Origin of the sequence: Bacillus sp. BR3(2024) (assembly GCF_039134555.1) — a bacterium.
Lineage (GTDB): Bacteria > Bacillota > Bacilli > Bacillales > Bacillaceae_G > Bacillus_A > Bacillus_A cereus.
The window spans coordinates 4692501-4750171 of record NZ_CP152433.1; the positions used below are offsets into that span (position 1 = coordinate 4692501).

Below are 57671 nucleotides of genomic sequence, written 5' to 3' on the forward strand. Positions count from 1 at the left end.
ACATATGAATATGGATCCACTTCGACTTGCCGCTCAAATTGTATCAGGAATTGGTTTTTTAGGTGCTGGCGTAATTTTAAGAAGAGGCAACGATAGCATTGCAGGGCTCACGACTGCCGCTATGATCTGGGGTGCTTCTGGTATTGGTATTGCTGTTGGGGCCGGATTCTATATTGAAGCGATATTCGGAATGTGTTTCCTTATGATTAGTGTCGAACTTATACCACTCGCGATGAAATATGTAGGCCCTAGATCATTTCGTCAACGTGATATCGCTGTGAAACTTGTTGTACGAAATATGGACAATATCCCAATCGTAATTGAAGAAATAAAAGAAATGGATATAAAAGTTAAGAATATGAAGCTTAAAACATTAGAAAACGGTTCTCACTATTTACATCTTAAACTATCCATTGATCAAAAAAGACATACTGCTGATGTTTACTATGCTCTCCAGCATCTTGAAAATGTCCAACAAACTGAAGTAGAAAGTATGTAACATAAAACAAACTCTCTTTAATTAGAGAGTTTTTCTTTTTTCTATAATGGCAACAATGAATGTAATCCTACAAAGTAAGGAGGAATAGGCAATTGAAATCCCGTCCGAATTTAGTAGATACATTTCGTGATTCCATTATTTTTCGTTTAATTTGTTTTATTATTGTACTGACTGCTTTTTCCGGTTTTCTTATACATAGATTAGAACCTTTTCATTTCACTACATGGTTTGACGGAATTTGGTGGTCAATCGTTACCATTTTTACAGTTGGATATGGAGACTTTTCTCCCCATACGACGATAGGAAAACTAATAGGTATAAGTATTATTTTATTAGGAACTGGCTTTTGTTCTTATTATATGGTGCTGTTTGCTACTGAAATGATTAATAAACAATATATGAAAATTAAAGGTGAAGAAGCCGCTACTTCTAACGGTCATATGATTATCGTTGGCTGGAATGAGCGCGCAAAACATGTTGTAAAGCAAATGCACGTATTACAACCAAACCTTGATATCGTTTTAATTGATGAAACACTTTCTTTACTCCCAAAACCATTTCATCATTTAGAATTTATAAAAGGTTGTCCGCATCACGATCAAACTTTATTAAAGGCCAATATTGCAACGGCACACACCATATTAATAACAGCTGATAAAGAAAAAAACGAAAGCTTAGCGGATACACAGTCCATTTTAAATATTTTAACTGCAAAAGGGCTCAACCCAAACATTCACTGCATCGCTGAACTTCTTACTTCTGAACAAATACAAAATGCAACGAGAGCTGGTGTGTCAGAAATTATAGAAGGAAATAAATTAACGAGCTATGTATTTACCGCTTCTCTTTTATTCCCTTCCATTTCAGGTGTACTATTTTCACTTTACGACGAAATCTCTGATAATAAATTACAACTGATGGAGCTTCCATCGTCCTGCACCGGACAAACTTTTGCCAATTGTAGCTATACTCTTTTAAAGCAAAACATTCTCTTACTAGGTATAAAGCGCGACGAACAATATATGATTAATCCAGTTCATTCCTTTGTTCTCATTGAAAGCGACATACTCATTGTTATTCACCATTAGTAAAATGACGCTCTAATTCTTGCATGAGCACTTTCCCAATATTGATATATTTTCTTTTCACATCTCCATCTGGATCTTTCGGCTCAGCAAATTGATCCATTCCACTCGTTCCAGCTGTTAAAGTATTCACATTATCATCTAGTTCGTCTTGATATACGTGCGAAAGAATATACGGCGTTCCAAGACGAACTATTACGCCTGGTACATCTAGTTCTCCATCAATGGCTGTAAATGGAACTCGTAAAAATTGATACCCATCTTCTTCATCAATTTTGTAATCGAAGCATCCTTTATCATAATCCCAATTACCACCAATGCTATATCCAAGTGGTTTCATAATCTCTTCTAACTTATATAACGCATATGTACGTCCTTCTAAATTTGATTGAATCGGAATCAAGCCCATCCCTCCTAGACTTTTCCTTTAGCATACCCACTTTAGTTTGAATATACTGATGGACTTTTCGATAAAATAATAAAAAGCGACCGGAATCCGGTCGCTTTTTATTATTTTAAACGCTCTTCTAATTCTGCTTTTAATTCTTCAAATCCTGGTTTACCAAGTAAAGCAAACATGTTTTTCTTGTATGCTTCTACTCCAGGTTGGTCAAATGGATTCACGCCTAATAAGTAGCCGCTCATCGCACATGCTTTTTCGAAGAAGTATACAAGGTAACCGAATGTGTACTCATTTAATTCAGGAATATTTACGATTAAGTTTGGTACTCCCCCGTCGCTATGTGCAAGTAATGTACCTTCGTATGCTTTTGTGTTTACGAAGTCTACAGTTTCACCAGCAAGGTAGTTTAATCCGTCTAAATCGTTTTCTTCTGATTCGATTGTTAGTTCATGTGTAGATTTACCTACTTTAAGAACTGTTTCAAATAAGTCACGACGCCCTTCTTGAACGTATTGACCTAATGAGTGTAAATCAGTTGAGAAGTTTGCTGAAGATGGGAAAATACCTTTTTGATCTTTTCCTTCACTTTCACCAAATAACTGTTTCCACCACTCAGCGAAGTATTGAAGTGCTGGCTCATAGTTAACAAGCATTTCAATTGTTTTTCCTTTATTGTATAAAGCGTTACGAACTACTGCGTATTGGTAAGCTGGATTTTCTTCTAGTTCTGATGTTCCGAAGTCATCATGACCAGCAGCTGCACCTTTCATCATCTCTTCAATATTTAAGCCACTTACTGCGATTGGTAATAAACCAACTGGCGTTAATACAGAGAAACGACCTCCAACATCATCTGGAATAACAAATGTTTCGTAACCTTCGTTATCAGCTAATGTTTTTAATGCACCACGCGCTTTATCTGTAGTTGCATAAATACGTTTGCGAGCTTCTTCTTTTCCATACTTTTCTTCTAATAACTTACGGAAGATACGGAATGCTAGTGCCGGCTCTGTTGTTGTACCTGATTTGGAAATAACGTTAATAGAGAAGTCTTTACCTTCTAATACGTCCATTAAATCTTTCATGTAAGTGGAGCTAATGTTTTGTCCAACAAATAGCACTTGTGGAGTTTTACGTTGTTCTTTAGAAAGCGTGTTGTAGAAAGAATGGTTTAACATTTCGATTGCTGCGCGTGCTCCTAGGTAAGAACCACCAATACCTACAACAAGTAAAATGTCAGAGTCATTTTTAATTTTTTCTGCGCATTTTTGAATGCGAGCGAATTCTTCTTTGTCATATTGAAGCGGAAGGTCTACCCACCCAAGGAAATCGTTCCCAGCTCCAGTTTTTTCGTGGATTGCGTGATGTGTTACTTTCACTGCATCACGTAAATAAGTGATTTCATGTTCACCGATGAAGGATAACGCTTTAGAATAGTCGAACGTTACATGTGTACTCATCTTTTTCCCTCCAATTATGGATATGTATTTCTGTATTCACTTTAGCGAAACTGAAGTTGTAAATCAAGCGATTAGGCAATTGTAAACGTAACCAATATATATTTTTTAGAAAAAGTTCATTTTTTGCATAAAAATTCGCATTTTTCGGTATAGATGTATATACATCCCTTTCCAAACATTTTTTATGTATAAAAACAACATAACTACCCTATTCTATAAAAGAGTTAATTAACTCATCGCTTGCTCATGCTTCACAATTAAGGGGGGCTTTTTCATGAGTACTTTGCAACGTATCGCATTAGTCTTTACTGTAATTGGCGCTGTGAACTGGGGACTAATCGGTTTTTTCCAGTTTGACTTAGTAGCAGCCATTTTCGGTGGACAAAATTCAGCTCTTGCACGTATTATTTACGGCATCGTTGGTATATCTGGGCTTATCAACCTTGGTTTACTGTTTAAACCATCTGAAAATCTTGGTACGCACCCAGAAACAAACGAAATTCGATAATCAGTATGTCCTTTCACCTCCGACATACGAATATGATTGCATGCAATCATATTTGCAAATATATATCATAAGATAAAGTAAAAGAGGAACGCTCATATGCGTTCCTCTTTTACTTTGTTAACTCGGACTCTTCAATCCATTCTGCCAACTTTTCTCGCAGCGTATTAAATCCGTTTTCAGATGGGTTCGGTATAAGAATCCTTCCTTGTTTTCTTTTCGCCGCTTTTAACGATAAACTCATTTTTCTGTGCTCTTCATCAATTGAAAGTACCTTTACTTCTACTGTATCGCCGACCTTTAAAAAGTCATGAATATCCTTTACATATCCATTTGTAATTTCAGATATATGCACAAGTCCTTGTGTTTCTGCATCTAACGCTACAAACGCACCGTAATCTTGAATTCCAGTCACTTTCCCTGTTACAACCACTCCTGTTGTATATTGTTCTGACATATGAAACACTCCCATACGTTTACCATTCTCTCTACAATTATAGAGAGCAAAGCAGATATATTTATTTTAAATATCCGATTGGTTAGTACGCATTCTAGATAACAATATCTAGAATGCGCATACCTTATATTAGTAAATTATACCACTATGACAGAACTCATTCAAAATTCATGAAAAATTTCCCTTAAAGAAGTATAATTCTCCAATATTGGGATAGACTACTAACACATGGCTTTCTAGTATTCCCCCCCTTTTATGGACAAAACGTATTACGTTTTGTCCTTTTTTTATTTTCAACAAACCGTTCCATTCTCTTCATTGCTTCCATAAGTTGTTCAAGCGACGTCGCATAAGAACAACGAATAAACCCTTCACCACTTTCGCCAAATACGCTACCAGGGACAACAGCTACTTTTTCTTCCAGCAATAACTGTTCTGCAAATTCCGCTGAAGATAATCCTGTTGAAGATATAGAAGGGAAAACATAAAATGCTCCGCCCGGCACATGACACGTTAAGCCCATTTCATTGAAAGATGTCGTCATAAAATTACGACGCTTCTTATAACTATCTCTCATCCGAATTACTTCATCATTCCCCGCACGTAACGCTTCAAGTGCTGCGAACTGAGACATCGTCGGTGCACACATCATGGAATATTGGTGGATTTTGAGCATCAATTCTGAAAACTGAACAGGAGCTGCAATCATACCGAGACGCCATCCTGTCATCGCAAATCCTTTTGAAAATCCTGAAATTAAAATCGTATGCTCGCGCATATTTTTAATACTCGCGAAACTTGTATATGCTTCGTCGTATACAAGCTCTGCATAAATTTCATCAGATAATACAATTAGATTGTACTTCTCAACAATCACTGCTATTTCTTCAAGCTCGAATTTATTTAGCATTGCACCTGTCGGGTTATTTGGTGAACAAAGTAAAATCGCCTTTGTTTTCGCTGTAATAGCTGCTTCAATTTGTTCTGGTTGTACTTTAAACTCGTTTTCTAGCTTAGTCTCCACAGGAACCGGAACTCCTCCAGCTAATGTCACAAGTGGTGCATAAGAAACGAAGCTTGGTTCAACAATGAGCACTTCATCATCAGGATTTATAATGGCACGCATCGCTACATCTAACGCCTGGCTCGCTCCAACTGTAACAATGATTTCATCACTTGGATCATAAGATACTGCAAATTGTTTTTTTAGATACTTTGCTATTTCTTGACGGAGCTCCAATAATCCTGCATTTGCTGTATATGACGTATACCCTTGTTCCAAAGAACGAATACATGCTTGCCTTACATTCCAAGGGGTAACAAAATCCGGCTCTCCTACCCCGAGGGAAATAACACCTTTCATATTTGCTGCTAAATCAAAAAATTTTCGAATACCAGATGGTTTTAAAGATTCTGCTGATCTAGATAGTTCAAATTGCTTCATGGTGTCACCACAATTCGCTTATCATCATCGTTTTTTTCATAAATAACGCCCTCATGTTTATACTTCTTCAAAATGAAATGAGTAGTTGTAGAAACGACAGATTCAATTGTTGCTAATTTCTCAGAAACAAACATCGCTACTTCCCCCATCGTTTTACCTTCTAATGTAATAGAAAGATCATATGTCCCTGACATTAAATAAACGGATTTCACTTCTGAATAACGATAAATTTGCTCAGCAACCGCATCAAACCCAACGCCGTGCTTTGGCGTAACTTTCACATCGATCATTGCCGTTAAACCTGTATGTTCTTTCACTTTCGTCCAATCGATATGTGTTACATAATCCACAATAATCTTTTCATTTTCTAATCTCGCAACCATCTTCTTTACTTCTTCTACTTCTATATTTAACAGCTTCGCTAATGTATCTACAGATAATCGACTACTCTTTTCAAGACAAGCTAATAATTCTAATTCTTTTTCTGTCACCATATAAATCATCCTTCCTTTTCGTTTGTGTCTAAATTATACAAATACCCTTTCCAGTTTGAAAAGAAGATTTTTCTATTGAATTATGTCAAAATAAAGTGAAACTTTAATCAGCGGAAAAATGCGTGATAAAGCGAAAGGGGATGGAACCGTGAAACCAAAAATTTATATTGCTGAACCAGTTCCGACATTTGTAGAAAACTATTTATCAGAACACTGTGATTATGAAAAATGGGATCAAAATGAGAAAGTACCTCGTGATGTTCTATTAGAGAAAATACAAGATAAAGATGGGTTATTAAATTTCGGATCTGCTATTAATGAAGAATTACTGACAGTGGCTCCTAACTTAAAAGTAGTGAGCAACATTTCTGTTGGTTACGATAATTTTGATTTACAAGCGATGAAAAATCGAAAGGTTATCGGAACGAATACACCATACGTATTAGATGATACAGTAGCTGATCTCGTTTTCGCCCTTATGCTATCAGCTGGGCGCCGCGTTTGCGAACTCGATTCTTACGTAAAAAATGGTGAATGGAACGCTGAAATCGGAAAAGAACACTTCGGACTAGATGTACACCATAGCACAATTGGTATTATCGGTATGGGCCGAATTGGAGAAGCCGTTGCAAAACGAGCAAAATTCGGATTTGATATGAATGTTCTTTACTATAACCGCCGTCGTAAAGAAGAAGCTGAACAAAAATTCGATGCTACATATTTTGATTTACAGACGCTACTGAAGCAGTCTGACTTTATTGTTCTTCTTACTCCATTAACAGATGAAACATATCACCTTATCGGAGAAAAGGAATTTTCATTAATGAAAGAAACAGCAATCTTCATTAATGCTTCTCGGGGGAAAACAGTAGATGAAGAAGCGTTAATCCATGCTTTAACAGAAAAGAAAATCTTTGCAGCAGGCATCGATACTTTTACACAAGAGCCAATTCAAAAAGATAATCCACTCTTATCATTACAAAATGTTGTGACTTTACCGCACATCGGATCTGCAACATTAAAAACTCGTCAGCAAATGGCCATGACCGCCGCTGAAAATTTAGTTGCAGGATTACAAGGAAAAACACCGCCTAATATTGTGCGCGGGTAATACTGAATAAACGAAAGGCAAGATGACATCGTCATCTTGCCTTTTTTTGTTAACATATTTTCTTCTTCCTTGGAGATGATATGAACAAAAATCAATGGAGTGACAAAAAATGAATCATAAATATACTTGTCCTTATTTCACTTTTTCCACTCGCGGCACTACTGTTCATTACGAATTGTATGAACATGATAATAAAACAGAACGCCCTACTTTCGTACTCGTTCACGGCTTTTTATCTTCCTCATTCAGTTACCGCCGTCTCATTCCTTTACTAGCGAAGGAAGGAACAGTCATTGCTCTTGATTTACCACCGTTCGGAAAAAGTGATAAGTCTCATCTGTTTAAGTATTCTTATCACAATTTAGCAACGATTATTATTGATTTAATTGAACATTTATCTCTCTCAAACATTGTATTAGTTGGGCATTCTATGGGTGGGCAAATTTCTCTCTATGTAAACCGTATACGTCCTGAACTCATTTCAAAGACGATTTTACTATGTAGCTCGAGCTATTTAGCGCGCGCAACCTTACCTTTACTATACTCTTCTTATTTACCGTTCTTTCATTTATACGTAAAGAACTGGATTATACGGCGCGGCATTGTTCATAACTTAATGAATGTCGTTCATGATCACTCATTAATTGACGATGAAATGAAAAAAGGTTACTCCGCTCCTTTTTATGACAACCGTATATTTCCCGCTTTAACTCGCATGATACGAGACCGTGAAGGTGACTTATCTTCAACTGAATTACAAAAAATCGAAACACCTATCCTACTCATTTGGGGTGAAAAAGACCGCGTCGTCCCTGTACATGTAGGTCATCGTCTACACAAAGATTTACCGAATTCAAAATTTATTTCTTATGAAAATACAGGACATTTACTACCTGAAGAAAAGCCTGAACATGTTTATGAAGAAATTATCGCTTTTTCCGCGCAATAAAATGAAACTTTAATCAGTCCCCACCTAACTTCTTTGCTTCCGCTGAATTTTGAGGTCGGGGTCTTACTGCCCGGAAAATAGCGGGATAATATAAAAAAGGCTGTCGGAAATTCCGACAGCCTATAATGAACAGCTTCCACCTTCTTTTATTACAAGTAATTCCATAGCTAATTTCTCACATTTTTCAAGCGCAGGTACTTCCTCAAAAGACATAAAGTATATATGTTGAATCTTCTTTGCGATGTATTTTGGATCGTCAAACACACTTATGACGTTCACGACATCGCTCGCTTCTGTTTCATAAAACTCCGGTCCCATTTGAAACGGATCCCAATTCTTCACAACCTCTATCATCTTTTCATATGTACCCATTCGCTTCCCGCCTTTTCACTTTTTAATACTTTTCTTTATCCTATCACATCCGCTATTCTATAAGAAGAGAGAGAACTTTCATAACTTATTGGTTTTACAGAAGAAGGGAGCAAACTTATGCAACTATTTCATAAAGCAATCAATCGACGTGGAACGCATAGTATAAAATGGGATACATATAAAAACGAAGAACTTATCCATGCTTGGATTGCTGATATGGATTTTGAAGTACCAAAACCAATTCAAACTGCCTTAAAACAACGAATCGAACATCCGATTTTTGGCTATACACTTCCTCCCGAAAATATTGTGAATATTATTTGTAACTGGACAAAACAACAATACGACTGGGATATTCAAAAAGAATGGATTGTCTTTAGCGCCGGAATCGTTCCAGCTCTTAGTACGAGCATACAGGCTTTCACAAAAGAAAACGAATCCGTTCTCGTACAACCACCTATTTATCCTCCATTTTTCGAAATGGTCACAACAAACAACAGACAGTTATACGTGAGTCCATTACAGAAACAAAATGATACATATGTGATAGACTTCAAGCATTTAGAAAAGCAGTTTCAGCAAGGAATCAAACTCATGCTTCTTTGTAGCCCTCATAACCCAATCGGGCGCGTTTGGACGAAAGAGGAACTTTTGCAGCTCGGATCGTTATGTACTAAATATAACGTAATCGTTGTGGCGGATGAAATTCATTCCGATATTATTTACGCAGATCATAGACATACACCGTTCGCTTCTTTATCTGAAGAATTAGCAGCTCGCACGATTACTTGTATGGCTCCAAGTAAAACATTTAATATCGCTGGATTACAAGCATCGATTATTATCATTCCAAATGAAAAACTCCGTCAAGCCTTTACATCTATCCAATATAGACAAGGCTTCCACGGATTAAATATCTTCGCTTATACAGCGATGCAAAGTGCCTATACAGAATGTAATGATTGGCTAAACGAAATTCGATTATATATAGAAGATAATGCTCAATTTGCTTGTGAATATATTAAAACTCACATACCTGCTCTTTCCGTAACGAAGCCAGAAGGTAGCTTTTTATTATGGATTGATTGTTCTCGTCTAAAGCTTTCTCAAAACGAGCGTACTGCATTACTTGAGGAAAAAGGAAAAATCATTGTTGAACCTGGTGAGAAATACGGGTTAGGTGGCGAAGAACATATTCGAATTAATATCGGCTGTCCACGATCTGTTTTAGAAGAAATTTTAAACAGACTGCGTCATACGTTTTCATAATAAGAAAGGAGTCTGTCCCCCTAATCATTCTTGGACAGACTCCTTTGTAATATTTTGTCGGTAAGTCGATATATTTCAAGTTACGGTCGATATATTCCAATAATCGCCGATATAATTTGAGTTACAGTCGATATATTCCAATAATCGCTGATATATTTTCAATTACATTTCACAAAGAAAGCTACCATTCACGGTAGCTTTTACTTTTTCTTCATATCCGATGCTTTTTTTACAATTACGCCACAAGCAATTCGATCCCCTGATTTACCTGTCGGTTGAGTCATACCATCATCAGGGTTTTCTGTAATAATAATAGACGCTCCATCTTTTCTATGAATCGTCGTTTTTCCTTCTTCAAGTGTGATGTGAGGTGCATCGATTTCCGCTTTAATCTTTCCAGAACCATCTGCAACTACGTTCGGTAAATCACCGTTTTCTGCACCCTTCGGATTAAGAAGACCATGTTTTTTATCATCAGGATTAAAATGATTCCCGGATGATTCAAAACGAGGTGCCTTACACTCTCCAATTTCATGTACATGTAGTCCGTGTGGTCCTGGCGTGAAACCTTCTCCTTTAATCGTAATTTTCACGCCACTTGTTTGCTGCACTACTTTCGCAGTCCCTACTTCATCTCCTGAAGCATTATGTAATTTCACTTCAATTTCTTTCGGCTTTCCTTGGTCACAACCTGCCATCAGAAATAATAAACAACAACTGAAAAAAAGCCGTTTCTTCATTTTATTCCCTCCAAAATATATTCTGCCCTTAGATTGTCCGAGCATAGAGGGAAACATACAAAAATGCATTACTGTTTCTTTTCAGCTAATAGTTTTTCTTCAACTTTCTGCAATCGCTCTGCTTCTCTTTTTGATACACGAATAAACATACGCCACGTGGCAATAGCACCGATAATAAATAGAACGCAAACAATCCCTGGAATAATATATTCTGTTTTATCTTCCGGAAAATATAAAGGCATCATATAGAACACTCCTTATTATAGGATTTATAAAACATCAGAATTTTCTGTTATATCATTTTAAATTATAGTGGAACCTATCCATATTCTCAAGGGGCGTTCTGAAAGCAAATGATTTCTTTGACTCCTTCTCCTACTTTCCTTACTATAAACTTGAGGTGAAAAATATGAGAGAAACATTTGAAATTGGCGAAATCGTTACTGGTATTTATAAAACAGGAAAATACATCGGCGAAGTTACAAATAGCCGCCCTGGCAGTTACGTCGTAAAAGTATTAGCTGTTTTAAAACATCCGGTGCAAGGTGACTTACATAACGTAAAACAAGCTGACGTACCATTTTTCCATGAAAGACGCGCTTTAGCTTTCCGTGAACAGACGAACATTCCAGAGCAAATGGTGAAAAAATATGAAGGAGAAATTCCGGATTATACCGAGTCACTAAAATTAGCATTAGAAACTCAAATGAATTCATTTTCTGAAGATGATTCACCTTTTGCAGAGCGTAGTCTAGAAACATTACAACAGTTAAAGAAAGACTACAAACTCTAAAAAACAAAACGACCAAATTACATAATGTGCAATTTGGTCGTTACTGTGTGCTCACTTTCTTTAACACTTTTGAAAAATCAACAAGTTCTCCTAATGTTGGAGGTGCTGGCTTTACTAAATACTCTTTATCTTTTTCTACTAGTTTAAAAATATTGTACGTCGTCATCGCATCATCAAGCGCACAATGATGCTTCCCTGTCCCTACTTTTCCATACGCCTCAATTGCTTTCCATAATCCTGTTTGATTTCTTTCTCCAAAAAACTTCTTATACTCAAGCGATAAATCACGACACTGTCCGAAGAATGGAAAAGCTATCCCTGCCATTTCACAATTATGTTTCAGCACTTTCATATCCATATTTCCCCACGTTACAATTGTCGGTTTACATTTCGTTTCGTATTCTGCAAGCTTCTTAACGAGTTCAGGAAATGAAATCCCTTTATCCACGACTTCTTGTTTTATTCCTAAAAACTTCTTACATCGATCCGTTAAAGAAGGAAATGTTTTCGGCCTGACATGTGATGAATACGTATCTTCTACCTTACAGCCAGCAACTGAAACGAGTCCTACCTCAATAATCTCTGGAAAAAATCCTTTCGGTTTCTTTCTATGCTGGGGCATCGTAAACTCAAAGTCTAAAAATAAAAATCGTTGTTCATCCATACGATCCCTTCCTTATCATTTTTGTCATTCCTTTCTATTTGACACTCCTACACGAACAAGCTCGAATGCTAATTCCATTTTAAATATTCAGATTGGATGTATCTTATATATATGTCAAATGCCCACAAATATTTTAAAAAATAAGAAAAAATGACCTATGCAGAAAATATGACAAAATCTCTCCTTTCATTTACATCCGCAGTTTTTCTACTTTATAATGACGTTATGTGTGTTTCATCTAGTTAATATTTGACACACTAAGAAAAATGAATGAAAGGAGATGAGATTTTTGCACGAAACAACGCAAGAACTCGCTAACTGGCAGTATTATTTTGCTATCGCAGTCTTTTTAATTACATATGCCATTATTATTTCTGAAAAAATTAATCGCGCTGTCATCGCACTTCTCGGTGCAGCATTCATGGTAATTGTGGGGGTCGTCGATTTACATAACGCCTTTACGAAACATATTGAATGGGGAACGATTACGCTACTCATCGGTATGATGATTTTGGTGAACATTACGAGTAAATCAGGTGTTTTCCAATACGTTGCCATTAAAGCAGCAAAAGGGGCACAAGGAAATCCAATTAAAATTTTAATTTCCCTTTCCCTACTTACCGCGCTTGGCTCCGCATTTTTAGATAACGTTACAACTGTACTTCTTGTTGTTCCAGTTACTTTATCTATTACGCGCATACTGCAAGTAAATCCTGTTCCTTATTTACTTTCTGAAATTATTTTTTCAAATATTGGAGGAACAGCAACATTAATTGGTGATCCACCTAACATTATGATTGGTTCTGCAAATAAGCATTTAGACTTCAATGCTTTCCTATTGAATCTAGCACCAATCGTAATTATTATTATTGCAGTTACAGCAACAATACTTTACTTCATGTACCGTAAACAATTAATTGCCGATCCTGTACAAGTTAAAAAATTAATGAGCTTAGATGAAAAACAATACATTAAAGATCCAGTATTAATGAAAAAATCTTTAACGGTACTTGGACTTACAATTGTAGGTTTCATGACTCATTCTATTTTCCATATTGATGCCGCTATTATCGCCTTAACTGGTGCTACTGTACTTATGTTAATTGGTGTGAAAGAACATGAAATTGAAGAGGTATTCGCAAGTGTAGAGTGGGTAACAATCTTCTTCTTCGCAGGGCTATTCGTACTTGTTGGAGGACTTATCGATATCGGTCTTATCAAAATGTTAGCTCAAAAAGTAATTGGTATAACAGGCGGAGATATTTCTTACGCATCCATCCTTATTTTATGGGTATCTGGTATCGCCTCTGCAACAATTGATAACATCCCATTCGTTGCAACAATGATTCCACTTATTAACGATATGGCAGTTGGGCTAGGCTTATCACCATCTGACGCACAAATCGATGTATTATGGTGGGCATTAGCACTAGGTGCTTGTCTGGGCGGAAACGGAACATTAATCGGAGCTTCTGCTAACGTAATCGTTGCAGGTATCGCGAGCCGCGAAGGACATAAATTTAGTTACATGGACTTCCTAAAAGTCGGTTTCCCAATTATGATCGTTTCATTAATCATTTCTCACATTTATATTTATTTACGCTACCTTATGTAGTAAAAAAAGCGCTCTGATAATCAGGGCGCTTTTTTACTTATATCTAAAATATATCGACTTATCAACAAAAAAGAAAAATCTACTCTTTATATCTGACCGGTTCATTTCGAATGATAAATAAATGAATCGGTAAGAACACTGAAAATGTGATTACATGAATAATCGTAAATAATATAGAGTTCGTTCCGTATCTGTCTAAAATAGCGTAGATAAGATAAATGGACAATACAATCGATACAGCTGTTGCTAGTAAACTTATAATTGGTACGAAATTAAAAATAAAACATGCAACGTATATACCGAATACTTTCCACCCTGCTTCTTCTTTCAAAAAATCTGGTAATTTATCTTTCGCTAAGTCACCCCATGTCTTACTATTCAAAAACGGAATAAACGCAAGCACCCCGTCCGTTGCACCATCATTTTTCGCCATCGAATAAAGTGCAAAAGCCGTTAACAAATATGAAATAATTGCCCAAATCAATATAACAAGAATAAACGCAAAACTAAGAGCAAAGAAACCTGCTAATACGCCTTGATCCTCCATCTTATCCTCTCCTCTCTACTTTCAACATATTTCATTACATTGCAAGTTATGTTTTAAAATTTATCCAAACTCTTTGTATAATAAGAGAAGAAAGAGAATAAGAGAGGAGCAACACTTATGCATCCATTTGTAAAAGCATTACAAGAGCATTTCACAGCTCATCAAAATCCTGAAAAAGCAGAACCTATGGCTCGTTATATGAAAAATCACTTCCCATTTCTAGGTATTCAAACACCGGAAAGACGCCAATTATTAAAAGACATCATTCAAATACATACTCTCCCAGATCAAAAAAACTTCCAAATTATCATACGTGAGCTTTGGGACTTACCAGAACGTGAATTCCAAGCGGCCGCACTTGATATTATGCAAAAATATAAAAAGCATATAAACGAAACTCATATCCCCTTCTTAGAAGAACTGATTGTCACAAAATCTTGGTGGGACTCTGTCGATAGCATCGTCCCTACATTTTTAGGCGATATCTTTTTAAAACATCCAGAATTAATTTCTGCCTATATTCCAAAATGGATTGCATCAGATAACATATGGTTACAACGTGCCGCTATTTTATTCCAACTAAAATATAAACAAAAGATGGATGAAGAACTTCTTTTCTGGATTATTGGACAACTACATTCTTCAAAAGAATTTTTCATTCAAAAAGCGATTGGCTGGGTCCTTCGTGAATATGCAAAAACAAATCCGGATGTTGTTTGGGAATACGTTCAAAACAATGAGCTCGCTCCATTAAGTAAGCGTGAAGCAATTAAGCATATTAAGCAAAATTACGGAATAAATAATGAAAAAATAGGTGAGACTCTATCATAGATAGACGCGTTCCTCTATTGAGATTTAAAAAAGAACGTGTTAGAATATGTTCATTATTATTAATATAAGTAGCGATGACGGACTTATAAGTACTTGCATAAAAAGCGATTCAGGGATAGTGAAAGCCTGAAGCCGCAAGGAAACGGCAGTCCCGAGCAATACATGATAAAGTGGATGCACCTTTTGTGTATCAACTAGGGTGGAACCGCGGGCAAACGCTCGTCCCTAGGCAAATAAGCCTTGGGATGAGCGTTTTTTTATGTTCTTTTTAGCATATACTGCTCGTTTCCAAAGTATCAGAGTATGTCATCGCCAATACGTTAACTTTCAAAAGGAGGATTTTCTTATGTATTCAATGGAACAAGTTGTAAACTTAGCGAAACATCGCGGTTTTGTTTTCCCTGGTTCTGAAATTTACGGTGGTCTTGCAAACACTTGGGATTACGGTCCACTTGGAATCGAATTAAAAAATAACGTTAAAAAAGCTTGGTGGAAAAAATTCATTCAAGAATCTCCACACAACGTTGGTTTAGACGCAGCTATTTTAATGAACCCTAAAACTTGGATCGCTTCTGGTCACGTTGGTAACTTCAACGATCCAATGATTGACTGTAAAAAATGTAAAGCTCGTCACCGTGCTGACAAATTAATTGAGGATGCTTTAGATGCAAAAGGAATCGAAATGGTTGTTGACGGTCTTACTTTCGACCAAATGGCTGACTTAATGAAAGAACATGAAGTAAAATGTCCTGATTGCGGTAGTGAAGAATTCACTGAAATCCGTCAGTTCAACTTAATGTTCAAAACATTCCAAGGTGTTACAGAGTCTAGCACAAACGAAATCTTCCTTCGTCCTGAAACAGCACAAGGTATTTTCGTAAACTTCAAAAACGTTCAACGCTCTATGCGTAAAAAGCTTCCATTTGGTATCGGCCAAATCGGTAAGAGTTTCCGTAACGAAATCACGCCTGGTAACTTCACATTCCGTACACGTGAATTCGAACAAATGGAACTTGAATTCTTCTGTAAGCCTGGTGAAGATTTAGAGTGGTTTGCATTCTGGCGTGAAACTTGTAAAAACTGGTTACTTTCACTTGGTATGTCTGAAGAGAGCATGCGTCTTCGTGACCACGGTGAAGAAGAGTTATCTCACTACAGTAATGCAACAACTGACATTGAATTCAAATTCCCATTCGGTTGGGGCGAACTTTGGGGCGTTGCATCTCGTACAGACTTCGACTTAAAACGTCACATGGAACATTCAAACGAAGACTTTAACTATATTGATCCACAAACGAATGAGCGTTACGTGCCATACTGCATCGAGCCATCTTTAGGCGCAGACCGCGTAACATTAGCATTCTTATGTGATGCATATGAAGAAGAGCAATTAGAAAACGATTCTCGTACAGTTCTTCGTTTCCACCCTGCTTTAGCACCATACAAAGCAGCTATCTTACCATTATCTAAGAAGCTATCTGAAGGTGCTACTGAAGTATTCGCAGAATTAGCTAAAGACTTCATGGTAGACTTTGATGAAACTGGTTCTATCGGTAAACGTTACCGTCGTCAAGACGAAATCGGTACACCATTCTGTATCACATACGACTTCGACTCAGTTGAAGACAAAGCTGTTACAGTACGTGACCGTGACACAATGGAACAAGTTCGTATGCCAATTAGCGAACTAAAAGGTTTCTTAGAGAAGAAAATCCAGTTCTAATTATAAGAAAAAGAGGCTGCTCGTAAGAGCGCCTCTTTTTTACTTTTCACGTTTTTCTTTAATTGCTACTGTACATCTTGATATACATAGTAAATCATCATTTTCATCAATAATACGAACATCCCAAACCATTGTCGATTGTCCTCTATGTATCGGTGTTCCGATCGCCGTTACAATTCCATCTTTCTTTGAGCGAATGTGGTTTGCATTAATTTCTAATCCGAAACAAATACATTTTTCTTGATCAATTAAATTATATGAACCAACACTTGCCACTGTTTCCGCTAATGCAACCGATGCACCTCCATGTAAAAATCCAAACGGTTGATGCGTACGCTCATCAACAGGCATCGTAGCAACTACCTTATCTTCTGTCATCTCTAACAACTCAATTCCAAGTGAATCCATTAAAGTTTTTGCCATATCGCTTCCCCCTTCTCTTACTTTAATTAAATGTATAATTTTACCTATTTATTTTCAAACTACTTATAACACTTATATAAGGAGGCTTCACCTAAATGAAACAGAAATTTTGTATATTACTGCTTATGTTCTCCTTGCTGACTATTGTACCAAATTGTGCAATAACAGCCAAAGCATCTAACCTGACAATCGATGTTAAGACTGTAACGCAAAAAGGTAAGAAACCTTATATAGAATATCAAATAAATAGGCCTTCTTTTCACAACTTTTCTGATTCTAAATTTCAAAATAAACTCAATTTATACTACAAAAAATCCACTGACAAATTTAAAAACAAATTAGAAAAAGAAGCAAAAAAATATTATAAAGAGACCGCAGGATCTAGTACACCCTTTCATCCGTACGTAGCAAATGTTGATTATAAAGTCTCTTTAAACAAACCACCTTTTCTTAGCCTATATGTGAATTACTATCAATATACTGGCGGAGCACACGGTCTTTATACGTGGAAGGCAAATACATTTGATTTAAACGAAAAAAAGGTGCTGCACTTAGACGATTTATTTCAACAAAAGGATAAATATAAAGATGTAATCCGTGCAGAGATTGTACGACAAATTAAACAAAATGAAAGCATTTATTTTCCTGATGCAACTGAAAAAGTAATGAGTATGAAAAAATTTCACTTCTTTTTAGAGCCAGACAATCTCGTCATTTATTTCCCTTTATATGAGATTGCTCCCTATTCAAGTGGAATTCCGCAATTTCGTATTCCATATACGTTGCTAAGAGACTATTTAAAGCCTTCTTATCAAAATATTTTGATTGACAACAAGTAAATATTTTCGCTACGATAATGTTAACCTAAAAACAACAGGAGGTTAACATTATGAGAAGATTTCATGTTTTAGATTTAGCATTAGCTGCCATGTTCGTTGCTCTTATGGCCATCGGTGCAAATATTGTATCTTGGGCACCTTTCTTACAAGTAGCAGGCATCCCATTATCTATGCAACCATTTTTCGCAATTTTAGCAGGTCTTCTTCTTGGAAGTAGACTTGGTGCCTTATCCATGACTGTATATATGCTCGTTGGCTTAGCCGGCGCACCAATCTTCGCTAACTTCAAAGCTGGATTTGGAGCACTTTTAGATCCTACTGGTGGTTTTATTATCGCCTTTATTATCGTTGCTTACGTATCAGGAAAACTAGTAGAACAAAAAGAAAGACCAACTTTCATTACATTTGCAATTGCCTCTTTCACTGGAATTATTTTAACTTATATAATCGGTACTACTTACATGTACGGAGCAGTCAATCTCTTTATGGGCGGTAATATGAGCTATAAAGCTGCTTGGATGATTATGATGTGGTTTGCAGTAAAAGATATTGCATTTACAATTATCGGTGCTATTATCGCACCTCGCATATACTATGCTGTGCGTCGCTCTGCTTATCAGCATTCTCATTCGACGATTTCATAATAAAAAAGAGTTATTGCAGCTTGCTGCAATAACTCTTTTTTTATATTAAGACTCTTGATTCGCTTGTTCTTCTAAAATTTTCTTCATCATTGCAACCATGTCATCACGTAATTCTGGGTGTTGCAGGGCCATTTCAATTGTCGTTTGAACGAATCCTAGCTTTTCACCTACGTCGTAGCGCTTTCCTTCGAAATCGTAAGCAAATACACGTTGGATTTCATTTAAGCTTTGGATTGCATCTGTTAATTGAATTTCACCACCAGCACCGACATGTTGCTGTTCTAAGAACATAAAGATTTCAGGCGTTAAAATGTAACGGCCCATAATTGCTAAGTTTGAAGGAGCTGTACCTTGCGCTGGTTTCTCAACGAAATTGCGAACTTGGTAACGACGACCTTCTTGTTCTAATGGATCGATAATTCCATAGCGATGTGTTTCCGACTCTGGAACAGTTTGTACACCAATAACAGAAGAAAGTGTTTTTTCATACTCATCCATTAATTGACGTAAACACGGTTTCTCAGCTTGGACAATATCATCACCTAGTAACACTGCAAACGGCTCATCACCAATGAATTTACGCGCACACCAAACAGCATGTCCTAGTCCCTTCGGCTCTTTTTGACGGATGTAATGAATATCTACCATTTTTGAAGAAGCTTGTACTTTTTCAAGCAACTCATATTTTTTCTTCTCTAATAAGTTTTGTTCTAGTTCAAATGCGTTATCAAAATGATCTTCGATAGAGCGCTTTGTTTTACCAGTAACAATAATAATATCTTCGATTCCCGATTTCACTGCTTCTTCCACAATGTATTGAATCGTTGGTTTATCTACTATCGGTAACATTTCTTTCGGCATTGCTTTCGTTGCTGGTAAAAAACGTGTTCCTAATCCAGCTGCTGGGATTATCGCTTTTCTTACTTTTTTCATCACAAAATACCCTCTCTCCTGTCGGAATCAATAGCAAGCATTTCCTACATAAAACAAAAGGGAGATTTCGCTCCCTTTTGTTCCTTACTACTTAAAATTACTTTGTATTATAAACGATTCATAATGTCTTCTTTAATAGTAAGTAACTTTTGTTCACTATTTTGTAAAGAACTATCTTTTACACCAAAGTAAAACTTAATCTTCGGCTCAGTTCCAGATGGGCGTAGGCAGAACCATGAACCATCCTCTAATTGATATTTTAACACATTTGATTTCGGTAAGTGAATCTCTTCTTTATGTCCATCTTGTAAAGATGTAATGATGCTTGCTTTATAGTCTTCCACTGCTACGACTGTTAAGCCCGCCACTTCTTTCGGAGGATTCTCACGGAACGTTGCCATCATCTCTTGGATTTTTTCAGCTCCATCTTTTCCTTTTAACGTTAACGATACAAGGTCTTCACGGAAGAAGCCGTACTTCTCAAATACTTCTAATAGACCGTCATATAACGTTTTCCCTTGTGATTTGTAGTATGCAGCTACTTCACATGCAAATAGAACAGATTGTACTGCATCTTTATCACGGCAGAATGGGCGGATTAAATAACCATAGCTTTCCTCATAACCGAATTGGAATTCATATTGTCCACTTTCTTCATACTGTCTAATTTTCTCACCGATAAATTTAAATCCAGTTAACGTATCAATTGTATCTAAACCGTATGCTTTTGCAATTGTACGACCAATTTCAGACGTTACGATTGTTTTTAATACGACACCGTTCTCTGGAAGCGTTCCGTTTTCTTTCTTTTGAGATAGTAAGTAATCAAGCATTAATGCACCTGTTTGGTTTCCTGTTAATACTTGGAACTCACCATTATGATTACGCACTGCTACACCAAGGCGGTCTGCGTCAGGATCAGTTGCGATTAATACATCTGCCCCTACCTTTTCACCGTCACGAATGGCATACTCAAACGCTGCGTGCTCTTCTGGGTTCGGTGATTTTACTGTAGAGAAGTTTGGATCTGGTAACTCTTGCTCTTTTACAACTGTTACATCTGTAAATCCAACTTCTTTTAAACCACGGCGTACAGAAATATTTGATGTTCCGTGCAATGGTGTAAAGACGATTTTTAAGTCTTTGCCGACCTTTTGCACCATTTCTTTATTAATGATGACATTGTTCAATTCTGCAGCATATGCATCATCTACTTCTTGTCCAATAATATGTAATAAACCGTCAGCTTTTAATTGCTCTACATCAGCGACTTCAACTGTTAATTCATCTTCTACTGCATTTACGTAGCTAATTAACTCATCTGCTTCTTTTGGAGGTAACTGTCCACCATCTTCACCGTATACTTTGTATCCGTTATATTCAGGTGGATTATGGCTTGCCGTAAGAACGATTCCACTTACTGTATGTAAATGACGAACTGCGAAAGAAAGTACTGGCGTTGGACGTAAGCTTTCAAACACATATGTTGTGATACCGCGTGCCCCAAGTGTAGCAGCAACTTCCATTGCGAACTCAGGTGATTTATGACGAGAATCATAGGCTACAACAACACCGCGTTTTTTCGCTTCCTCACCTAATTTTTCAATAAAGCTTGCTAATCCTTTTGTTGCTTTACGAACTGTATATACGTTTAAACGGTTCGTACCAGCACCAAGTTCACCACGCATACCACCTGTGCCAAACTCTAGATTTTTATAAAAGCTATCCTCGATTTTCTTCTCATCTTGCTTCATATTTTCTAGCTGTTCTTTTAATTCTGCATCTAATTGTGCGTAAGAAAGCCAGCGACTAAATTCTTGTTTCCAATTCATTCTTCTCTCTCCTCTCGCTCGTCATACCTTTATTATATGAAAAAAACATGCTGTATCTCAATATTTTATAAAATCTAGCAGGATTTTACTAGGAATATTTGTATACACTATTGTTAAATACTCCACTAAAGGGAATGAGGATTATGCACGAATGGGGCTTGTCAGAAGAGCTCAAAATACAAACAAAGCAAATGATTGAAATTGCTGAAAAAGAACTATCGATTATGAGGAACGCAATCGATAAAGAAGACGAATGTATTTTATGCAAAATGGAAGATATTCATCATATGTTAGCAAATGTACAAACATTGGCAGCTACATACTATATTCAGGCATATTTATCACCTTATACGGAAAGTTCATCTTTTATTACAACAGCTATCCAACATTTAAGCGCCAGAAAACATGGTGCTCTTATCGTTGTAGAAAGAAACGAGACGCTTGAAGCTCTCATTCAAACTGGAACGACATTAAACGCTCATTTAACTGCGCCATTACTCGAATCAATATTTTATCCAGGTAACCCTCTTCATGACGGTGCCGTTCTCGTAAAAAATAATCATATTGTCTCAGCTGCTAATATTCTTCCTTTAACGAAAAGTACAGAAGTTGATCCTGAGCTAGGAACACGTCACAGAGCTGCAATTGGCTTATCAGAAAAGAGTGATGCACTCATATTAGTTGTCTCTGAAGAAACGGGCCGTACTTCTTTTGCTTTAAACGGGATTTTGTATACGATTTCTTTATAAAGTGAAACTTTAATCAGCCCTCACCAATCGGGCTTTTACGACAACCCCACCTAACTGCTTTGCTTTCGCTGAATTTTTGGGTGCGAGTCTTACTACCCGGCAAATAGCGGGGTAAACAAACCTATAAAAAGAAGACTGTTCTAAAATATTGGAACAGTCTTCACTTATACTCTTATTCTTCTCCAAAACGCTCCACAAGTGTTGCAAGTGTACGTACCATTGCACCAGTTGCTCCAGCTGGACCTAAGTCGTGCGCGCCTTTTGTTTCTGATGTTCCAGCGATATCTAAGTGTACCCACGGTGTATCTTCAGCGAATTCGCCTAAGAATGTACCTGCCATAACCGCATGTCCTTCACGGCCTGGTGAGTTATTTAAATCAGCAAACTTACTGTTTCGAACGCGTTCTTTATCACGATCAAAAATCGGTAGTTGCCAAATTGGCTCATCTGTTTCCATAGAAGCTTCTAGCACTTGCTCAAATAACTCTTCATTATTTGTCATTGCGCCTGTCGTATAGTTTCCAAGTGCAACAATTACACCGCCTGTTAATGTTGCAACATCAACAAGGTAGTTTGCACCAAGTTTTTTCGCATACGTAATACCGTCAGCTAAAGCTAGACGACCTTCTGCATCCGTATTTAATACTTCAATTGTTTTTCCGCTCATAGATGTAATTACATCGTCTGGCTTAAATGCCGTACCACTTACAACGTTATCAGTTGAAGGAATAACAGCGATCACATTTTGTTCTGGGCGAAGTTCACCGATAATTTCCATCGCACCTAATACAGCAGCTGCACCACCCATATCACCTTTCATACCGACCATGCCTTCACGTGGTTTTAAAGAATAACCACCTGTATCGTATGTAATACCTTTTCCAACGAATCCAATGACATCTGTCCACTCTTCTTTTCCTTTATAAATAAGAGCAATCATTTTCGGTGGCTCTACACTACCTTGGTTTACTGCAAGTAACGCACCCATACCAAGATCTTCCATCTCTTCTTTCTCAAGAACTTTATAGTCCATATCATACTTCTCCGCTAATTCAACAGCATACTCAGCAAGCTTTGTCGCTGTTAATACGTTTGGCGGCATATTTACAAGTGTACGAGCTGAATTTGTTGCACGTCCATGTACGTAGCCAACTGTTAATGCGGCTTCAATTTCTTGTGCATCTTCCGCTGTAATAGCCGTGAACTTCTCTAACTCTACACGATCCTTTTTATCTGATTTATACGTTTGTAATTCATATGTACCAAGGCCTTGTACCTCTGCTGCAATATGAGCGACATCAATCGCGTCTAATTTCTCTGTTACGAAAGAATCAAGTAAGATTGCTGCATCTTGTACTTTTGCTGATTGCAGTGTTTTAAATGCCTTACCAAGAGCCGCACGTAACGTTTCTGTCGTGTAAGACTCTTTCTTGCCTAAACCAACAAAGTAATAACGTTTCACATTTGTTTTTCCTAAGCTATGCACTTTCGAAATGGCCTTTTTCTTCGTAGATAATTCTTTCTCTTCTAGTAAAACTTGTAATTGTCCTTCAAACGCTTTGTCCAGTTCTTGTACAAAACTACTCATTTTCTCTTCTTCAAATAAAGCAACAATTACTGCTTCATGACCTGCTAATTCTTTTTGTACTTGAAACATGTTCAGACCCCCTAAATTTCTCTACCACCATTATAACTTTATTTTCGATAAAATGCGACAATTCTAACTACAGTTATATGACGTGTAAAATCCCCTCTATTATGAAATAAGCCAAGAAAAAAAGTCTAGCGTAATTACGACTAGACTATCTTTGTTTTAAATATTGACCACGAAACACTTGCATCGTTTCGTCTTGATTTAACATCGTTAACTCTTCTTCTGTAAACTTACCATTTCCTACTTTTACTACGTACACATTTACTTTTTTCTTACCCCATTGGCTATAAACATCTTTCACCGTATCATAATATAGATCAAGACGGTTTCCTTTTATTGCACCGCCCTTATCAGCTACTACACCATACCCATAACCTGGTACGAATAAAATTGTTCCAATTGGGAATACGCGTAAGTCCGCAGCGATTGTGGAATATAAATCCCTTTTCACTTTAACACCTGAATATGTAATACCATACTCTGGATGCCCTGGCCTCTTACCAGTTGACTCAATCCCCGATGTATAACCTGTTGCAGTCATTTCAATTGAACGATATTTAGACCAGTCGTTTGCCTGCTCTAAAGCATTTATCACTTCTTTACTCGGAGCAACATTTCTCTTAACTTCTGCTGCATGTACTTCTTTTGCACTCGTTCCCTCATACTTCTTTACAATCTCTAATAAAGAAACTCCTGTGAAAGCATTCCATGTTACGCATAATGCAATTGCAAGTAAACAAGTCATCATAATGCGAATACAATATCGTTTTAACATTTTTATATTCCACACTCCTTCATCGTTAATCATTCCCTATACCATGAAGGAATATGCAAAAAAATAATCTCCAACTTAATTGGAGATTAAAACATTTGATATCCGCTTTTCCGAAGTTTCTTGATTACGACTCCTGCTAAAGCAGCCCCTACTAATCCAGTAGATAGAATAAATACGTCTGCTTGTCCTAAGTGCGATACACTTGTCCCAAATGAAGAAAATGTTTCTTTCGGTTTTGAAAAATAATCCCACATACTCGCTTTATTAATAATAAGCATACAAACAATCGGATACACAATAACCATTACCCAAGTAGCTCGCAAAATCATGTTGAGTAAAAATCCAATTCCAAAGAACAAAATAAAGAATAACATCATTGAAATAAGTAGTACCGGTATACTCACTCTTTTCCCCTCTCCTTCGCACGTGCCGTAAATACGTGATAAGCTGTATAACCAAATGGTTCGCCTGGATTTAATGTTTTGTCCACTTCAAGATGTAGTTCTGATCTTCCTTCTAACAAATATTTAATAAGCACAGACGTATTCGGATCGTCTACAATCTTATCCGGATGTAAGAACGCCACTTCAGACAATTCTTTCTCCTGTATAACAATATTTTCTCCTTCAGGCTCCAAAAGAAAAATAATCATATTATCACTAATCTCATTACGAATAACACCCGATCGAACACCAATGATCCCCTTCACATGAGCGACAATGCCTGTCTCTTCTAACACTTCGCGTTTCACAGCTTCATCAACCGTCTCACCTTCATTTACAAAACCAGCCGGTAAAGACCATTTCCCTTTTAATCCACTGTATTTCTTCTTAACAAATAGCCACCTACCATCTTTTGTAGCTACTAAACCACTAACAGCTAGCCATACCTTCCCTCGTTTCTCCATGATGTAATAACCTCCTCTTTCAGAACGGACAGAATATTCTTTCTTTTTATATTATACTATATTTTTAATATGAAAAAAGCAGAAACAGCTCTTAGCCGTTTCTGCTTTTTCTACTATATATTAAAAGAACTTTAATTTACCTTTTTTAAGAACTAATAAAGGTCCACCTAATAAGAATAGGTAACGGTTATCGATTACTTTCTTCATGAAGGAAGCTTTCCAACCTGTTAACTTTTTACCCATAACAACGCCCATTGCATCGTCATGACCTAAAGAACATACAGATCCTTTATTATCAAATGCGAATTTTTTCATTTCACCTTTACCACGAACTAATACAGTTAAGTTGTGTGCAATATTGTAACCTTGTTGAATTGCGATTTGTGCTGTTGGTGGGTATGGACGGTTAATTTCTTCATTAATGATTAACGCTGCGTCACCAACCATGAATACATCTTCGTATCCTGGAGCATGCATGTACTCATCAACTTTTACACGTCCGCGCATTGCTTCAAATCCAGACTCTTCCACAATACCGTTACCACGAACACCTGCAGCCCAAACTACTGTTTCAGACTTAATTAATTCAGTGTCATCGCCATTCGCAACGATAATACCTTCTTCAGTTGCTTCTTTAATTGCTGTACCGATGCGGAATTCTACACCTTTTTTCTCAAGTTGTTTTACAGCGTATTCTACTAACGCTGGATCGAAACCTGGAAGTGCTGTTGGAGCAGCTTCTACACAGATGATACGTGCTTTTTCACGTGGTACATTGTACTCTTTGCAAAGTTCAGGAACACGGTTTGCAAGCTCACCTACGTACTCGATACCAGTAAATCCAGCACCACCAACAACGATTGTTACTAACTCATCGCGTTGTTCAGTTGCATATTTAGAGAAACTAGCTTCCATATGCTCACGAATTTCACGAGTTGCATTAATGTTAGCGATTGAGAATGCATGCTCTTTTAATCCTGTAATTCCGAATGTTTCTGATTCGAAACCAAGACCAATTACTAAGTAGTCATACTCTAACTCGCCGTCTTTTAAGATAATGCGTTTTTCAGCAGCTTTAATTTCTACTACTGTGTCTTGTACAAAGTTTACTTTATTTGTATCAATAACGTCTTGAATATCTAGACAGATTTTTTCATCTTGTAATGTACCAGCTGCGCTCTCGTGTAACCAAGTCGCTTGGTAGTGATAGCTGTTGTTGTTTACTAGCGTAATTTCAGCTTCATTTACAGATAATGCTTTTTGCAGACGAACAGTCGTAATCATCCCGCCATAACCTGCACCTAAAACTACGATTTTTGGAGTCTTCACCAAATCACAACCCTTTTCTTTATATAATAGTAATGAGAAATAATACCAAGTACTAAAAACTCTATTTGTCAAGAATGTGGAATTTATCACATTCTATATCATAACAAAACGCAGTCAAAAAATCGTACGAATTTTGTCATAGAAATTTAACATAATACTTCCCTATATTAGTCGGTTTTATTCCAGAATTCAAGCGTCTGGAGAATTATCAATATTTTAAAATAACATAGCGTTTTCAAGGGTTTTTTAGACTTTTTTTCATGTATTTTCCTTTCTGTATATTTTATACAATAAAAAAGAACCTATGCGAAAACTTACACACAATTCAGTCGTTTTCAGAAGTATTATGAACTCAAATATGCTATCATTTATTTGAAAGTGTCATCATTTGCAGGATTTTCGTGTACATATGAACAATATATGAAATCAATATCAAAATTCCATCTATAGGGGGAATGAAAGTGGCAGAAAATCAAAAAGTTTACGACATAACAATTATTGGTGGTGGTCCAACAGGGCTGTTCACAGCATTTTATGGCGGTATGAGACAAGCAAGTGTAAAAATCATTGAAAGCTTACCTCAACTTGGAGGACAATTATCCGCACTCTACCCTGAAAAATACATTTATGATGTAGCTGGATTCCCAAAAGTGCGCGCACAAGAATTAGTTGATAACTTAAAAGAGCAAATGAAGAAATTTGACCCAACCGTTTGTTTAGAAGAAGCTGTCGATACGCTTGAGAAACAAGCTGACGGTATATTTAAACTTGTTACGAATAAGCAAACTCACTATTCTAAATCAGTTATTATTACTGCTGGCAATGGTGCTTTCCAACCACGCCGCTTAGAATTAGAAGGTACAGCAAAGTATGAAAAGAAAAACTTACATTATTTCGTTGATGATATGAATAAATTTGCCGGTAAGCGCGTCGTAGTATTTGGCGGCGGCGATTCAGCTGTTGATTGGACAATGATGTTAGAACCGATCGCTGAAAAAGTTACAATCGTTCATCGCCGCGATAAATTCCGTGCGCATGAACATAGCGTCGAAAACTTAATGAATTCTCGTGCAGAAGTAAGTACACCGTATGTTCCAGTTGAACTCATTGGTGATGACAAAATTGAACAAGTCGTTCTTCAGCACGTAAAAACGGAAGAAAAAGTTATCATCGATGTTGATGACGTAATTGTAAACTATGGCTTCGTTTCTTCTCTTGGCCCAATTAAAAACTGGGGCTTAGATATACAAAAAAACAGTATCCTTGTAAATTCAAAAATGGAAACAAATATTCCTGGCATTTACGCTGCTGGTGACATTTGTACATATGAAGGAAAAGTAAAACTCATTGCTTGCGGCTTCGGTGAAGCACCAACAGCAGTAAACAATGCAAAAGCTTACTTCGATCCAAATGCAAAACTTCAACCAATGCATAGCTCAAGCATGTTTTAATATGTAGAAATAAAAGCTCCTTCCATACGTGGAAGGAGCTTTTATTTTATATACCACGAAAGCACACTGAATTCGATAAACTATCGAACTCAGTGTGCTTTTCGTCTAAAAAAATTATTGTTTTCTTCTTCTACCTAATACGAATAATACTCCGCCAACTAAGAATGAAATTCCAGCACCAACTGACATCATCCATGGAGACGCTGCCCCTGTTTTCGGTAATTCTCTTTCTGTTTTTACTTGCGGCTCTTTAATTAATTTTTCCAATCTTACTTCCGGTTTCACTTCTGGCTCCTTCGGTTCTTTCGGATCTTCCGGTTTCACTTCTGGCTCCTTCGGTTCTTTCGGATCTTCTGGTTTCACTTCTGGCTCCTTCCGTTCTTTTGGATCTTCTGGTTTCACTTCTGGCTCCTTCGGTTCTTTCGGATCTTCTGGTTTCACTTCTGGCTCCTTCGGTTCTTTCGGATCTTCCGGTTTCACTTCTGGCTCCTTCGGTTCTTTCGGATCTTCCGGTTTCACTTCTGGCTCCTTCGGTTCTTTCGGATCTTCTGGTTTCACTTCTGGCTCCTTCGGTTCTTTCGGATCTTCCGGTTTCACTTCTGGCTCCTTCGGTTCTTTCGGATCTTCCGGTTTCACTTCTGGCTCCTTCGGTTCTTTCGGATCTTCCGGTTTCACTTCTGGCTCCTTCGGCTCTTTCGGATCTTCTGGTATCTTAAAATCTTCTTTTGTTTTCGGTAAAATTGTAACTGTAGGCTCAAGTGGCGGATTTATTTTATCGTCCACTACTGCTTTATTTGTTATCCCTTTACTCGGCGCTTCTTTTACCTTCGCTTTAAAAATAATACTACGTTCTTTCGTATCTGTAATTTCTAGATACTTGGCGATTACTTTTCCAAACTCCATTTTTAACTCTATTGGATTTGGCTCAGCCCCTTCAAATCTAATACTACCTTGCACGTATTCTAAACCGGCTGGAATTTCATCTTCTATTGTAACTACATCTAGTTTTCCGTTTTCCACCGTATTTTTGAAGCTAATTCGGTATTCTACTTCTTCTCCTAGCTTTGGCTCTTTATTACTTACTGTCTTCGCTGCTGTTAACTTACCATCTTTATATTCTGGCTTTATTTTCGCTGTCGGTTCTATAACTGGATGTTTCGGATCATCCACTTCAATAATCGCTTTATTTGTTATTTCTCCTCCAACTTTTGCTGTTTCTTTTACCTTTACTTTAAAGATGACACTTCTTTCTTTCGTATCCGTAATTTCTGGATACTTCACTGTTACTTTTCCATTCTCTACTTTAAGTTCTGTAGGCACAGGCTTATCACCTACGGCCTCCAGACTATCTTTCACATACTCTAAACCAGACGGAATTTCATCTTCAATCTTTACATCAACTAACTTCCCGCCATCTACTGTGCCGTTAAAAGTAATTCGATATTCAATTTCTTCCCCTAGCTTTGGTCCATGATTAATTACTTCTTTCCTTGCCTCTAGTTTCCCATCTTTATATTGCGGTGTGATTGGTATAAGTGACTCAACTGGCGGAGTCGTCGGATTATTATCATCAACAATCGCCTTGTTTACAATCTCTTTTCCTACTTGTACCGTCTCTTGTACTCTCACTTTAAAGATGATACTTCTTTTTTTCGTATCCGTAATTTCTGGATACTTTGCTGTTACTTTTCCATTCTCAACTTTAAGTTCTACTGGATTTGGTTCCGGCCCATCAGACTTTATACTATCTTGTACGTATTCTAAACCGGCTGGAATTTCATCTTCTACCTTTACCTCAGTTAGTTTTCCGTTCTCTACCGTATTTTCAAAGCTAATTCGATATTCTACTTCTTCTCCTAACTTTGGTTCATGATTACTTACTGTTTTTTCTGCTTGTAATGCACCATCTTTATATTGAGGCTGAATAGAGATATTCGGTTGCTCTGGTGGATTTATTGTATCTTCCACAATCGCCTTGTTCACAATCTCTTCGCCTACTTTAGCTTTTTCTTTCACTTTCACTTTAAAGACGATACTTCTTTCTTTCATATCCGTAATTTCTGGATATTCCGCAAGGACGATTCCGTTTTTCACTTTCACATACAACGGTTTCGGATTCTCTCCCTCGGCTCTTTCACTACCTTCTACAAACTCTAAGCCAGTTGGTAATTCATCCTTAATCTTCACCTTCGCTACTTTTCCATGCTCTACTACGTTACGGAAAGTAATTCGATACTCTACTTCTTCTCCTAATTTTGGAGCTGGATTATTTACTGTTTTCTCAGCTTTTAGTTTTCCGTCCTTATACTCCGGCGTAATAATCGCTTCTGGTTTTTGCGGCGGATTCTTCGGATTGTCATCATCCACAATTGCCGTATTCACGATTTTCTTACCGACTTTTGCTACTTCCGTTACTTTCACTTTAAAGATAATACTACGCTCAGCTGTATCAGTAATATTTTCATACTTCGCTGTAATTTTCCCAGCTTCTTCTTTTAACTCTACTGGCGCTGGCTCATTACCTTCTGATTTTAAACTATCCTTCACATACTCTAAACCAGTTGGTAATTGATCCTCAATTTTCACTTCTGCTAGTTTTCCGTTTTCTACCGTATTTTTAAAACTAATTCGGTACTCTACTTCTTCTCCTAGCTTTGGATCTTTTTTATTTACCTTTTTATCAGCTTTAACTTTACCGTCTTTATGCTGCGGGGTAATTTCTACTTCTGGTCGCTCTGGTGGATTTTTTGTATCATCAACAATTGCTTTATTTACAATTGCTTTGTCCACTTCAACAGAATCTTTCACCTTCACTTTAAAGATAATGCTTCTTTCTTTCATGTCAGTGATATTTTCATACTTCGCACTAACCTTACCAGCTTCTTCTTTCAACTCTACTGGTGCTGGCTTATCACCTTCTGCTTTTAGACTATCTTTCACATACTCTAAACCAGACGGAATTTCATCCTCAATTTTCACCTCTGCCAGTTTTCCATCTTTCACCGTATTATTAAATGAAATTCGGTATTCGATTTCTTCCCCTAGCTTCGGTTTATGATTATTCACCTTTTTATGAGTAGCAATTTTACCGTCTTTATATTGCGGTGTAATTTTTGCTGTCGGATCAATTACTGGATGGTTCGGATCATCAACATGGATAATCGCTTTATTTGTGATGTCTTTACCTATTGCAACTGAATCTTTCACCTTCACTTTAAAGACGATACTTCTTTCTTTCGTATCCATAATCTCTGAATACTTTGCCATTACCTTACCATTTTCTACTTTCAGCTCCACTGGTTTTGGCTCTTCACCTTCAGCCTTTTCGCTTCCTTCTACAAACTCTAATCCAGCTGGAATTTCATCTTCTATTTTTACCTCTGCTAGTTTTCCATCTTTCACCGTATTATTAAAAATAATTCGATATTCGATTTCCTCACCTAACTTCGGTTCATGATTACTTACTTCTTTTCTTGCCTCAATTTTCCCATCTTTATATTGTGGTGTAATCGGTACATAAGGCTCTTCTGGCAGATTCTTTGTATCATCTATAATTGCCTCATTTACGATTTCTTCTCCCACTTTTACGCTTTCTTTTACCTTCGCTTTAAAGACAATACTTCTTTCCTCTGTATCTGTAATTTCTGGATACTTTGCCATTACCTTATTATTTTTCACCTGTAGCTCTACTGGTTTCGGTTTAGAACCTTCTGCTGTGATGCTGCCTTCTACATACTCCAAACCATTTGGTAAGGCATCCTTTATATTTACCTCTGCTAGTTTTCCGTTTTCTATCGTATTTTTAAAACTAATTCGATATTCTACTTCTTCTCCTAGTTTCGGTTTATGATTATTTGCCACTTTCTGCGCAGCAATTTTACCATCTTTATATTGCGGAGTAATTTCCACATGAGGCTCTTCTGGCTTATTTTTTGTATCTACTACGATTGCTTTATTAACAATCTCCTTACCTATTTCTACCTCTTCTTTTACTTTCACTTTAAAGATAATACTTCTTTCTTTTGTATCGGTAATTTCTAGATACTTTGCCATTACCTTACCGTTTTCAAATTTCAATTCTACTGGACTAGGCTTAGATCCTTCTGCTTGTAAACTGTTCTCTACATACTCTAATTCAGCTGGAATTTCATCTTCTACTGTAACCTCTACTAGTTTTCCGTTTTCTACCGTGTTTTTAAAACTAATTCGGTATTCTACTTCTTCTCCTAATTTCGGTTTTTTATTGTTTACAAATTTCTCCGCTTTAAGCTTACCGTCTTTATATTCTGGCGTAATTGTTACTTCTGAAGTTGTTGGATCTTTTGTATCATCAACAACTACTTTATTGACAATGCCTTCACCAACCTTAAATTCTTCTTTTACTTTTGCTTTAAAGACGATACTTCTTTCTTCTAGATCCGTAATTTCTGGATATTTTGCGATTACTTTTCCATCTTTCACTTTCAGTTCTACCGGATTTGGCTTAGAACCTTCTGCTCGTAAACTATCTTTCACATACTCTAATCCATTTGGTAAATCATCTTTTATTGTTACCTCTGCTAGCTTTCCGTTTTCTACCGTGTTTTTAAAACTGATTCGGTATTCCACTTCTTCTCCTAACTTCGGCGTTTCATTATTTACCGTCTTCTTCGCTTCCACTTTTCCGTCTTTATGCTGTGGAGTAATTTCTGCCGTCGTTGTTTCTGGCTCATTTTTCGTATCATCAATAATTGCTTTATTGACGATTTTTTTACCGACTTTCACTTCATCTTTTACTTTCACTTTAAAAGTGATACTTCTTTCTTCTGTATCCGTAATCTCTGGATACTTCGCCATTACCTTACCATTTTCCACTTTCAATTCTACTGGATCCGGCTTAGAACCTTCTGCTTTTACACTATTTTCTACATACTCTACACCTTCTGGTAAAGTATCTTCTATTTTCACCTCTGCTAGTTTTCCGTCTTCTACCGTGTTTTTAAAACTAATTCGGTATTCTACTTCTTCTCCTAACTTCGGCGTTTCATTATTTACCGTCTTCTTCGCTTTCACTTTTCCGTCTTTATGTTGCGGAATAATTTCTGCTGTCGGTGTTTCTGGCGGATGTTTCGTATCGCTCACAATCGCTTCATTAACAATTGAATCGCTCACTTTACCTTTTACTTTCACTTTAAAGGTAATACTTCTCTCTTTTGTATCTGTAATCTCAGGATACTTTGCCATTACCTTACCGTTTTCAAATTTCAATTCCACTGGATCTGGCTTAGAACCTTCTGCTTTTACACTATCTTTCACATACTCTAATCCATTTGGTAAATAATCTTCTATTATTACCTCTGTTAGCTTTCCATGTTCTACCGTATTTTTAAAGCTGATTCGGTATTCCACTTCTTCTCCTAACTTCGGCGTTTCATTATTTACCATCTTTTTCGCTTCAATTTTTCCATCTTTATACTGAGGAATAATTTCCGCTGTCGGATTAACTGGCTTATTTTGCGAATCATCAATAGTTGCTTTATTAATGATTTTTTTACCGACTGTTACTCCTTCTTTTACTTTCACTTTAAAAACGATAATTCTTTCTTCTGTATCCATAATTTCTGGATATTTTGCCATTACCTTACCATTTTCAAATTTCAGCTCTACTGAATCTGTTCCGGCACCTTCTGCTTTCAAACTATTTTCTACATACTCTAAACCTTCTGGTAGAGTATCCTCTATTATCACGTCTGTTAGCTCTCCGTACTTAACCGTATTTTTCATACTAATTCGGTATTCTACTTCTTCTCCTAACTTCGGTGTTTCATTATTTACGCTTTTCTTCGCTTTAATTTTTCCATCTTTGTGTAATGGTGTAATTTTTGCTTCTGGTTCTTTCGGATGCTTCATATCATCAACAGTTGCCTTATTAATGATTTCCTTACCTACTTCCGCTTCTTCCTTCACCTTTACCTTAAAGACAATACTTCTTTCTTTCATATCCGTAATATTTTCGTATTCAGCAATGACTTTTCCATCTTTCACACTTAACTTTAATGGAGCTGGTTTATCACCTTCAGCCTTTTCACTGCCTTTTACATACTCTAAACCGTTAGGAATTGTATCCTCTATCGTTACCTTTTCTAGTTTTCCGTTTTCTACCGTATTCTTAAAGCTAATTCGGTATTCTACTTCTTCTCCTAGTTTTGGTGATGGATTATCTACTGTCTTCTTCGAATCAATTATTCCATCCTTATATTGCGGAGTAATTCTTTCTTCCGGCTCAATCGGTGGATTTTTCGTATCATCAACAATTGCTTTATTGACAATCTCTTTATCTACTTTTGCTTCTTCCTTCACCTTTACTTTAAAGACGATACTTCTTTCTTTCATATCCATAATATCGATATACTTAGCTTTGACTATTCCATTTTCAACAGCTAATTCTACTGGTCCAGGTGCTTCTCCTTCGGCCTTGATACTATTTTCTACATATTCAAGACCTTTTGGAATTGTATCTTCCACTCGCACCTCTTCTAGTTTTCCGTTCTCAACCGTATTATGAAAACTAATGCGGTACTCGATTTCTTCTCCTAGCTTCGGTTTCTTATTATTAACTACCTTTGTAGCAGCAATTTCACCTTTTTTACTTTGCGGTGTAATAACAACCTTCGATTCAACAGGTTCATTTTTCGGATCTTTTGCAATTGCTTTATTTACGATTGCCTCCCCTACTTTTGCCGAATCTTTTACTTTCACTTTAAAAACAATACTTCTTTTTTCTGTATCCGTAATTTCTGGATACTTTGCCATTACTTTGCCGTCTTCCACTTTTAGTTCTACTGGCTCTGGTTTTATACCTTCAGCTTTCAAACTATCTTTCACGTATTCAACACCTTTAGGTAGTGTATCTTCTACTAGCACCTTTTCTAGTTTTCCGTTTTCTACCGTATTATAAAATGTAATTCGGTATTCCACTTCTTCTCCCAGTTTTGGTGTTTGATTCGTTACGCTTTTTTCAACATCCACTTTACCGTATTTATAATCCGGCGTAATCTTTTCTTCTGGATGCTCAGACTGTCCATTTGGCTCACTCACAACCGCTTTATTAACAATCGTTTCTCCGGCTTTTGCCTCTTCTTTTACTTTCACTTTAAAGGAAATGCTTCGCTCTTTTGTATCCGTAATCTCTGGATATTTTGCGATTACCTTACCATTTTCTACTTTTAACTCTACTGGAGTTGGTTCAGCACCTTCAGCTCTCTCACTACCTTGAACAAATTCTAAGTTAGCTGGAATTTCATCTTCTATTGTAACTGCATCTAGTTTTCCGTTTTCCACCGTATTTTTGAAGCTAATTTGATATTCAATTTCTTCTCCTAGCTTCGGCTTTTTATTTGTTGCTTTTTTCTTTGCAGCAATTTTACCGGCCTTATGCTGTGGTGTAATCTTCTCTTCTAAATCCTTTGGTGGATTTGTTTTATCACTAACGGTTGCTTTATTAACAATTTCTTCACCAATTTTTGCAGTTTCTTTTACTTTTGTTTTAAAGACGATACTTCTTTCTTCCATATCCATAATTTCTGGATACTTTGCAATTACTTTACCATTTTCAAACTTCAGCTCTACTGGCTCTGGTTTTGCACCTTCTGCTTTCAAGCTATCTTTTACGTATTCAAGACTACTTGGTAATTCGTCTTCAATTGTCAATACATCTAGACGTCCATCTTTTACCGTATTTTTAAATGTAATACGATACTCTACTTCATCACCTAACTTCGGTGTTTTATTAGAAGCTATTTTTCTCGCCTCTATTTCTCCCGGAACTTCTTTTGGAAGCGTAACCGTAACATTTGCATCATCTGCAGTTTCATAATTTACCTCGGTACTATCTTTTCCCTTTACCGCAACGATATTTTTTATTGTTGTATCTGATTGTACAGAAGCTTTCACTTTTACTTTAAATGTAATAATAGCACTCTCACCAGGTTTTAAAACACCGCCGTCTTTAGCATCTGCCCCTTCACCCATACGGAAATCAATTTGATTATTTACAAACTCTGCTTCATCATCGCTTGCATTATCTGTTTTATTTCCTTTATTACTTCCAGAAATATATTGTATAGATTCCGGAACATACTCTAAACGATCATCTAATTTATCAAAACCTTTTACATTAGATACAGGTGCTTGGTTATTTTTCGTATCATTTTTCACTTCAATTTGATACGTAAACTCTTCACCAGCTTTAATGTCCTTAATTTCTTTTCCGGCACTATCTAACGCCTTTTTATCAACTTGTAAGTTTGGAGCATTATGTTCTGTAACAAATGTAGCGTTATTTAATACGTAAATATCACCATAGCCACTATTTGCTCTAAAACGCATTTTTGCTTCTTTTAAATCATTTTTTACTTGATTCGGTCCTTCAAGATGATACGTATGAATGTCAGTACTGAATGAATTCGTCCAATCCGGATTATATCCTGGATATTTTTTCGTAACAAACTCGTTAGTACCGTCTACTTGTACTTCTGTCATAGACGAATCATTCGCATCATTATCTTTACCGTTAATATTTTTTATCTTTATATATCCAGCACCAAAATCATATTCTCCATAATCATATGCATATCCATCTTTCTCAGCTGGATCACCTTGCGATGAAAAATAACTAAATTTCGCCTTAAAAGTACCTTCTTTGGGTGTATTTATTTTATTAACACTAATATCTGTCCAGGCTGTACTTTTTTGAGAGACTAGCCCTTCCCAAATCTTCATGTCTTTTACTGTTTCTTTATAGTTTTCATAAACTAATATAAGATTCCAGTTACCCCAGTAATAGCCGCCACCTGTTACATCTTTAATTTGTGGCACATTTGCAACTGTCAAAGTTTGAGAAATCCCTTGCTGCGCAATTACATTTGTTACATCCGCATATGCAACATAACCAGCACCAGCACCTGAGTAATTGGAAATAAAAGGTAAGCTATCCGCTTTTCGTATGCTATCAGCAGTTACATCTGCATATTCTTTATTTCCCATTTTCATTTTGACTGGTTGCCTTACTTGATCCTCGGTAACCTTTCTATCAGCAATATTTCCTGGTAACCCCATTGCTGCTGTCCAGAATAAGTAAGCCTTTTTCACTTTACTTCCAGCAGGAATGTTAGGAAAAGCTCCTGTTGACGAATTAAAAGTACTATCATCGTTATCAACGTCCACAGTCATTTTATTCGTCTTATACCCCAGACTTTGTCTGCCATAATGATCGGTCGTCAAACCAAGTGTCACATTACCAGTCTGTACTAAATTACCAGCAGCAGTTGTAGAATACAGTGGATCTCCAAACCCTTGTTTATCTCCTGTTTGGATTTGAACCTTCGAAGCATTTTCTGATGCAGCTTGTACTTTTGCATCGCTCTGATTTTCCGCTTCTTTTTCTAGTTTCTTCTCATCTTTATCTACTGGCTGCTTCACTAGTTCCGTGTTCGCTGTAGGTTTATTTTTATCTCCTGCAGATACTTTTAATTTTCCATCCACTTCTTTTGATTTAGCATCAGCTGGTGATCCGATTTCTTTCTTACTACTGTCAGCCTCATCATCGGTATTAGCTTCAACCTTGTCTTCAGAAGGAATCCCTTCAACATCTACAGACATGTTTCCTATTTGTAGTTGATCCTTTTGCACACTAATTTTTTGCTTATACTCTTTATTAAAATGTTGTGCACGACGAGCTTTTATTAACACAGTCATTTTTTCATGTGATTTTAAATCTTTAATTTTAAGATTAGAAGAAAGAACCTTTCCTCCCTTATCTTTTTCCTCTACATAGAAATCCGCTACCTTATTTTCAGGTAACTTCTCTCCGTTTACTTTCACAGATTGCGAAGGGAACGTAATTTCATTTTCATTATTTTGTTTAAGCACCAATTCTTGAATTGGTGTAGCTCCCGTATTTTCAATCGTATATTGAAATACGTGCTCCCTCTCCGCTACTTCTCCCTTATATATTTCAGCATTTACTTGCTCTGCCTTAATTTTCACATCATTTCCTTGTAACTCATCCCAGCTTTTTTTATTTATCTCTGTAGCAAAAGCACTGGGTGAAGGCAATATGATGGATAGGAGAAGTGTGATCATCGTTACGACATTAAAACACTTCAATACTTGCTTCATATTTTCTACCTTTCTCCTTTCTATATACTTGCTATCCGTCTACTTAATTTCGTAGCCGTATACATAGCAATATATATCCACTCGCAACAATCCGTCCTACGAAAATGTATCGTTGAAATCCCAATGTCAACAATATAAATCTCATAGAATATTACTATTTTAATTTATCAAAAATAGCATATATACCGGACACTTATACAAACCTTTACCATTTTTAATATAGTAAAAACGTTCTACTGCATAGGCTTATATAACAGTTAAAGGATACATAAAAATCTTAACATACTCCCTAACCTATTCATACATACAATAGAATTTTTACCATTTTTTAGTTATTTCAGTTTGTTGTTTATGATTAAAATTTTCAAAAAACAATAACCGTTACATGTAAAAATATGTTATATTATTAAAGAACGTATGTTCTTATTTTAAAGGAGGAATTTGTAATGATAAACGAACCCATTATCGTAAAAAAAGAAGCTTTCCAAGCAATCGGCGTTTCGGTTACGACAACTAATGAAATAGAGGCATCTCCTGAAGGAAAAATCCCCGGGCTTTGGAACAAATACTTTCAAGAACAAATGATGCATCACATCCCAAATCAACAAACGAAAGAAACATTCGCTTTCTACTCCAACTACGAATCAGATGAAACTGGTACATATACATTTACAATCGGTATGCCCGTTTCTTCATTAGAAGATGTTCCTGAAAATATGACAACTTTAACAATACCTGCCGCTACGTATGCGGTATTTACAACGAGAAAGGGACCAGTTGCTGAAGTCGTTTGCGAAGCTTGGGAATATATTTGGCAATGGTCGAAAGAAAATAAACGTGCCTTCACAACAGACTTCGAGCTTTACGACGAAAGAGCATTAGACCCAAATCATGCACAATTGGATATTTATATTGCGTTAGCCTAAAAAAAGATGCCCATTCGGCATCTTTTTTTGTCGTTAAATAGCTACTGGGCAAATTCATTATTATTGTCTACAATGAGAAAGTGCAGTATAGAAATATTAGAAACTGTATAAAGTGAAACTATAATCAGTGGGGGCATCTCCCATTAAGTATTAGCCCTCACCAATCGGGCGTTTACTGGTTTTTTAGTTTAAATTTGTCACATAGAAAGGAAGCAATATGGAGGAACTACAACAAAATAAAACTGCTTTAGAAGGAAGCGGAAAACCGTTATTAAAAAATACGAATTTCCTTTTTCTTTGGGCAGCTACTCTTTTTTCAAGCTTTGCTTTAGCCTTTTTTACTTTTTCACAAACGTGGTACATAGCAAAAACATTAAACCTTGAAGCTTCACTCGGTGTTGTTTTCGTAGCCCTTAGTGTTCCAAGGCTTATTTTTATGATTGTCGGCGGCGCTGTAGCTGATAAATTCCCGAAAAAAAATATTATGTTTTACTCCAATATCATTCGAGCGATTCTTGTCGCAACCATTCTCACATGGTTTATCGTTGGTGATGTAACGCTATATACATTTGCTTTATTCGCTTTATTCTTTGGACTTGCTGATGCTTTCTTCTGGTCAGCAGATGGATCTATCTTACCGGAATTGGTAGAAAAAAGCCGGTTAACACAAGCGAATTCACTTACACAAATGACGAACCAAGCATCGGTCATCTTAGGCCCTGTACTTGGCGGAATTCTCATTAAATTTACGAACTACGAGACAATCTTTTCCATTACGATTTTATTACTGATTGTCGCTGCCATACTCGTTCAAAAAATACAATTTACGATGCCAGAACAAAAAGATACAGATAAAGGTATGTTCACTTCCATTAAAGAAGGAATCTTATATGTAAAGGAATCGCCATTCCTTTCAACTTTCCTTATTTGTAGCGCTTTTTTAAACTTATTTTTAATCGGTCCGATGCAAGTCGGTTTCCCGCTTTTCGTTAAAAATGTTCTGCACGGTGACTCGCTCCATTTCAGTTACTTAGAAGCATCTGTAGGCGGCGGAATGGCAATAGGCGCTGTCATTGTCGGTTTAAAAAATATTAATCGTAGACGCGGACTATTTTGCATTATCATGATGCTACTGTCTGGTGTATTCTTCTTATCCATCAACTTTAGCACCGTACTTTGGCAAGCATTATTAGCCGGCATGTTTTATGGTATTACAATTGCAATGGCTATCGTTCCGCTTATGGCGATGATTCAATCGACAGTAAAAGAGGAAATGATGGGACGCGTAATGAGCTTACTTATGCTATCATCAATGGGCTTTATCCCGCTCTCTTATGCATTCACATCCATTGCACTTGCAATAGGAATTCCAATCGTAACCGTTATGAAAAGTGGTGCAATAGCTGTTATCGTCTTCGTACTATTTGTAGCGATTCGTGTTCCAGTTGTAAGAAAGTTCGACTAGCTACTTGGAGTCATGTATTATACGCATGGCTCTTTTTTAAATGGATCAAATAACGCTATCCCCTTACTTCTTCTCACAGCTGCTCCCCATTCTAATCCAATCTCTAAAAATAAATCTCGCACTGTACTGTATAAAAGTGCCCCAATGTCTTTACGAATTTCCCCATATTTATATGCTCTTACAACACTTTTCACACGCCAAATTAAATTTCCATACATTTCTTCGTCAGCTAATATTTGCTCTAGTAAAACACCTTGTTCTAGTAACCCGCTCTTTTTATATGCAAGCTCGACCTTACTCCAAAATATATTAATTTTCTTCGGATTACTCGTCATCGGCACCAGTGCGTATATAAAAGGCTTTGGTATATCGTGACGGCAATACGTCTCATCAAGCTCGTACGTTTCTTTTCTATTCTCTTTTATTTGTGGAATGTTTTTAGAAAGAATTGTTTCACCCTCATTTTTTTGTACATTTTTACTACAGCCAGATGCACGATCCTCACTTTCACATGCGGACATTTTCATACGGTCATCCATGCGGTCAATTGCAGATGTAAGAAATACATATAAGTTCGCACTATATCCGCCGCGCCTATGTCTTTCTTTTGTCGCAACACACTTTATAATTCCTAGTTCCTCTAACTTTGCAATAGAGCGGCGTACTGTACGAATACTCTTTCCAACATTTGTAGCAATCGTCTCCATTAATGGACAAGCAACCCCCACTGTTTTCTGTTTCTCATTCACTGCATACTTTCCTAAAAAATGAATAATGGTAGCATCCGTTTTATTTAATTGAAATCGATAATGTTTCAAAACTTGTTTTTGATATGTATTAAACTCTTCTTTACTTTGAAATTCACTATATGGTTTCATTAAATTATATAAGCTTCCCATTTTTATCACCTCACTTATAAATAAGAGGCAGGAAGAAAAATTGGCGTGATAGTTAATATTTTTTTATTGGAGATGAAAATATGATCGTAATTAGTGCTTGTTTAGGTGGTATCGCTTGTCGGTATGATGGAAATGACAATCTCGTTTCAAAAATAGAGGAGCTTTTGCAAAAAGAAGATACAGTCCTCATTTGTCCTGAAATATTAGGGGGATTACCAACACCTCGCCCCTCAGCTGAAATTATTGGCGGGAATGGCGACGACGTTTTAGACGGAAAAGCGAAAGTGATGACAAAAGATGGTGAAGATGTTACAGAAGCTTTCGTAAATGGCGCTTATAAAGCATTAGAACAAATTAAAAATTTACACCCAGAATATATTATTTTAAAGGAACGCAGCCCATCTTGTGGTAGTTCTACGATTTACACTGGAGAATTTAACGGCAATAAGCAAACTGGTTTCGGAGTGACAACTGCTTTATTTAAAAGACACGGATTTAAAGTCATTTCAGAAGAAGAATTTGAAAGCAAAAAAAGGAATTGACCCTGTTCGTCAATTCCTTTTCTATCTGTCTTATTTCACGCCTAATTTTTCTTTCACTTTCGCTGGAAGCTCGTCTTTCTTTACTTCTTCCCAAGCTGATACACCTTTTTTATCTGAGTGATATACGCGTAGGAATGCTTCTTTACGAAGATTTTTTTGAGCTGTAAATTCTAATTCTTTCTCTTTACCGTCTTTATCAAAGCCAGTCAACTTATATTCATAATCTTTAAATTTTTGACCATTATCAGCTTTACTATGAACTTCTTTTCCATCTACTGTAATTTGAACGTAGTACTCATCTTTACCCATACGGTTTAAATCACAACCAACTAACAAGCTTGCGAATACAACTAAAATACTAAATAGTGCAATGTATCTTTTCATTTCCTTCACCTCATATGTTTTTTCTTATATTCTTATCTTAAAGCCCAGAGCTTAAAGAAGAAATTCAAAAACATGACATGAACATTACACTTTTGTAAGATAATAATTATTTCTTCACTTTAGAAATTGTCATTCCATCACCAATTGGAACGAGTACAGATTCTAAATGCGGGTGGTTTGCTATCATTTCATTAAACTTCTTCATAACTTCTGTATAACGTTTTTGTTTCGCACGCTCATCAGCTACACTACCGCCAATAACGTCTTTCACGCCAATTTCGCCACTTATCACGTAATTTCCTTATACCATTTATTACGCCTTCTATTATGCCCTCAATTATAATCTCTATTACAAGATATCTTACTAAATTAATAACAGGTTTAATTACGTATCTCCTTATGAATTCAAGAATATCCTCCACCATATTTCCCTCCTTTTTTCAAAAAGGAAACTGCTACTCCTCCGCGTCCTTTTACGTCCAATTACAATTGCTGCCCTACTGCGGTATATATCAACAAAAATAATACGACAACAACATCCACAATAACGCTATTGAATTTGGAAGAAACTTCGGTAAATACTAATACTATAACATGGCTAAGAGAATTATTTTTCCACCTATATTCGGAGATGCTCCCAAAAAATTTATAAAATCAAAGACAACTTTACTACAACTCTTCCCGTAACTAATTTATTATCGTGGTAAACCGTCTTCCACTACATCCGTAACAGTTCCATTCGGTTCAAAAATTACACGTAATGATCCTTCTCCACCATAACCAGTATAATCATATACTGAATAAGATTTATATTTCTCAATCACATGTGGCTGTCCAATTGCAGCTTTTACCTGATTCGCGGGCATACCTTTTTTTATTTTCAAATAGTGATTGTAACTTACTGCTGCCGAATTGTTATTTACATCTTTATACCACGGTACACGATCGTTTTTTTCTTCATATTCCTTTACAGGCTCTTCAATACGTTTCGTAGATACCCGATTCTCTTTATCTTTATCTTTATTTGTATCCTTTATAGCAGTACGTTCAATATTCACAACGTAACCATATGTATTTAATTCAACCATAATTTCATATGTACCATCCGTATCTTTTTCAGTATAAAATACGCGTTTTTCATTGTTATTATAATGTTTTATATTCTCACCACCGTAGTCAATCGTATTAAGAATATCCGTATACGTCATACCTTCCTCAATCTTTTGAGATTCATCATGAGAAATATAACGCTTCTTTGATGATGGAGCGTCCTCATTTTTAATACTTTCACGTTTGCTCGTGGTCATAGGTGTTTTCTTCTGATCTTTTAATACGTCACCTTCCGCCTTCGCTGGTTGCTTTGCTCCTACTTTTGTTAATACGTCTGTATCGCTAGAACAAGCCCCCAAAATCGATACTGTAGTCAACGCCACCCCTACTATAAGTACTTTCTTAAATAACTTCATTCTAATCCCCCCGGTGTTTTTTAATATCTAGTAATCAACGTATTTTAATGAATACGGAACTATTCAGTTCTATACAATTTGCTATAGCCTTCTCCCTCATACACCTTTTTTATATAAAGTGAAACTTTAATCAGCCCTCACCAATCGGGCTTTTATGGGATAAATCTACCTATTAGTAATAACCGGTGAAACTACAGCTAGTCCGAACACGATCGCCAATCATCTTCGTTACAAATATTAACATTAAATACAACTAATAAATAGTATATTTCTTCTATTTATTTACATTTCCGTTACGAAATCTTATCTTAAAACGAGCAATATGAAACTGGAATTCACAATATAAATCACATATCCTATATATAATAACATTTAAATTAAATTCCAAAGTAACTTTACATGCATTTTCTGTTTTAATGCCAAAAGAAAAGACCTTTCTAACGATTTTATTCCATCGCTAAAAAGGCCTTTTCTATTTCGTCTAAAAACTTAGCACTCTTCTGGTTTACCAGCATTCGTCGCTGTACGGAAAGATGATCCACATCCGCATGATGCGATTGCGTTTGGATTGTCGATTGTGAATCCACCGCCAAGCATAGATTGTTTATAGTCAATTTTTACTCCTTTAACAATTGGAGCACTTTCTGTATCGATAACAAATTCAACACCGAAAAACTCAAGAACTGTGTCGTCTTCTTTTGGTTCTACTTCAAATCCTAAGCCGTAAGAAAGACCGCTACATCCGCCGCCGTGTACAGCAAGGCGCACATACTTCTCTCCATCTTCAGCATCTTTTAACATATCTTTAATTTGAAAAGCTGCTTGTTCTGTTACTTCAATCATGAAATACACCTTCCTTTCTGTTCTTAGTCCATTATACATCTTTACGCTTCTATCTTGTACTCATACACTCCGCGGCAAATTACTTCCGCAGGTCCTTTCATCAACACGTTTCCTTCTTCAGTCCACGCAATCATTAAATCGCCACCAGCTAAATGAACAGTAATTTCCTTACCGTGTTCCATCTTTCCATTTAAAATAGCAGCTACAACTGCAGCGCACGCTCCTGTTCCGCAAGCTTGCGTTACACCAGATCCACGTTCCCAAACACGGAAGTTCATCTCGTCATCATTCAAAATTTCGATAAACTCAACATTTACTCGCTCTGGAAACATTTCATGTGTCTCAAGGACTGGTCCAAGTGTTGTAAGAGGTGCTTTTTCTACATCATCAACCAAAATAACCGCATGCGGATTTCCCATTGAAACAGCTGTAAATGCATAACGATGATTATTATATAAGAAGTTTTCACGAATAAATGGCGTTTCACCTTCACCAAGCATCGGTATTTCTGCACGTGTTAGACGCGGTGCCCCCATATCGATTTTCGCTAATGTCACGACACCATCTTCTACTGTTACTTCAGCCGTTACAATACCAGCTAACGTTTCAATTGTGAAAACTGTTTCTTCTACTAGTTTATGCTCATACGCATATTTCGCTACGCAGCGCAAACCATTACCACAGCTCTTTCCTTCAGAACCATCATTATTAAACATGCGCATTTTCACCGGAGCTACGTCTGAAGGGCAAATTAAAATCATCCCGTCTGCTCCAATACCAGTATTAATATTTGAAACCTTTTCGGCCACAAGGGCTAAATCTTCTTCAGGAATTTGCTCTTCAAACATATTTACATATATATAACTATTGCCAAGACCATGCATTTTTGTAAAAGAAAATTGGCTCATTTATATTCACTCCAAAAATAATTTGTTATGTTAAGTATAAAATGCATGCTTTTAGAACACAATATGAATGTCCCCCGTTTCTCATATTTGACAACGTTTGGCGATGAGCCACTCTTACACAATTTGTGTAAGAAAAAAGCCCTTCTAAAAAGGGCCTTTTTTTATTTATCCCACTATTTTCAATTGGGGAAGGCTAATAATCAGCATTAGCCTTCCCCACAAAATAAAGTTTTATCTAATGGAAAAGGTGCTGCTAATTCGCAACACCTTAAAACATTGGATTTTCATCCAAATACTCATATACATTATTAACAAGCTCTTCTACTGTTGCACCTTGTACAACTTCACCATTTACAAGTGCAAACGGTCCTTCAAAACAAATACCACAATACCCTAGACAACCGTACTCCATTACATCTAAATTCGGATCTTTTTCTAATTTTTCTAGAGCTGCTTGTGAACCACTTGCAAGGTTACCTACACAAAATTCAATTAATGGTTTAATCAAAATTCTCCCCCCTGTACTACAAAACAAATTACCTTTTCACTTTATCTATAAGAAGAAAACTAAGCTGTTTCTTGTTGTTTTCGTTACACAGTCTAAACTATTTAGTTACTTCATTACTTCACTTCAAAGTAGATGACTTCTTCTATATAACATGCTACTTCCAATGAAATAGTAACTACAAAGGAAAAACAGTTTATTTTACTTTTCTTCTTATTGTACAACAGAGTATTCATTCATGCATTGTTATTTGTTCACAAATTCGATATAATTTGATTGAGTAAAGTCAAAATATTTTATTAATATAAAATTTTATGATTAGGGGATATTTCAACAGAAAAGGGGTAATCCATCATGAAACACCTCGTAATACTAGGTGGCGGCTACGGTGGAATGAGAATTCTGCAAAGGCTACTTCCAAGCAACCAACTTCCAGATGATGTACAAGTGACATTAATCGACAAAGTACCATATCATTGCTTCAAAACTGAATATTATGCATTAGTTGCGGGTACTATTTCAGAAACGCATATTCGTATACCGTTTCCTGAACACCCACGCCTCAATATTCAATACGGCACAATAACAAATATTGACCTCGAAGAAAAAGCTGTTCATCTCGATGGCGGCGAAGCAATCCAATATGATGACTTAATTATCGGACTTGGCTGTGAAGATAAATATCATAACGTTCCTGGGGCTAGGGAATATACACATAGTCTACAATCAATTGAACAAACACGTAAAACCTATGAACAATTAAATAGTCTAGAACCAAATGCAACAGTAGCTGTTGTTGGTGCTGGCTTAAGTGGCGTTGAAGTAGCAAGTGAACTTCGTGAAAGCCGTTCTGATTTAAAAATCTATTTATTTGATCGAAAAGATAGAATTTTATTCCCATATCCAGAGAAATTAAGTAGATATGTAGAAGAATGGTTTGTAAAGCATAAAGTTAACATTATACGAAACTCTAACATTACAAAAGTAGAACCAAATATTGTGTACAACCACGATGAACCACTTGAATGTGATGCAATCGTCTGGACAGCTGGTATTCAAGCAAATGAAGTTGTTCGAAACCTTCCAGTTGAACAAGATGGTAGCGGACGGGTTGTTTTAACAAAATATCACAATATTCCAAACAACGAGCACGTGTATGTTGTAGGAGATTGCGCAGCACTTCCACATGCACCATCTGCCCAACTTGCTGAAGGTCAAGGAGAACAAATTGTCCAAATATTATTAAAACGTTGGAATAATGAACCACTCCCGGATGAACTACCTGTTATTAAATTAAAAGGTGTTCTAGGATCTCTTGGTAAGAAGCATGGATTCGGTTTACTCGCAAACCAACCATTAATGGGGCGTGTACCGAGATTATTAAAATCTGGTCTTCTTTGGATGTACAAATATCATAAAGGTTAATACTTTACAGGCTGTCTACTATGTAGGCAGCCTCTTTGCATCAGTTTTTAAAAATTATCAGACACATCTTTCTCAATATTTATAATGATTTATTTTTCATTTTTATATTAAAAAATATTGATAAACATTGTATGCTATTTGTAAGTTGTTTTATTATTTCCTTGAAGACCGAATTCATTCGGTCTTATTTTTTATGTGATAAATACTTTTGTAGGAGGCATTACATTCCACTTATGAACTTATCGAAACTAAACAATCGAATAGAAGCGAAAAAGAAAGAGTTAATCTATCTCGTTGAACGATACGGATTGACTCATGATAAAGTGATTTCTTTCAGCCAAGAATTAGATCGTTTACTTAACTTATTAATAAAACTCAAGACGAAGAAAAAACGTTGCTCTTTATAACCGTTATCTTCTCTTTTTTGATACGATATAACTAGAATCAGAAAGGAGCGATTTATGTTTATATTAAAAAACGTTATATATAAAGATATACTATATATTCCTTATTTACAGATTCAAAAAGAAAAGATTACTTGCATTATCGGTGAAAGCGGAAGCGGAAAAAGCACGTTGCTTCGCATGTTAAACGATTTACAATCTCCAACATCCGGCACAATTGAATATAATGGAAAATTAATTTCTGATTATCACCCTATTCAATTACGTCGTGACGTAGTTATGCTTGGGCAAACTCCACCTATTTTTGATGGAACCGTTAAAGACAACCTATTAATGGGACTTCGTCTTTCTGAAAAACCATTTCCAAATGATGATGCCCTGCGGAGTGCATTACAAACCGTTAGCTTAGACAAGCAATTAGAAGATAGCGCCTCCTCACTATCTGGCGGTGAAAAACAAAGACTTGCCTTTGCACGTATCGTACTTATGGATCCGCCTGTCTATTTATTAGATGAACCTACTTCAGCATTAGACAGTGATACAGAACGCCGCGTTATGAAACAATTTACTGAACTAGCACGAAAAAAGAAAAAAACAATTATCTTCATCACACACTCACAACAACTTCCAGAAGAAATTGCAGACGACATTATTGAGATTAGTAAAGCAAACGGTGCAACTAGAAAGGAAGTGCTCTCTGTTGAAGGGCGTTATTGAACTCCAAATTTGGCAACTTGCAGCTGCCTATATTTTCATTCTTATTTTAATTGGACTTGTAAAATTAAAAGGAATACCTCGCGAAAAACAAATCGCTCTCGCAACATTCCGTATGACGATTCAGCTCGTACTTGTTGCATATGTCCTTACATACGTATTTGAAAACAGTAATCCATTTTATACAATTGCTCTCATTACTTCTATGACTACCTTTGCAATTTTTAATATTTATAAACGAGTTAACATCCCAATGTCTAAAGAATTAAAACGAGTAGCCGCCCTTTCCATGGTCGCCGGATCAATTGGGCCACTTCTACTATTTATCTTTGTTATTATCGGACATAATCCGTGGTATGCTCCGCAATATATCGTCCCTATTACAGGAATGTTAGTTGGGAATGCCATGACTGGTGTTTCTCTCGGCGCAAATACGTTCTTAAACAATATGAAATCGCAAAGAGGTCAAATTGAAGGTGCACTTATGCTCGGCGCAACACCGAAAGAAGCAGCTGCTCCGCTCATTCGAGACGCTTTTGATTCTGCTATTTTACCAACAATTAATTCTATGGTCGGAATGGGGATTATAAGCTTACCAGGCATGATGACTGGTCAAATATTATCCGGTGTATCACCATTCACAGCCATTCAATATCAAATCGCCATCATACTCGGTATTTCTGGAAGTACTGCCTTTGCTGTCATTATCTTTTTACAGCTTGGATATAAAACGTTCTTTAATAAGCGATGTCAGTTGAAAGAAATTGAATATGGTGCACGGTGAATCGTGCGTAGTTCACGATGAATGAAATTATATTAACGATTTTTTCAATATATCTATCATAACTCAGAATATATCAACGATTTTGTACGAAATATCGATTTACCGACAAAAAGTGACATAATAAAAAGAGGAGGCTATTCGCCTCCTCTTTTTATTTGTACTACGCCTTCTTAACGAACTGTGATTTTAACTTCATAGCTCCGAAACCGTCGATTTTGCAATCGATATCGTGATCGCCATCAACTAGACGGATACTTTTTACTTTCGTACCGATCTTCACAACTGAAGAAGTTCCTTTTACTTTTAAGTCTTTAATAACAGTAACTGCATCGCCATCTTGAAGAACGTTTCCGTTCGCATCTTTTACAACTTTTGCACCATCATTATTTTCAGCTTCTGCGTCTTGGCCCCACTCATGAGCACATTCTGGACATACGAAAAGAACGCCATCCTCATACGTATATTCTGAATTACATTTTGGACAATTTGGTAAAGTAGCCATAAATTCATTTCCTCCGTTCATTATTTATACGTAAAAATCAAAATTGATGTTTACATCTCGATAAATAAAATTTGTATAGCATTTCTTTATAGTGCCATAGTCTCACGTTATTGACAAGCCTACCTCAAATTCTCATTTTTTATTGTATTTTACAAAATTTCAATTCGTATGCCTTTTTTCTATTTGTTCTTCTACTAATTTTAAAAATCTTCGTTGTGCATTTTTATTTTTTACGAGCAATCGAACTCTTAACTTACTTTGTAAATATGAGCGAACTTTGTAGTTCGTAATAAATAACTTTCGATACTTCTCGTCTTCATATATCATTCGAAACCATTCATACTGCTGCAAGTAACGTATGTTAGCATCAATCTTTTTCGTGTGTAAACCCGTACTTAAACTAATCGATCCTATTAGAGCTTCTATTAATACTGAAATCATTTCTCTCCCCCTAATAAACAAAAGAAGAACCTTCACAAGATTCTTCTTTTCAAAATGAACGAGTTCCCTCTAGAAACCCCAATTATTTTCTTCAATGTAAATTTGATATTCTTCTACTTCTTCTTCACTTAACTTCTTATTATTTTCATATATCTCTTGCCACTCGAAATAATCTTCATCGAAATAAACAGCAAATTTAATTTTCACGTTTTTCTTCTCTGTATAATCATAACCAGTAAACTCTACTACGTCATAATCTTTTTCTTTCTTCACAAACTTCCAGGTTGGATTATCAGTCATAATCTCTAAAGTAACCCCTTCACCAGTTGAACGAACAACGTTTTTAATATTCGGCTCAGTTGGTAAAAGAGAAAGTCCGAGCATAGCTCCGCCAAACACAATCCCGACTATAACTTGTAAACCAATCATACCAGCTACACTAGCGCCACCCTTAGATTGTAAGAAATACGCCTTCTCATGATCAGACGCATCTTCTCCCTTACGAAAAACACGAACAGCCTGCTTATAATATAAACGGTTTCCTTGCCATCCAGTAAATATCATCATTCCTAATTGAAGAGCTAAACTAAATGTTACATAAATCCCCTCTGGAATATCTATAAAAGGGGTTATAACTATACTAGGTATAGCCAATAACGCAAATATAATAAATAACTTATACATTTTACGATAAGCTAACCAAAAAGTTGGAAAGAAAAAGGCTACCCAATTCCATGTATTCCCTTGCGCAGGGTTTTCTACTTTACCCCACTTAAAGTCATAATAAGCTGTATTCTTTTGAACAACTTTATGTAATTCTTGTGGAGAAATCGTTTCTTGTAAAACCGTGTCCTTCACGTACATCATCCTTTTCTTATTTCTATATACATTTATTGTATATGGACAAAATGAAGGAATCTAACAAAAAGTACACATATTTCATAAAAGTGAACGGAAATCGAATATATTCCGACAATTATCCGTTTCTTATTTCATTTTACTTTTAAATATATTAAAATAATTATGTATCATATCTTTAATACACTAAGTTAATTATTTTATATATTCACTAAAAAGGATGCATCAAAATCATTTTTATATATCTTTTTTAGTGAATATATACTACATTTCCTCCCTCTTAATCACATTGAAATACTATTTTATTCCCCCACATTCCCCTTCACTTTCTCAATAATATCTTCTATACGTTCCGCTATACATTCCAGCTCCCATTCTCCCTCACCGTGCATAGCTGTATAAACTGGACAATTCTCATCATTACTATCTACAAAAATCGGGTCTCCAAGATATGAATCTATCCCTATTACAATCCATCCTTCTTTCCAATCTCCTTCTTCATTCCCGACTAAGCTTTGTCCTTCTTCATCAAAACTATAACCAAGTTGCCCTTCTTCTATTTCTTCACTATTAAACAACTCTATCGTCATAGGTTCAGATTCATACTCTAGCTCAATTTCATTATCCTCAGCACGATCTACATGTGCTAAAAGTTGTTTAATTTTATTATGGTTAATCATGATATCTTCTCCATTCTATCTTTTAAAAATCTAATTTTATTCATAATGAGCTGCCGCAAGTAACATTTGAGCAATAAACTTCCATGAAATATTTTCTGGAAACTTCTCTCCTTGATTTATATAAACCGATTCACAAGAACCTAACCAACTATTTAATGCCTCTAAATAAGTCTCTACCTCTACATTCTCCCATTCATCTTTATTCGCTTTAAAATCCTTTTGGAGGTATACAAGAAATTTTAATAAATCTTCTTTAGAATTTACGTGATCGAGGTATTCATACACATCCATACTCCGTCCCTCCCTCTATTGCGTGTTATCTAAACTAACTATAATATATGACATAAGATTCTTAAAACTATTATTTGAGGTGACCGAATATGAAGAGTACAATTTGGGCAGACGATGACTATTTAAAACTAGCACCCATTAACGATGAACTAATCAAAAAAGCAGAAGAAGTACTGAACGTAAAGCTTCCAGAATCATATATAACCCTTCTAAAAGAACAAAATGGGGGAACTCTTCGTCTCGATGTTCACCCTACTTCAAAGCCAAATTCTTGGGCAGACGATCACGTTAATGTATCTGGTTTATATGGTATTTCTTTTAATGAAAATGAATCTAGTATTTTAGAGAGCCGCTATTTAATTCGAGAATGGGAAATGCCTGAGAATATCGTACTTTTATCTGGTGATGGACATACATGGATTGCATTAGACTATCGAAATGTAGCTGAAAATCCTCCAGTTATATTTATCGATAATGAGTTTGAGGAAATTATTGAATTAGCACCTAACTTTGAAAGTTTCTTACAAAACTTAACTACTTATGAATATGACGAAGAATAAGCCTGGCTCTAAAAAGGAGCAAGATTTTATTACAAATTTACACGCCACTTTAAAACCACTCGGCTTTAAGAAAAAAAGACATACATTTTTCAAAGCTGAAAACGGATTTTATAAGCTCATTAACATACAAAAAAGCCAGTTTGGAGATGATTTTTATATAAATATAGGAGTTCACCCTATCGGTCTCCCGCAGCTTATTACGAACCAATTACAAATAAAAGAAAACATTTCAATATTCGCTTGCATTCTACAAACAAGAATAGAGCCTATACATATCAAACAGAACCAGCTATTGCACAATGTTTCACATGAAACTATCAACATTCCGAATTACCTTTCTACTATTTTCGACTGGTTTCAAACGTGGGCATCTTATGAAAATTTAGTGGAAATAAATATACATTCCATTACTCCGGTACTAGCTGTCGTTCCAATATTAGAAGAAAAAGCGTTTCTACTTCTTACCTGTTTTTCTTTCTACAAATTAAAACAGTACGAACAAGCTAATCGCTACTTCCAGCAATATTTACATTGCACCGTGCATCTGAATACCGAGGAAAAAGAGCCCATATTCTTTCACGAAGTTGATATGTATATGAAAAAACTAGTAGAAAGTACAATGTAATTTCACATTGTACTTTCTACTAGTGCTTTATATTCCTCTTGTAACTTTTTAAATCGTTCTTCATACTTTTGCATCTTCACAGTATCCGTTTTTGAATTAAGGACTGGCCTTCTTCTCCCAGTCACCATTATATTTTTCCCATCTATTGCATCGTTCATATATACGTAAGGTTTAAAAGACTCACATACCGTATATGGCAATGCTACAGAGAGTTTTGCATACTCTTCCACTTTAAATTGATTAGATAAGCTTAACTCCTTTAAATTTTTCAATTGCATTAACGGTTCTAATGAATCATCTTTAACCTTTAAATTCATCAAAGTAAGCTTTTGCAACTGCTGTAATTCAGCGAGTGGTTTTAAAGTTTGTACTTTCATCGCTGTATTTATTCCACCACCCATATAGAAGGTATTAAGTTGTGTGCACTTACTTAAAGCACTTAAATCTTCTAACTTAGAAAAATCATCAATTAGTAAGGATTTGAGTTTTTTATTATAATCAATGTCCCATAACGTCTTCGCTTTTGTATTCCAGCACATATACAACTGTTGTAAATTAGACAATTTCTGAAGGCTACTTAAATCCTCGACCCTCATTTCGTACACGTATAATATATCGGGACAAACATACGTAAGAATATGATCAAACTGCTTTTGATTTACTGTGAACATCCATAACTTTTTAACTTTCAAAGATGCTAGTCGTTCTATATTTTTTGTTTTCCCCTCAATCGCTACTTCTTCTAAATCACCAGCTATACCTGCTAAGTCTTTCATAATCTTCGGCTGATCACCAATCGGAAACATGTTATCCCCCTTACAACTCCCAAGTAATATTCATTTCTTCAAATGAATCCTTACTAACTTCCAATCCTTCACTATCTTCCGTTCCAATCATTGCTACTTCTTCTTTGGACAACTTAATTTCCTCATTTGGACTTTGGATTTTTTTCTTATACACGAGTTGTAAAAGCTCTATTTGTTCCTCTGTCAGTTCATACTCTTCTTCTAGTCTTTCTATTGCTGATGCTGTATCAAGTAATGGAATTTCTAATAAGAATCCGCCGTGCTCTTCCATCTCTTCAAATGAATCAATTGAATACGCACCGCTATCCTCAATCCAAAATGCAGTTGTAATAAAAGGAACTGTTTCGCCTTCTACTTCTTCTAATACGTATTGAAGTGCTTCTTCTTTCGCAATATCTATTACTTCCGAAGGTGCCCCTTCAAAATAATTTTTCGCATCAATCCACTCATCAATTCTCTCGCTATTCACATCTTGAAGACATACAATCGTGTAATTCGGATGAAACGTAATTGTCCCTTGTCCGCCTTGGCTATCTTGCATACTATAGTTAAATCCATCCCATGAACTTTCATGTGAGAAATCTGGACAATGCGCTACATTAATTGCATGGGCAATCGAATTTAAAACGCATCCTTTCCATAATTGTTCTCTATCTATATGTAATTTATATTTACTCATCATCTTCCCCCATGCGCATATTTTTTTCTATTATCTTTCCTCTACACAATACTTGTAAATACTTTTCTATCTACTACAAAATAAAAAAGACAATACACCCCACTGTATTGTCCATTTTCTTCCCTACCATTTCTCTCTACACGTCTCAATTAAATGCAGTAAGTACCTCTTCGTCATATCTGCCCTTCTCCACCTTGAGAGCATTCTCTTTTCTTTTGGATTGTGCCGTATTCTCGCTACTTCTTTTAATAAGAGCTCCCATTCTTCCGCTGAACGTTCTGACAAGTATTGCAATCCTCTATCTTTTGAAACGATTGTTTTATAATCTAGTGTATATAAAATGCGTCCCATCGTAACGACAGCTGATTCTACCCACTCTTCTATAAAAAATAAATATGGCTTCTTCGCCTTTTCACTCCAGTACTGTTCTACGTTGTATTTCATCGTATTTACTACATCATTCCATTGTATTTGCAGCGGAAGATCTTCTGCTTCTTTTCCTGTAACTGTAATGCCTTGATTTTTCAACGTCCACCATGTGACCGCATTAATGTCCCAATGACCAACATTAGCTTTACCATCTGCACAATACACGTACTCGTTCATTTCATCATTGTATTTCCCTAAGTCAGCAAGCGGAATATACATACCGTCCATTCTTTTACCTAGCGTATTGTCACTAAGTTTCTTATGTAGTTCCACAAGCTGCTGTTTTTCAGCTTCATTCACGGAATCATTTATCACTGTAACAAAATCAACATCGCTCGTTTCCTTATGAAATGCACCTAGTGCGATGGATCCGTAAATATATACCCCGACTATTTTTTCATCCAAAAAAATTTCTTTTAATTCTACTGTGTACCGCTCCATTAACTGTTGTACTTCCGTTGGTAACGCATGCTTCACTCCATTTTTCATATCTATCCCTCCAATAAAAAAGCCTTTGCAAATTCGCAAAGACTTCTTGTTTTATAAATATTTCTCGATTTCTTCATAAACATCCTTCAAACGAGGATTTCCTTCTCCAACAATTTCTCCATTTACAAGAACGACCGGATAAAATAAATCTTCTTCCACTACGCGCTCAGCGAATGCTTTTTTATCTGCATCTTCTTGTTCTTCTTGGAAATCAATATACTCGAAATTAAATTTATTTTCTTGTCCTTCATATTTACGACCAATTGCCGCTTGTAACCATTCAAACGTTTCTGTTGAAGATGGCATTCCGACGCAGCTCGCACAAATTACTTTCGTCCCATACACTTGAACATTAACCATTTCTTCTCCCCCACTTCTTGTCCCAACAGTATATTCAGATGTCTTATTACATAAGCACATCATTTTACAAACTTATTCCATACCCCTATACTGAAAAAACACGATACAATATTTCGACAATAAAACAAGAAGAGAAAAAATAGATTTTCCCCTCTATCTTGATTATAATAAAACTGATGAAAGGAGTCGATAAAAATGGAAAACCCACATATGCAAGAACAAGTATTAGAAGTATTAGATAAATTACGTCCATTCTTACTTCGCGATGGCGGAGACGTTGAATTAGTAGACATTGAAGAAGGTATCGTAAAACTACGCCTTATGGGTGCATGCGGAAGCTGCCCAAGTTCTACAATCACACTAAAAGCTGGTATCGAGCGCGCGTTACTTGAAGAAGTACCAGGCGTTATCGAAGTAGAACAAGTATTTTAATCTAAAAGCGGAAGCGGCTCATTCAGAATCGCCTTCTAAAAGGAGACCAAATTTGGTCTCCTTTTTTTATTCAAATCACATTTATCCGTTAACATCATAAAACAAAATTGGAAATCCTTCTCAAAAAATGCGATAATTAATACTATATAGTAAATCGTTCACACATATACAGTAAAAAAACATAGGGGGACGACAGATGCCAAAAATGGGGAACACTTTTGTAACAATTCAAGAACTAGAAAAGAAAAAAGAGTATTTATTAGGCCTTTCATCCGTTATACCAACATGGAATACAAGCTATCAATTTTTATTTAAAGAAATCCAGCAAGAATTATTGGGTAAAGTAAATGAAAAGCTCGAAAGGCATCAATTCGTTTTAAATATATGTACAGATCAACAGGTAGGGGCATAATGTATTACATAAAATTGTGGTATATAAAAAAGAGACCTCACTCGGTCTCTTTTTTATATTTTTAAGATAACCAATCTAATTTTCTAATCCCGAGCTTATCTACTGGTAAACGAAGTGAGCCATAAAAGTGCTTCATAAATTGCTCTGAGCGGTTTACATCGTGTAAAATGGCTTCTAAGCGATCTCT

61 protein-coding genes (2 of these 61 cut by a window edge) are annotated in these 57671 nt (G+C 36.2%); 25 read left to right on the forward strand and 36 right to left on the reverse strand.

The features are described from left to right. Positions 1 to 499, forward strand: the 3' portion of a protein-coding gene (locus tag V7S45_RS24275) for an MgtC/SapB family protein (protein WP_060851620.1). The gene continues 182 nt to the left of window position 1, outside the view; only the last 499 of its 681 coding nucleotides appear in the window; the start codon falls outside the window, past its left edge; it ends in the stop codon at positions 497 to 499. Positions 500 to 591: 92 nt separating this feature from the next. Next, complete coding sequence (locus V7S45_RS24280) at positions 592 to 1587, forward strand: potassium channel family protein (protein ID WP_025686920.1); 996 nt, start codon at positions 592 to 594, stop codon at positions 1585 to 1587. On the opposite strand, the gene V7S45_RS24285 is transcribed toward V7S45_RS24280, so the two are convergent. Beyond that, positions 1574 to 1987, reverse strand: a complete 414-nt coding sequence (locus V7S45_RS24285) for a YugN-like family protein (RefSeq protein ID WP_000612334.1) — start codon at positions 1985 to 1987, stop codon at positions 1574 to 1576. The two genes, V7S45_RS24280 and V7S45_RS24285, sit on opposite strands and share 14 nt — an antisense overlap. 107 nt (positions 1988 to 2094) lie before the next feature. Then, entirely contained in the window at positions 2095 to 3447 is a 1353-nt protein-coding gene (locus V7S45_RS24290; RefSeq protein WP_000103654.1) for a glucose-6-phosphate isomerase, read from the reverse strand. A 274-nt stretch (positions 3448 to 3721) separates the two neighbouring features. On the opposite strand from V7S45_RS24290, the gene V7S45_RS24295 reads away from it, so the two are divergent. Continuing rightward, on the forward strand, positions 3722 to 3955 hold the full coding sequence (locus V7S45_RS24295; RefSeq protein WP_000105788.1) for a DUF378 domain-containing protein: 234 nt from the start codon (positions 3722 to 3724) through the stop codon (positions 3953 to 3955). Between the two features lie 109 nt (positions 3956 to 4064). Here the strand turns inward: V7S45_RS24295 and yugI are convergent, their stop codons facing one another. From yugI to V7S45_RS24310, 3 genes are all read right to left on the reverse strand, one after another. Then, positions 4065 to 4409: a S1 domain-containing post-transcriptional regulator GSP13 gene (gene yugI / locus V7S45_RS24300; protein WP_000003764.1), complete on the reverse strand. Its 345-nt coding sequence runs from the start codon at positions 4407 to 4409 to the stop codon at positions 4065 to 4067. A 253-nt stretch (positions 4410 to 4662) separates the two neighbouring features. Beyond that, positions 4663 to 5853, reverse strand: a complete 1191-nt coding sequence (locus tag V7S45_RS24305; RefSeq protein ID WP_000808536.1) for an aminotransferase — start codon at positions 5851 to 5853, stop codon at positions 4663 to 4665. Next, a complete protein-coding gene (locus tag V7S45_RS24310) occupies positions 5850 to 6347 on the reverse strand; it encodes an Lrp/AsnC family transcriptional regulator (RefSeq protein ID WP_025686922.1) in 498 nt (165 codons plus the stop codon). Before V7S45_RS24310 ends, V7S45_RS24305 begins: the two co-directional genes overlap by 4 nt. Positions 6348 to 6465: 118 nt before the next feature. Here V7S45_RS24310 and V7S45_RS24315 point away from each other — a divergent pair, with 118 nt between their 5' ends. After that, complete coding sequence (locus tag V7S45_RS24315) at positions 6466 to 7458, forward strand: D-glycerate dehydrogenase (protein ID WP_025686923.1); 993 nt, start codon at positions 6466 to 6468, stop codon at positions 7456 to 7458. Between the two features lie 109 nt (positions 7459 to 7567). Then, positions 7568 to 8407: an alpha/beta hydrolase gene (locus V7S45_RS24320; protein WP_001015860.1), complete on the forward strand. Its 840-nt coding sequence runs from the start codon at positions 7568 to 7570 to the stop codon at positions 8405 to 8407. Between the two features lie 120 nt (positions 8408 to 8527). Here V7S45_RS24320 and V7S45_RS24325 read toward each other — a convergent pair whose 3' ends face one another. Continuing rightward, complete coding sequence (locus tag V7S45_RS24325) at positions 8528 to 8779, reverse strand: YugE family protein (RefSeq protein ID WP_000537638.1); 252 nt, start codon at positions 8777 to 8779, stop codon at positions 8528 to 8530. 117 nt (positions 8780 to 8896) lie between these two features. Between V7S45_RS24325 and V7S45_RS24330 the strand changes: the two genes are divergently transcribed. Further along, positions 8897 to 10048, forward strand: coding sequence for a MalY/PatB family protein (locus tag V7S45_RS24330; RefSeq protein ID WP_342761528.1), 1152 nt, complete (start codon positions 8897 to 8899; stop codon positions 10046 to 10048). Positions 10049 to 10248: 200 nt separating this feature from the next. On the opposite strand, the gene sodC is transcribed toward V7S45_RS24330, so the two are convergent. Together sodC and V7S45_RS24340 are read right to left on the reverse strand one after the other, a co-directional pair. Then, entirely contained in the window at positions 10249 to 10788 is a 540-nt protein-coding gene (gene sodC / locus V7S45_RS24335; RefSeq protein WP_000746520.1) for a superoxide dismutase [Cu-Zn], read from the reverse strand. A 68-nt stretch (positions 10789 to 10856) separates the two neighbouring features. After that, the gene (locus tag V7S45_RS24340; protein WP_000982757.1) at positions 10857 to 11033 is read right to left on the reverse strand and encodes a hypothetical protein; all 177 of its coding nucleotides are present in this window, start codon (positions 11031 to 11033) and stop codon (positions 10857 to 10859) included. 164 nt (positions 11034 to 11197) lie between these two features. Here V7S45_RS24340 and V7S45_RS24345 point away from each other — a divergent pair, with 164 nt between their 5' ends. After that, positions 11198 to 11581 carry a kinase-associated lipoprotein B gene (locus tag V7S45_RS24345; RefSeq protein WP_001209344.1) on the forward strand — a complete coding sequence of 128 codons (384 nt, stop codon included), beginning with the start codon at positions 11198 to 11200 and terminating at the stop codon, positions 11579 to 11581. Positions 11582 to 11621: 40 nt separating this feature from the next. Here the strand turns inward: V7S45_RS24345 and kapD are convergent, their stop codons facing one another. Further along, positions 11622 to 12245 (reverse strand): 3'-5' exonuclease KapD, encoded by a 624-nt coding sequence (kapD, locus tag V7S45_RS24350; protein WP_000344356.1) that lies wholly within the window; start codon positions 12243 to 12245, stop codon positions 11622 to 11624. 289 nt (positions 12246 to 12534) lie between these two features. Here kapD and V7S45_RS24355 point away from each other — a divergent pair, with 289 nt between their 5' ends. Continuing rightward, complete coding sequence (locus V7S45_RS24355; RefSeq protein WP_000545209.1) at positions 12535 to 13860, forward strand: ArsB/NhaD family transporter; 1326 nt, start codon at positions 12535 to 12537, stop codon at positions 13858 to 13860. 79 nt (positions 13861 to 13939) lie between these two features. Here V7S45_RS24355 and V7S45_RS24360 read toward each other — a convergent pair whose 3' ends face one another. Further along, a complete protein-coding gene (locus V7S45_RS24360) occupies positions 13940 to 14407 on the reverse strand; it encodes a hypothetical protein (RefSeq protein WP_000390061.1) in 468 nt (155 codons plus the stop codon). 117 nt (positions 14408 to 14524) lie between these two features. Between V7S45_RS24360 and V7S45_RS24365 the strand changes: the two genes are divergently transcribed. Together V7S45_RS24365 and V7S45_RS24370 are read left to right on the forward strand one after the other, a co-directional pair. Further along, positions 14525 to 15238 carry a DNA alkylation repair protein gene (locus tag V7S45_RS24365; protein ID WP_000553311.1) on the forward strand — a complete coding sequence of 238 codons (714 nt, stop codon included), beginning with the start codon at positions 14525 to 14527 and terminating at the stop codon, positions 15236 to 15238. A 346-nt stretch (positions 15239 to 15584) separates the two neighbouring features. Next, complete coding sequence (locus V7S45_RS24370) at positions 15585 to 16961, forward strand: glycine--tRNA ligase (RefSeq protein ID WP_000287147.1); 1377 nt, start codon at positions 15585 to 15587, stop codon at positions 16959 to 16961. Positions 16962 to 17000: 39 nt separating this feature from the next. Here V7S45_RS24370 and V7S45_RS24375 read toward each other — a convergent pair whose 3' ends face one another. Then, positions 17001 to 17384, reverse strand: coding sequence for a hotdog fold thioesterase (locus V7S45_RS24375; RefSeq protein WP_001140612.1), 384 nt, complete (start codon positions 17382 to 17384; stop codon positions 17001 to 17003). A gap of 95 nt (positions 17385 to 17479) precedes the next feature. Between V7S45_RS24375 and V7S45_RS24380 the strand changes: the two genes are divergently transcribed. Both V7S45_RS24380 and V7S45_RS24385 read left to right on the forward strand, forming a co-directional pair. Beyond that, positions 17480 to 18223 (forward strand): DUF3298 and DUF4163 domain-containing protein, encoded by a 744-nt coding sequence (locus V7S45_RS24380; protein ID WP_000810326.1) that lies wholly within the window; start codon positions 17480 to 17482, stop codon positions 18221 to 18223. A 50-nt stretch (positions 18224 to 18273) separates the two neighbouring features. After that, on the forward strand, positions 18274 to 18867 hold the full coding sequence (locus V7S45_RS24385) for a biotin transporter BioY (protein WP_001252150.1): 594 nt from the start codon (positions 18274 to 18276) through the stop codon (positions 18865 to 18867). A gap of 45 nt (positions 18868 to 18912) precedes the next feature. Here the strand turns inward: V7S45_RS24385 and galU are convergent, their stop codons facing one another. Then, entirely contained in the window at positions 18913 to 19800 is an 888-nt protein-coding gene (galU, locus tag V7S45_RS24390; protein ID WP_002097988.1) for a UTP--glucose-1-phosphate uridylyltransferase GalU, read from the reverse strand. Positions 19801 to 19907: 107 nt separating this feature from the next. Further along, positions 19908 to 21632, reverse strand: a complete 1725-nt coding sequence (locus tag V7S45_RS24395; protein ID WP_088346162.1) for a phospho-sugar mutase — start codon at positions 21630 to 21632, stop codon at positions 19908 to 19910. Between the two features lie 143 nt (positions 21633 to 21775). Here V7S45_RS24395 and cdaS point away from each other — a divergent pair, with 143 nt between their 5' ends. Beyond that, on the forward strand, positions 21776 to 22381 hold the full coding sequence (gene cdaS, locus V7S45_RS24400) for a sporulation-specific diadenylate cyclase CdaS (protein WP_000545252.1): 606 nt from the start codon (positions 21776 to 21778) through the stop codon (positions 22379 to 22381). 172 nt (positions 22382 to 22553) lie between these two features. Here cdaS and pepA read toward each other — a convergent pair whose 3' ends face one another. From pepA to V7S45_RS24425, 5 genes are all read right to left on the reverse strand, one after another. Beyond that, complete coding sequence (pepA, locus tag V7S45_RS24405; protein WP_000487950.1) at positions 22554 to 24038, reverse strand: cytosol aminopeptidase; 1485 nt, start codon at positions 24036 to 24038, stop codon at positions 22554 to 22556. Positions 24039 to 24183: 145 nt separating this feature from the next. Further along, on the reverse strand, positions 24184 to 24810 hold the full coding sequence (locus tag V7S45_RS24410) for a 3D domain-containing protein (protein WP_000920103.1): 627 nt from the start codon (positions 24808 to 24810) through the stop codon (positions 24184 to 24186). A gap of 86 nt (positions 24811 to 24896) precedes the next feature. Beyond that, a complete protein-coding gene (locus V7S45_RS24415; protein ID WP_000027016.1) occupies positions 24897 to 25214 on the reverse strand; it encodes a YuiB family protein in 318 nt (105 codons plus the stop codon). Beyond that, on the reverse strand, positions 25211 to 25717 hold the full coding sequence (locus tag V7S45_RS24420) for an NUDIX hydrolase (RefSeq protein WP_025686930.1): 507 nt from the start codon (positions 25715 to 25717) through the stop codon (positions 25211 to 25213). Before V7S45_RS24420 ends, V7S45_RS24415 begins: the two co-directional genes overlap by 4 nt. A gap of 120 nt (positions 25718 to 25837) precedes the next feature. After that, positions 25838 to 27046, reverse strand: coding sequence for an NAD(P)/FAD-dependent oxidoreductase (locus tag V7S45_RS24425; RefSeq protein WP_000856612.1), 1209 nt, complete (start codon positions 27044 to 27046; stop codon positions 25838 to 25840). 461 nt (positions 27047 to 27507) lie between these two features. On the opposite strand from V7S45_RS24425, the gene V7S45_RS24430 reads away from it, so the two are divergent. Then, positions 27508 to 28497 carry an NAD(P)/FAD-dependent oxidoreductase gene (locus V7S45_RS24430; protein WP_000829785.1) on the forward strand — a complete coding sequence of 330 codons (990 nt, stop codon included), beginning with the start codon at positions 27508 to 27510 and terminating at the stop codon, positions 28495 to 28497. Between the two features lie 114 nt (positions 28498 to 28611). Here the strand turns inward: V7S45_RS24430 and V7S45_RS24435 are convergent, their stop codons facing one another. Next, a complete protein-coding gene (locus V7S45_RS24435; protein ID WP_342761529.1) occupies positions 28612 to 38655 on the reverse strand; it encodes an isopeptide-forming domain-containing fimbrial protein in 10044 nt (3347 codons plus the stop codon). A 446-nt stretch (positions 38656 to 39101) separates the two neighbouring features. Here V7S45_RS24435 and V7S45_RS24440 point away from each other — a divergent pair, with 446 nt between their 5' ends. Further along, the gene (locus V7S45_RS24440; RefSeq protein WP_088346159.1) at positions 39102 to 39581 is read left to right on the forward strand and encodes a GyrI-like domain-containing protein; all 480 of its coding nucleotides are present in this window, start codon (positions 39102 to 39104) and stop codon (positions 39579 to 39581) included. A gap of 217 nt (positions 39582 to 39798) precedes the next feature. Then, positions 39799 to 41046, forward strand: a complete 1248-nt coding sequence (locus V7S45_RS24445) for an MFS transporter (protein WP_025686933.1) — start codon at positions 39799 to 39801, stop codon at positions 41044 to 41046. A gap of 17 nt (positions 41047 to 41063) precedes the next feature. On the opposite strand, the gene V7S45_RS24450 is transcribed toward V7S45_RS24445, so the two are convergent. After that, positions 41064 to 41945 (reverse strand): helix-turn-helix domain-containing protein, encoded by an 882-nt coding sequence (locus V7S45_RS24450; protein WP_342761530.1) that lies wholly within the window; start codon positions 41943 to 41945, stop codon positions 41064 to 41066. An 80-nt stretch (positions 41946 to 42025) separates the two neighbouring features. Between V7S45_RS24450 and V7S45_RS24455 the strand changes: the two genes are divergently transcribed. Further along, a complete protein-coding gene (locus V7S45_RS24455) occupies positions 42026 to 42487 on the forward strand; it encodes a DUF523 domain-containing protein (RefSeq protein WP_000635481.1) in 462 nt (153 codons plus the stop codon). A 30-nt stretch (positions 42488 to 42517) separates the two neighbouring features. Here the strand turns inward: V7S45_RS24455 and V7S45_RS24460 are convergent, their stop codons facing one another. The 6 genes from V7S45_RS24460 to V7S45_RS24485 all read right to left on the reverse strand — a co-directional run bounded on the left by V7S45_RS24460 (position 42518) and on the right by V7S45_RS24485 (position 46596). Continuing rightward, positions 42518 to 42871, reverse strand: a complete 354-nt coding sequence (locus V7S45_RS24460; protein ID WP_000833148.1) for a YxeA family protein — start codon at positions 42869 to 42871, stop codon at positions 42518 to 42520. Between the two features lie 106 nt (positions 42872 to 42977). Then, positions 42978 to 43163 (reverse strand): methyltransferase, encoded by a 186-nt coding sequence (locus tag V7S45_RS24465; protein WP_050844650.1) that lies wholly within the window; start codon positions 43161 to 43163, stop codon positions 42978 to 42980. Between the two features lie 403 nt (positions 43164 to 43566). Beyond that, positions 43567 to 44337: a hypothetical protein gene (locus tag V7S45_RS24470; RefSeq protein ID WP_025686936.1), complete on the reverse strand. Its 771-nt coding sequence runs from the start codon at positions 44335 to 44337 to the stop codon at positions 43567 to 43569. 489 nt (positions 44338 to 44826) lie between these two features. Then, positions 44827 to 45180: an iron-sulfur cluster assembly accessory protein gene (locus V7S45_RS24475; RefSeq protein ID WP_000573826.1), complete on the reverse strand. Its 354-nt coding sequence runs from the start codon at positions 45178 to 45180 to the stop codon at positions 44827 to 44829. 41 nt (positions 45181 to 45221) lie between these two features. Then, complete coding sequence (gene dapF, locus V7S45_RS24480; protein WP_025686937.1) at positions 45222 to 46088, reverse strand: diaminopimelate epimerase; 867 nt, start codon at positions 46086 to 46088, stop codon at positions 45222 to 45224. Positions 46089 to 46356: 268 nt separating this feature from the next. Beyond that, positions 46357 to 46596, reverse strand: coding sequence for a YuzB family protein (locus V7S45_RS24485; RefSeq protein WP_000595026.1), 240 nt, complete (start codon positions 46594 to 46596; stop codon positions 46357 to 46359). Between the two features lie 351 nt (positions 46597 to 46947). Between V7S45_RS24485 and V7S45_RS24490 the strand changes: the two genes are divergently transcribed. From V7S45_RS24490 to fetB, 4 genes are all read left to right on the forward strand, one after another. Next, a complete protein-coding gene (locus V7S45_RS24490; protein ID WP_000682068.1) occupies positions 46948 to 48018 on the forward strand; it encodes an NAD(P)/FAD-dependent oxidoreductase in 1071 nt (356 codons plus the stop codon). Between the two features lie 233 nt (positions 48019 to 48251). Further along, positions 48252 to 48425: an aspartyl-phosphate phosphatase Spo0E family protein gene (locus tag V7S45_RS24495; protein WP_001054091.1), complete on the forward strand. Its 174-nt coding sequence runs from the start codon at positions 48252 to 48254 to the stop codon at positions 48423 to 48425. Between the two features lie 54 nt (positions 48426 to 48479). Then, positions 48480 to 49139: an ABC transporter ATP-binding protein gene (locus V7S45_RS24500; RefSeq protein ID WP_049107538.1), complete on the forward strand. Its 660-nt coding sequence runs from the start codon at positions 48480 to 48482 to the stop codon at positions 49137 to 49139. Beyond that, entirely contained in the window at positions 49123 to 49920 is a 798-nt protein-coding gene (gene fetB / locus V7S45_RS24505) for an iron export ABC transporter permease subunit FetB (RefSeq protein WP_342761531.1), read from the forward strand. Before V7S45_RS24500 ends, fetB begins: the two co-directional genes overlap by 17 nt. Positions 49921 to 50080: 160 nt before the next feature. Here fetB and phnA read toward each other — a convergent pair whose 3' ends face one another. The 5 genes from phnA to V7S45_RS24530 form a co-directional block, all read right to left on the reverse strand. Continuing rightward, entirely contained in the window at positions 50081 to 50422 is a 342-nt protein-coding gene (phnA, locus tag V7S45_RS24510; protein ID WP_000212735.1) for an alkylphosphonate utilization operon protein PhnA, read from the reverse strand. 159 nt (positions 50423 to 50581) lie between these two features. Further along, positions 50582 to 50863, reverse strand: a complete 282-nt coding sequence (locus tag V7S45_RS24515) for a hypothetical protein (protein WP_000626489.1) — start codon at positions 50861 to 50863, stop codon at positions 50582 to 50584. A gap of 69 nt (positions 50864 to 50932) precedes the next feature. Next, the gene (locus V7S45_RS24520; protein ID WP_142292990.1) at positions 50933 to 51730 is read right to left on the reverse strand and encodes a DUF2628 domain-containing protein; all 798 of its coding nucleotides are present in this window, start codon (positions 51728 to 51730) and stop codon (positions 50933 to 50935) included. 293 nt (positions 51731 to 52023) lie between these two features. After that, positions 52024 to 52401 (reverse strand): hypothetical protein, encoded by a 378-nt coding sequence (locus V7S45_RS24525; RefSeq protein WP_025686779.1) that lies wholly within the window; start codon positions 52399 to 52401, stop codon positions 52024 to 52026. Positions 52402 to 52437: 36 nt separating this feature from the next. Further along, complete coding sequence (locus tag V7S45_RS24530; RefSeq protein ID WP_025686780.1) at positions 52438 to 52692, reverse strand: hypothetical protein; 255 nt, start codon at positions 52690 to 52692, stop codon at positions 52438 to 52440. A gap of 89 nt (positions 52693 to 52781) precedes the next feature. Between V7S45_RS24530 and V7S45_RS24535 the strand changes: the two genes are divergently transcribed. Together V7S45_RS24535 and V7S45_RS24540 are read left to right on the forward strand one after the other, a co-directional pair. Next, the gene (locus V7S45_RS24535; RefSeq protein ID WP_002025033.1) at positions 52782 to 53252 is read left to right on the forward strand and encodes an SMI1/KNR4 family protein; all 471 of its coding nucleotides are present in this window, start codon (positions 52782 to 52784) and stop codon (positions 53250 to 53252) included. Continuing rightward, positions 53239 to 53877: a DUF4304 domain-containing protein gene (locus tag V7S45_RS24540; protein ID WP_025686781.1), complete on the forward strand. Its 639-nt coding sequence runs from the start codon at positions 53239 to 53241 to the stop codon at positions 53875 to 53877. Before V7S45_RS24535 ends, V7S45_RS24540 begins: the two co-directional genes overlap by 14 nt. Before the next feature lie 2 nt (positions 53878 to 53879). Here the strand turns inward: V7S45_RS24540 and V7S45_RS24545 are convergent, their stop codons facing one another. The 4 genes from V7S45_RS24545 to V7S45_RS24560 all read right to left on the reverse strand — a co-directional run bounded on the left by V7S45_RS24545 (position 53880) and on the right by V7S45_RS24560 (position 56640). Beyond that, a complete protein-coding gene (locus tag V7S45_RS24545; protein WP_000483944.1) occupies positions 53880 to 54683 on the reverse strand; it encodes a leucine-rich repeat domain-containing protein in 804 nt (267 codons plus the stop codon). A 10-nt stretch (positions 54684 to 54693) separates the two neighbouring features. Then, positions 54694 to 55362: a hypothetical protein gene (locus tag V7S45_RS24550; protein WP_025686782.1), complete on the reverse strand. Its 669-nt coding sequence runs from the start codon at positions 55360 to 55362 to the stop codon at positions 54694 to 54696. A 123-nt stretch (positions 55363 to 55485) separates the two neighbouring features. Next, positions 55486 to 56280: a nucleotidyltransferase domain-containing protein gene (locus tag V7S45_RS24555; protein ID WP_000788486.1), complete on the reverse strand. Its 795-nt coding sequence runs from the start codon at positions 56278 to 56280 to the stop codon at positions 55486 to 55488. A 51-nt stretch (positions 56281 to 56331) separates the two neighbouring features. Then, complete coding sequence (locus V7S45_RS24560; RefSeq protein WP_000248588.1) at positions 56332 to 56640, reverse strand: YuzD family protein; 309 nt, start codon at positions 56638 to 56640, stop codon at positions 56332 to 56334. A gap of 195 nt (positions 56641 to 56835) precedes the next feature. Here V7S45_RS24560 and V7S45_RS24565 point away from each other — a divergent pair, with 195 nt between their 5' ends. Together V7S45_RS24565 and V7S45_RS24570 are read left to right on the forward strand one after the other, a co-directional pair. Beyond that, positions 56836 to 57072, forward strand: coding sequence for a NifU family protein (locus V7S45_RS24565; protein WP_000431159.1), 237 nt, complete (start codon positions 56836 to 56838; stop codon positions 57070 to 57072). Positions 57073 to 57268: 196 nt separating this feature from the next. After that, positions 57269 to 57484, forward strand: coding sequence for a hypothetical protein (locus V7S45_RS24570; RefSeq protein WP_001125507.1), 216 nt, complete (start codon positions 57269 to 57271; stop codon positions 57482 to 57484). A gap of 61 nt (positions 57485 to 57545) precedes the next feature. Here V7S45_RS24570 and yutH read toward each other — a convergent pair whose 3' ends face one another. Beyond that, on the reverse strand, positions 57546 to 57671 hold the 3' portion of the coding sequence (yutH, locus tag V7S45_RS24575) for a spore coat putative kinase YutH (RefSeq protein ID WP_000614215.1). 876 nt of this gene lie beyond the right edge of the window; only the last 126 of its 1002 coding nucleotides appear in the window; the start codon falls outside the window, past its right edge; its stop codon occupies positions 57546 to 57548.

What these genes read in the sequence shown, in the direction of transcription:
- V7S45_RS24420 (WP_025686930.1), bottom strand. Translation starts at nt 25,717, where the DNA reads ATGGAGAAACGAGGGAAGGTATGGCTAGCTGTTAGTGGTTTAGTAGCT.
- V7S45_RS24330 (WP_342761528.1), top strand. Translation starts at nt 8,897, where the DNA reads ATGCAACTATTTCATAAAGCAATCAATCGACGTGGAACGCATAGTATA.
- V7S45_RS24525 (WP_025686779.1), bottom strand. Translation starts at nt 52,401, where the DNA reads ATGATTAACCATAATAAAATTAAACAACTTTTAGCACATGTAGATCGT.
- dapF (WP_025686937.1), bottom strand. Translation starts at nt 46,088, where the DNA reads ATGAGCCAATTTTCTTTTACAAAAATGCATGGTCTTGGCAATAGTTAT.
- V7S45_RS24550 (WP_025686782.1), bottom strand. Translation starts at nt 55,362, where the DNA reads ATGAGTAAATATAAATTACATATAGATAGAGAACAATTATGGAAAGGA.
- V7S45_RS24440 (WP_088346159.1), top strand. Translation starts at nt 39,102, where the DNA reads ATGATAAACGAACCCATTATCGTAAAAAAAGAAGCTTTCCAAGCAATC.
- V7S45_RS24560 (WP_000248588.1), bottom strand. Translation starts at nt 56,640, where the DNA reads ATGGTTAATGTTCAAGTGTATGGGACGAAAGTAATTTGTGCGAGCTGC.
- V7S45_RS24365 (WP_000553311.1), top strand. Translation starts at nt 14,525, where the DNA reads ATGCATCCATTTGTAAAAGCATTACAAGAGCATTTCACAGCTCATCAA.
- V7S45_RS24340 (WP_000982757.1), bottom strand. Translation starts at nt 11,033, where the DNA reads ATGATGCCTTTATATTTTCCGGAAGATAAAACAGAATATATTATTCCA.
- V7S45_RS24540 (WP_025686781.1), top strand. Translation starts at nt 53,239, where the DNA reads ATGACGAAGAATAAGCCTGGCTCTAAAAAGGAGCAAGATTTTATTACA.
- V7S45_RS24360 (WP_000390061.1), bottom strand. Translation starts at nt 14,407, where the DNA reads ATGGAGGATCAAGGCGTATTAGCAGGTTTCTTTGCTCTTAGTTTTGCG.
- V7S45_RS24520 (WP_142292990.1), bottom strand. Translation starts at nt 51,730, where the DNA reads ATGATGTACGTGAAGGACACGGTTTTACAAGAAACGATTTCTCCACAA.
- V7S45_RS24310 (WP_025686922.1), bottom strand. Translation starts at nt 6,347, where the DNA reads ATGGTGACAGAAAAAGAATTAGAATTATTAGCTTGTCTTGAAAAGAGT.
- V7S45_RS24475 (WP_000573826.1), bottom strand. Translation starts at nt 45,180, where the DNA reads ATGATTGAAGTAACAGAACAAGCAGCTTTTCAAATTAAAGATATGTTA.
- V7S45_RS24500 (WP_049107538.1), top strand. Translation starts at nt 48,480, where the DNA reads ATGTTTATATTAAAAAACGTTATATATAAAGATATACTATATATTCCT.
- V7S45_RS24495 (WP_001054091.1), top strand. Translation starts at nt 48,252, where the DNA reads ATGAACTTATCGAAACTAAACAATCGAATAGAAGCGAAAAAGAAAGAG.
- V7S45_RS24445 (WP_025686933.1), top strand. Translation starts at nt 39,799, where the DNA reads ATGGAGGAACTACAACAAAATAAAACTGCTTTAGAAGGAAGCGGAAAA.
- kapD (WP_000344356.1), bottom strand. Translation starts at nt 12,245, where the DNA reads ATGGATGAACAACGATTTTTATTTTTAGACTTTGAGTTTACGATGCCC.
- V7S45_RS24395 (WP_088346162.1), bottom strand. Translation starts at nt 21,632, where the DNA reads ATGAATTGGAAACAAGAATTTAGTCGCTGGCTTTCTTACGCACAATTA.
- V7S45_RS24375 (WP_001140612.1), bottom strand. Translation starts at nt 17,384, where the DNA reads ATGGCAAAAACTTTAATGGATTCACTTGGAATTGAGTTGTTAGAGATG.
- sodC (WP_000746520.1), bottom strand. Translation starts at nt 10,788, where the DNA reads ATGAAGAAACGGCTTTTTTTCAGTTGTTGTTTATTATTTCTGATGGCA.
- V7S45_RS24545 (WP_000483944.1), bottom strand. Translation starts at nt 54,683, where the DNA reads ATGTTTCCGATTGGTGATCAGCCGAAGATTATGAAAGACTTAGCAGGT.
- V7S45_RS24515 (WP_000626489.1), bottom strand. Translation starts at nt 50,863, where the DNA reads ATGATTTCAGTATTAATAGAAGCTCTAATAGGATCGATTAGTTTAAGT.
- V7S45_RS24435 (WP_342761529.1), bottom strand. Translation starts at nt 38,655, where the DNA reads ATGAAGCAAGTATTGAAGTGTTTTAATGTCGTAACGATGATCACACTT.
- V7S45_RS24530 (WP_025686780.1), bottom strand. Translation starts at nt 52,692, where the DNA reads ATGGATGTGTATGAATACCTCGATCACGTAAATTCTAAAGAAGATTTA.
- V7S45_RS24535 (WP_002025033.1), top strand. Translation starts at nt 52,782, where the DNA reads ATGAAGAGTACAATTTGGGCAGACGATGACTATTTAAAACTAGCACCC.
- V7S45_RS24345 (WP_001209344.1), top strand. Translation starts at nt 11,198, where the DNA reads ATGAGAGAAACATTTGAAATTGGCGAAATCGTTACTGGTATTTATAAA.
- V7S45_RS24320 (WP_001015860.1), top strand. Translation starts at nt 7,568, where the DNA reads ATGAATCATAAATATACTTGTCCTTATTTCACTTTTTCCACTCGCGGC.
- V7S45_RS24290 (WP_000103654.1), bottom strand. Translation starts at nt 3,447, where the DNA reads ATGAGTACACATGTAACGTTCGACTATTCTAAAGCGTTATCCTTCATC.
- cdaS (WP_000545252.1), top strand. Translation starts at nt 21,776, where the DNA reads ATGCACGAATGGGGCTTGTCAGAAGAGCTCAAAATACAAACAAAGCAA.
- V7S45_RS24455 (WP_000635481.1), top strand. Translation starts at nt 42,026, where the DNA reads ATGATCGTAATTAGTGCTTGTTTAGGTGGTATCGCTTGTCGGTATGAT.
- V7S45_RS24470 (WP_025686936.1), bottom strand. Translation starts at nt 44,337, where the DNA reads ATGAAGTTATTTAAGAAAGTACTTATAGTAGGGGTGGCGTTGACTACA.
- V7S45_RS24380 (WP_000810326.1), top strand. Translation starts at nt 17,480, where the DNA reads ATGAAACAGAAATTTTGTATATTACTGCTTATGTTCTCCTTGCTGACT.
- yugI (WP_000003764.1), bottom strand. Translation starts at nt 4,409, where the DNA reads ATGTCAGAACAATATACAACAGGAGTGGTTGTAACAGGGAAAGTGACT.
- V7S45_RS24450 (WP_342761530.1), bottom strand. Translation starts at nt 41,945, where the DNA reads ATGGGAAGCTTATATAATTTAATGAAACCATATAGTGAATTTCAAAGT.
- V7S45_RS24305 (WP_000808536.1), bottom strand. Translation starts at nt 5,853, where the DNA reads ATGAAGCAATTTGAACTATCTAGATCAGCAGAATCTTTAAAACCATCT.
- V7S45_RS24385 (WP_001252150.1), top strand. Translation starts at nt 18,274, where the DNA reads ATGAGAAGATTTCATGTTTTAGATTTAGCATTAGCTGCCATGTTCGTT.
- V7S45_RS24410 (WP_000920103.1), bottom strand. Translation starts at nt 24,810, where the DNA reads ATGTTAAAACGATATTGTATTCGCATTATGATGACTTGTTTACTTGCA.
- V7S45_RS24555 (WP_000788486.1), bottom strand. Translation starts at nt 56,280, where the DNA reads ATGAAAAATGGAGTGAAGCATGCGTTACCAACGGAAGTACAACAGTTA.
- V7S45_RS24325 (WP_000537638.1), bottom strand. Translation starts at nt 8,779, where the DNA reads ATGGGTACATATGAAAAGATGATAGAGGTTGTGAAGAATTGGGATCCG.
- V7S45_RS24370 (WP_000287147.1), top strand. Translation starts at nt 15,585, where the DNA reads ATGTATTCAATGGAACAAGTTGTAAACTTAGCGAAACATCGCGGTTTT.
- pepA (WP_000487950.1), bottom strand. Translation starts at nt 24,038, where the DNA reads ATGTTTCAAGTACAAAAAGAATTAGCAGGTCATGAAGCAGTAATTGTT.
- V7S45_RS24315 (WP_025686923.1), top strand. Translation starts at nt 6,466, where the DNA reads ATGCGTGATAAAGCGAAAGGGGATGGAACCGTGAAACCAAAAATTTAT.
- V7S45_RS24570 (WP_001125507.1), top strand. Translation starts at nt 57,269, where the DNA reads ATGCCAAAAATGGGGAACACTTTTGTAACAATTCAAGAACTAGAAAAG.
- V7S45_RS24565 (WP_000431159.1), top strand. Translation starts at nt 56,836, where the DNA reads ATGGAAAACCCACATATGCAAGAACAAGTATTAGAAGTATTAGATAAA.
- phnA (WP_000212735.1), bottom strand. Translation starts at nt 50,422, where the DNA reads ATGGCTACTTTACCAAATTGTCCAAAATGTAATTCAGAATATACGTAT.
- V7S45_RS24460 (WP_000833148.1), bottom strand. Translation starts at nt 42,871, where the DNA reads ATGAAAAGATACATTGCACTATTTAGTATTTTAGTTGTATTCGCAAGC.
- V7S45_RS24295 (WP_000105788.1), top strand. Translation starts at nt 3,722, where the DNA reads ATGAGTACTTTGCAACGTATCGCATTAGTCTTTACTGTAATTGGCGCT.
- V7S45_RS24490 (WP_000682068.1), top strand. Translation starts at nt 46,948, where the DNA reads ATGAAACACCTCGTAATACTAGGTGGCGGCTACGGTGGAATGAGAATT.
- galU (WP_002097988.1), bottom strand. Translation starts at nt 19,800, where the DNA reads ATGAAAAAAGTAAGAAAAGCGATAATCCCAGCAGCTGGATTAGGAACA.